General features: G+C 72.3%; 48 protein-coding genes (2 of these 48 cut by a window edge). 22 read left to right on the top strand and 26 right to left on the bottom strand.

Going from position 1 to position 57553, the window contains the following annotated elements; translation table 11 throughout:
• Positions 1-94, top strand: partial view of a hypothetical protein gene (locus WBK31_RS06275; protein ID WP_378784333.1) — the 3' end only. It extends 134 nt beyond the left edge of the window; the window shows 94 of its 228 coding nt (coding positions 135-228); its start codon lies off the left edge, out of view; its stop codon occupies positions 92-94.
• Between the two features lie 3 nt (positions 95-97).
• Here the strand turns inward: WBK31_RS06275 and WBK31_RS06270 are convergent, their stop codons facing one another.
• The gene (locus WBK31_RS06270; RefSeq protein WP_406674461.1) at positions 98-1279 is read right to left on the bottom strand and encodes an AAA family ATPase; all 1182 of its coding nucleotides are present in this window, start codon (positions 1277-1279) and stop codon (positions 98-100) included.
• A 249-nt stretch (positions 1280-1528) separates the two neighbouring features.
• On the opposite strand from WBK31_RS06270, the gene WBK31_RS06265 reads away from it, so the two are divergent.
• From WBK31_RS06265 to WBK31_RS06255, 3 genes are all read left to right on the top strand, one after another.
• Positions 1529-2728 (top strand): hypothetical protein, encoded by a 1200-nt coding sequence (locus WBK31_RS06265; RefSeq protein WP_378784337.1) that lies wholly within the window; start codon positions 1529-1531, stop codon positions 2726-2728.
• Between the two features lie 305 nt (positions 2729-3033).
• Positions 3034-3954 carry a hypothetical protein gene (locus WBK31_RS06260; protein WP_406674460.1) on the top strand — a complete coding sequence of 307 codons (921 nt, stop codon included), beginning with the start codon at positions 3034-3036 and terminating at the stop codon, positions 3952-3954.
• Between the two features lie 56 nt (positions 3955-4010).
• A complete protein-coding gene (locus WBK31_RS06255; protein ID WP_364067624.1) occupies positions 4011-7130 on the top strand; it encodes a chromosome partitioning protein ParA in 3120 nt (1039 codons plus the stop codon).
• A 140-nt stretch (positions 7131-7270) separates the two neighbouring features.
• Here the strand turns inward: WBK31_RS06255 and WBK31_RS06250 are convergent, their stop codons facing one another.
• Both WBK31_RS06250 and WBK31_RS06245 read right to left on the bottom strand, forming a co-directional pair.
• A complete protein-coding gene (locus WBK31_RS06250; protein ID WP_406674459.1) occupies positions 7271-8710 on the bottom strand; it encodes a citrate synthase in 1440 nt (479 codons plus the stop codon).
• Between the two features lie 28 nt (positions 8711-8738).
• Positions 8739-10025 carry an MFS transporter gene (locus tag WBK31_RS06245; protein WP_364067620.1) on the bottom strand — a complete coding sequence of 429 codons (1287 nt, stop codon included), beginning with the start codon at positions 10023-10025 and terminating at the stop codon, positions 8739-8741.
• Positions 10026-10132: 107 nt separating this feature from the next.
• On the opposite strand from WBK31_RS06245, the gene WBK31_RS06240 reads away from it, so the two are divergent.
• The gene (locus WBK31_RS06240) at positions 10133-10765 is read left to right on the top strand and encodes an HAD family hydrolase (RefSeq protein ID WP_364067618.1); all 633 of its coding nucleotides are present in this window, start codon (positions 10133-10135) and stop codon (positions 10763-10765) included.
• Positions 10766-10828: 63 nt separating this feature from the next.
• On the opposite strand, the gene WBK31_RS06235 is transcribed toward WBK31_RS06240, so the two are convergent.
• The 3 genes from WBK31_RS06235 to WBK31_RS06225 all read right to left on the bottom strand — a co-directional run bounded on the left by WBK31_RS06235 (position 10829) and on the right by WBK31_RS06225 (position 16874).
• Positions 10829-11713 (bottom strand): NAD(P)-dependent oxidoreductase, encoded by an 885-nt coding sequence (locus WBK31_RS06235; RefSeq protein WP_364067616.1) that lies wholly within the window; start codon positions 11711-11713, stop codon positions 10829-10831.
• A gap of 76 nt (positions 11714-11789) precedes the next feature.
• The gene (locus tag WBK31_RS06230) at positions 11790-15755 is read right to left on the bottom strand and encodes an AAA family ATPase (RefSeq protein ID WP_406674458.1); all 3966 of its coding nucleotides are present in this window, start codon (positions 15753-15755) and stop codon (positions 11790-11792) included.
• The gene (locus tag WBK31_RS06225; RefSeq protein ID WP_364067612.1) at positions 15756-16874 is read right to left on the bottom strand and encodes an exonuclease SbcCD subunit D; all 1119 of its coding nucleotides are present in this window, start codon (positions 16872-16874) and stop codon (positions 15756-15758) included.
• A 107-nt stretch (positions 16875-16981) separates the two neighbouring features.
• Between WBK31_RS06225 and WBK31_RS06220 the strand changes: the two genes are divergently transcribed.
• Positions 16982-18475 carry a prolyl oligopeptidase family serine peptidase gene (locus WBK31_RS06220; protein WP_364067610.1) on the top strand — a complete coding sequence of 498 codons (1494 nt, stop codon included), beginning with the start codon at positions 16982-16984 and terminating at the stop codon, positions 18473-18475.
• Here the strand turns inward: WBK31_RS06220 and WBK31_RS06215 are convergent.
• Together WBK31_RS06215 and WBK31_RS06210 are read right to left on the bottom strand one after the other, a co-directional pair.
• Positions 18448-19413 (bottom strand): alpha/beta hydrolase, encoded by a 966-nt coding sequence (locus tag WBK31_RS06215; RefSeq protein WP_406674457.1) that lies wholly within the window; start codon positions 19411-19413, stop codon positions 18448-18450. The genes WBK31_RS06220 and WBK31_RS06215 overlap by 28 nt on opposite strands.
• A 1-nt stretch (position 19414) precedes the next feature.
• Positions 19415-20275 carry an enoyl-CoA hydratase-related protein gene (locus tag WBK31_RS06210; RefSeq protein WP_364067606.1) on the bottom strand — a complete coding sequence of 287 codons (861 nt, stop codon included), beginning with the start codon at positions 20273-20275 and terminating at the stop codon, positions 19415-19417.
• A 222-nt stretch (positions 20276-20497) separates the two neighbouring features.
• Here WBK31_RS06210 and WBK31_RS06205 point away from each other — a divergent pair, with 222 nt between their 5' ends.
• Together WBK31_RS06205 and WBK31_RS06200 are read left to right on the top strand one after the other, a co-directional pair.
• Entirely contained in the window at positions 20498-21955 is a 1458-nt protein-coding gene (locus WBK31_RS06205; protein ID WP_378784349.1) for an LCP family protein, read from the top strand.
• A gap of 68 nt (positions 21956-22023) precedes the next feature.
• A complete protein-coding gene (locus WBK31_RS06200) occupies positions 22024-22242 on the top strand; it encodes a hypothetical protein (RefSeq protein ID WP_406674456.1) in 219 nt (72 codons plus the stop codon).
• A 104-nt stretch (positions 22243-22346) separates the two neighbouring features.
• Here WBK31_RS06200 and WBK31_RS06195 read toward each other — a convergent pair whose 3' ends face one another.
• From WBK31_RS06195 to WBK31_RS06185, 3 genes are all read right to left on the bottom strand, one after another.
• Positions 22347-23351, bottom strand: a complete 1005-nt coding sequence (locus WBK31_RS06195) for an enolase C-terminal domain-like protein (RefSeq protein WP_364067600.1) — start codon at positions 23349-23351, stop codon at positions 22347-22349.
• Positions 23352-23362: 11 nt separating this feature from the next.
• Entirely contained in the window at positions 23363-24757 is a 1395-nt protein-coding gene (locus WBK31_RS06190) for an MFS transporter (RefSeq protein ID WP_364067598.1), read from the bottom strand.
• Positions 24758-24829: 72 nt separating this feature from the next.
• Positions 24830-25576, bottom strand: coding sequence for a TetR/AcrR family transcriptional regulator C-terminal domain-containing protein (locus tag WBK31_RS06185; RefSeq protein WP_364067596.1), 747 nt, complete (start codon positions 25574-25576; stop codon positions 24830-24832).
• Positions 25577-25678: 102 nt separating this feature from the next.
• On the opposite strand from WBK31_RS06185, the gene WBK31_RS06180 reads away from it, so the two are divergent.
• Positions 25679-27109, top strand: coding sequence for a DHA2 family efflux MFS transporter permease subunit (locus WBK31_RS06180; protein ID WP_406674455.1), 1431 nt, complete (start codon positions 25679-25681; stop codon positions 27107-27109).
• 25 nt (positions 27110-27134) lie between these two features.
• Here the strand turns inward: WBK31_RS06180 and WBK31_RS06175 are convergent, their stop codons facing one another.
• From WBK31_RS06175 to WBK31_RS06155, 5 genes are all read right to left on the bottom strand, one after another.
• Positions 27135-28295, bottom strand: a complete 1161-nt coding sequence (locus WBK31_RS06175; RefSeq protein ID WP_406675455.1) for a VWA domain-containing protein — start codon at positions 28293-28295, stop codon at positions 27135-27137.
• Positions 28296-28353: 58 nt separating this feature from the next.
• On the bottom strand, positions 28354-30915 hold the full coding sequence (locus WBK31_RS06170) for a DUF5682 family protein (protein WP_406674454.1): 2562 nt from the start codon (positions 30913-30915) through the stop codon (positions 28354-28356).
• A 485-nt stretch (positions 30916-31400) separates the two neighbouring features.
• Positions 31401-32465 (bottom strand): AAA family ATPase, encoded by a 1065-nt coding sequence (locus tag WBK31_RS06165; RefSeq protein ID WP_364067590.1) that lies wholly within the window; start codon positions 32463-32465, stop codon positions 31401-31403.
• On the bottom strand, positions 32462-33895 hold the full coding sequence (locus WBK31_RS06160) for a DUF5691 domain-containing protein (RefSeq protein WP_406674453.1): 1434 nt from the start codon (positions 33893-33895) through the stop codon (positions 32462-32464). Before WBK31_RS06160 ends, WBK31_RS06165 begins: the two co-directional genes overlap by 4 nt.
• 31 nt (positions 33896-33926) lie before the next feature.
• The gene (locus WBK31_RS06155) at positions 33927-35711 is read right to left on the bottom strand and encodes an SWIM zinc finger family protein (protein ID WP_406674452.1); all 1785 of its coding nucleotides are present in this window, start codon (positions 35709-35711) and stop codon (positions 33927-33929) included.
• 355 nt (positions 35712-36066) lie between these two features.
• Here WBK31_RS06155 and WBK31_RS06150 point away from each other — a divergent pair, with 355 nt between their 5' ends.
• From WBK31_RS06150 to WBK31_RS06135, 4 genes are all read left to right on the top strand, one after another.
• Positions 36067-36609, top strand: a complete 543-nt coding sequence (locus WBK31_RS06150; RefSeq protein ID WP_364067586.1) for a cupin domain-containing protein — start codon at positions 36067-36069, stop codon at positions 36607-36609.
• Between the two features lie 281 nt (positions 36610-36890).
• The gene (locus tag WBK31_RS06145; protein WP_364067584.1) at positions 36891-37160 is read left to right on the top strand and encodes a DUF1876 domain-containing protein; all 270 of its coding nucleotides are present in this window, start codon (positions 36891-36893) and stop codon (positions 37158-37160) included.
• Positions 37161-37234: 74 nt separating this feature from the next.
• The gene (locus tag WBK31_RS06140) at positions 37235-38137 is read left to right on the top strand and encodes an alpha/beta fold hydrolase (RefSeq protein WP_406674451.1); all 903 of its coding nucleotides are present in this window, start codon (positions 37235-37237) and stop codon (positions 38135-38137) included.
• Positions 38138-38342: 205 nt separating this feature from the next.
• The gene (locus tag WBK31_RS06135) at positions 38343-40055 is read left to right on the top strand and encodes an aldehyde dehydrogenase family protein (protein WP_406674450.1); all 1713 of its coding nucleotides are present in this window, start codon (positions 38343-38345) and stop codon (positions 40053-40055) included.
• Here WBK31_RS06135 and glnII read toward each other — a convergent pair.
• Positions 39950-40969, bottom strand: coding sequence for a glutamine synthetase (glnII, locus tag WBK31_RS06130; RefSeq protein ID WP_364067578.1), 1020 nt, complete (start codon positions 40967-40969; stop codon positions 39950-39952). The two genes, WBK31_RS06135 and glnII, sit on opposite strands and share 106 nt — an antisense overlap.
• Before the next feature lie 89 nt (positions 40970-41058).
• Positions 41059-41550, bottom strand: coding sequence for a hypothetical protein (locus WBK31_RS06125; protein WP_406674449.1), 492 nt, complete (start codon positions 41548-41550; stop codon positions 41059-41061).
• 71 nt (positions 41551-41621) lie between these two features.
• Between WBK31_RS06125 and WBK31_RS06120 the strand changes: the two genes are divergently transcribed.
• On the top strand, positions 41622-42773 hold the full coding sequence (locus tag WBK31_RS06120; protein WP_406674448.1) for an LLM class flavin-dependent oxidoreductase: 1152 nt from the start codon (positions 41622-41624) through the stop codon (positions 42771-42773).
• On the top strand, positions 42659-43114 hold the full coding sequence (locus tag WBK31_RS06115; RefSeq protein WP_406675454.1) for a hemerythrin domain-containing protein: 456 nt from the start codon (positions 42659-42661) through the stop codon (positions 43112-43114). Before WBK31_RS06120 ends, WBK31_RS06115 begins: the two co-directional genes overlap by 115 nt.
• A gap of 18 nt (positions 43115-43132) precedes the next feature.
• Here WBK31_RS06115 and WBK31_RS06110 read toward each other — a convergent pair whose 3' ends face one another.
• Positions 43133-44299 carry a TerC family protein gene (locus WBK31_RS06110; protein WP_364067572.1) on the bottom strand — a complete coding sequence of 389 codons (1167 nt, stop codon included), beginning with the start codon at positions 44297-44299 and terminating at the stop codon, positions 43133-43135.
• On the opposite strand from WBK31_RS06110, the gene WBK31_RS06105 reads away from it, so the two are divergent.
• On the top strand, positions 44181-45179 hold the full coding sequence (locus tag WBK31_RS06105; protein ID WP_406674447.1) for a methyltransferase domain-containing protein: 999 nt from the start codon (positions 44181-44183) through the stop codon (positions 45177-45179). The genes WBK31_RS06110 and WBK31_RS06105 overlap by 119 nt on opposite strands.
• Before the next feature lie 22 nt (positions 45180-45201).
• Here the strand turns inward: WBK31_RS06105 and WBK31_RS06100 are convergent, their stop codons facing one another.
• The gene (locus WBK31_RS06100; RefSeq protein WP_364067567.1) at positions 45202-47397 is read right to left on the bottom strand and encodes an AAA family ATPase; all 2196 of its coding nucleotides are present in this window, start codon (positions 47395-47397) and stop codon (positions 45202-45204) included.
• 248 nt (positions 47398-47645) lie between these two features.
• Here WBK31_RS06100 and WBK31_RS06095 point away from each other — a divergent pair, with 248 nt between their 5' ends.
• Both WBK31_RS06095 and WBK31_RS06090 read left to right on the top strand, forming a co-directional pair.
• A complete protein-coding gene (locus WBK31_RS06095; protein WP_364067565.1) occupies positions 47646-47981 on the top strand; it encodes a carboxymuconolactone decarboxylase family protein in 336 nt (111 codons plus the stop codon).
• Positions 47982-48235: 254 nt separating this feature from the next.
• On the top strand, positions 48236-48985 hold the full coding sequence (locus WBK31_RS06090) for an SDR family oxidoreductase (RefSeq protein WP_364067563.1): 750 nt from the start codon (positions 48236-48238) through the stop codon (positions 48983-48985).
• A gap of 128 nt (positions 48986-49113) precedes the next feature.
• On the opposite strand, the gene WBK31_RS06085 is transcribed toward WBK31_RS06090, so the two are convergent.
• Positions 49114-50328 (bottom strand): sn-glycerol-3-phosphate ABC transporter ATP-binding protein UgpC, encoded by a 1215-nt coding sequence (locus WBK31_RS06085; RefSeq protein WP_364067561.1) that lies wholly within the window; start codon positions 50326-50328, stop codon positions 49114-49116.
• A gap of 177 nt (positions 50329-50505) precedes the next feature.
• Here WBK31_RS06085 and WBK31_RS06080 point away from each other — a divergent pair, with 177 nt between their 5' ends.
• Positions 50506-51570 (top strand): LacI family DNA-binding transcriptional regulator, encoded by a 1065-nt coding sequence (locus WBK31_RS06080; RefSeq protein ID WP_364067559.1) that lies wholly within the window; start codon positions 50506-50508, stop codon positions 51568-51570.
• Between the two features lie 74 nt (positions 51571-51644).
• Here WBK31_RS06080 and WBK31_RS06075 read toward each other — a convergent pair whose 3' ends face one another.
• A complete protein-coding gene (locus WBK31_RS06075) occupies positions 51645-52793 on the bottom strand; it encodes a hypothetical protein (RefSeq protein ID WP_406674446.1) in 1149 nt (382 codons plus the stop codon).
• 96 nt (positions 52794-52889) lie between these two features.
• Positions 52890-53375: a glutathione peroxidase gene (locus tag WBK31_RS06070; RefSeq protein ID WP_364067555.1), complete on the bottom strand. Its 486-nt coding sequence runs from the start codon at positions 53373-53375 to the stop codon at positions 52890-52892.
• 189 nt (positions 53376-53564) lie between these two features.
• Between WBK31_RS06070 and WBK31_RS06065 the strand changes: the two genes are divergently transcribed.
• A complete protein-coding gene (locus WBK31_RS06065) occupies positions 53565-53966 on the top strand; it encodes a transglycosylase SLT domain-containing protein (RefSeq protein ID WP_364067553.1) in 402 nt (133 codons plus the stop codon).
• A gap of 334 nt (positions 53967-54300) precedes the next feature.
• A complete protein-coding gene (locus tag WBK31_RS06060) occupies positions 54301-54753 on the top strand; it encodes a transglycosylase SLT domain-containing protein (RefSeq protein ID WP_406674445.1) in 453 nt (150 codons plus the stop codon).
• 28 nt (positions 54754-54781) lie between these two features.
• Here WBK31_RS06060 and WBK31_RS06055 read toward each other — a convergent pair whose 3' ends face one another.
• Complete coding sequence (locus WBK31_RS06055) at positions 54782-55153, bottom strand: TetR/AcrR family transcriptional regulator C-terminal domain-containing protein (RefSeq protein ID WP_364067550.1); 372 nt, start codon at positions 55151-55153, stop codon at positions 54782-54784.
• A 148-nt stretch (positions 55154-55301) separates the two neighbouring features.
• On the opposite strand from WBK31_RS06055, the gene WBK31_RS06050 reads away from it, so the two are divergent.
• On the top strand, positions 55302-56126 hold the full coding sequence (locus WBK31_RS06050; protein WP_406674444.1) for a hypothetical protein: 825 nt from the start codon (positions 55302-55304) through the stop codon (positions 56124-56126).
• A 45-nt stretch (positions 56127-56171) separates the two neighbouring features.
• On the opposite strand, the gene WBK31_RS06045 is transcribed toward WBK31_RS06050, so the two are convergent.
• Complete coding sequence (locus WBK31_RS06045; RefSeq protein WP_406674443.1) at positions 56172-57383, bottom strand: sensor histidine kinase; 1212 nt, start codon at positions 57381-57383, stop codon at positions 56172-56174.
• Positions 57384-57419: 36 nt separating this feature from the next.
• Positions 57420-57553, bottom strand: the final stretch of a protein-coding gene (locus tag WBK31_RS06040) for a nucleoside deaminase (RefSeq protein ID WP_364067544.1). 358 nt of this gene lie beyond the right edge of the window; 134 of the gene's 492 nt are visible here — the last part of the coding sequence; its start codon lies off the right edge, out of view — the gene reads right to left on this strand; the stop codon is at positions 57420-57422.

The following is a 57553-nucleotide window of genomic DNA, read 5'->3' as shown; positions in this document are numbered from 1 at the left end:
GCCGGGGCGGGATTCGGTGGCGGATGCGGTCGAATTCTTCCGGCAGTTGAAGCCGTTGCTGCTGGACTCCCCCTCGCCCGATGGCCCGGGGTAGCGGTCAGGCCGCCTGGGGGACCGGCATGGTGGTCAGGAGTTCGGTGAGTGCGGCGGCGGCGGTGATGTCGCGGAGCTCGGCCTCGGGGGTGAGGATGAGGCGGTGTGCCAGCACGGGCACGGCGAGCGCCTTGACGTCCTCGGGCACCACATAGTGCCGTCCCGCGGCGGCGGCCTTGACGCGGGCGGCGCGCAGCAGGGCGAGGCTGCCGCGCGGGCTCGCGCCCAGGCGCAGGTGCGGGCTGGTACGGGTGGCCGCGCACAGCGAGACGATGTAGTCGTAGACGGGGTCGGCCACGTGGATGCGGGAGGCGAAGTCGATCATTCCGGCGACGTCCGACGAGCGCGCCACCACGGGCAGCCGGTCCACCTGCGGCCCGGTGGGCATGCCCTTGAGCACCTCGACCTCCGAGGCGTGGTCGGGGTAGCCGACGGAGATCTTCATCAGGAACCGGTCGAGCTGGGCCTCGGGCAGCGGGTACGTGCCGTCCATGTCGACGGGGTTCTGCGTGGCGACGACGAGGAACGGCCTGGGCACCGGGTGGGGTTCGGCGTCGACGGTGACCCGGCGTTCCTCCATGACCTCCAGGAGCGCGGCCTGCGTCTTCGGCGAGGCGCGGTTGATCTCGTCGGCGAGCACGATGTTGGCGAAGACCGGCCCGTGGTGGAACTCGAACGTCTGCTGCGCCTGGTTGAAGATGGACACGCCGGTGATGTCGCTGGGCAGCAGGTCGGGCGTGAACTGGATGCGCCGCCATTCGGCGTCCACGCTGGCGGCGAGCGAGCGGGCGAGCGTCGTCTTGCCGGTGCCGGGGACGTCCTCGACGAGCAGGTGACCCTCGGCGAACAGGCAGATCAGGGCCAGCTCGATGGCTTCGTGCTTGCCCCTGATGACGCGTTCGATGTTGCTGGCGAGCAGGCGGAAGCGCTGCGCGAACTGGCCGGCGAGCTGGGCGTTCTGCTGCTGGACCTGCGCGCTCTGCTGGGCCTGCGCGTTCTGCGGAAGCTGGGGGCTCTGCTGGAGCTGGGCGTTCTGCTGGAGCTGGGCGGAGGCGTCGTACGGCCCGGTGTGCTGAGGGTGGACGGCCTGCTGCTGGTGCTGGTACGGCGGCACAGCCTGCTCGGCAGCGTCCGGGTAGCGGTAGGCGGCCTGCTCGGCGTGGTCCTGGTAGTGGTACTGGGTCAACTGAGTCCCCTTCTCAGCCGGCGTACTCGGAGAGCGGCCCTCCGGTGGAGGCCACGGCGGTCCTGCCATGCTGCGAGTGGCACAAAGTCCCGCACCCCCGACATGTACGACTGCGCACCGTTGCCCCCGTATTACCGTGCATCACCCTAGCGCCCGCAGATCACTCGCGTGGACGTACCGGCTGGTAGCGATGGGATCGGCGGTGCGGGCGTGCATGGAGTGTCGGTCCGAAGCCGTACCTTAGTGCCCGTGTCCGAACAGCCCCTGACCCTCGACTCCGTGCTGACCGACGAGGCGGTCCTGTCGACCTACCGCCGCATGTTCGCCGCGCTGGCCCGCGACAGCGGGGCGGTGGTCGACGATCCGGCCATGGTCGACATCGCCGAGACGTTGTTCGCGGCGTTCGCCGAGGCGGGCGAGGAGTGGCTGACGCACGAGCAGATGCGCTTCGCCTGCCGGGCCTACCCCACCGACCAGTTCGACAACCGGCTGCGGGTGCTCAAGGGGCTGGGCGCGATCCGCGAGGTGTTCCCCAAGCCCAACCAGCTCCGCTACCGCGCGTCGTTCACGAGCGTGGTGGGGCTGATGTTCATCAGGCGGATGATGGACGACGGCGGCCAGTCGGAGATGCACCGGCTGCTCGCGCTCGAGGACCTCAATGTCGCCGATCCGCGCACCACGATGGAGGAGGCCAGGCAGAGTGCGCTCAACCTGGCGCGGGCGTTCCGGCTGTGGGCGCTGGAGCTGATCACGCTCACCCACGGCACCATCGAGGAGCTGCGCGAGCAGGCGCCCAAGCTGTGGGGCACCGAGGAGATCGCCCAGCGGGCGCAGGGCCTGCACGCCACGATCCTGACCCGCTGGCCGGAGCTCGACCGGGTCTGCACCGACCTGCGCGCGGCCATCTACGCCTACAGCGACGCCTCACGGCGGGCGGCCTGGCTGGCCGACTCGGCGGGCACCACCCGTAATCTCACGCTGCTGCCGACCGAGACGTGGCGCACGTTCGCGCAGACCGCGTCGAAGGAGCGGCTGGCGGCGGTGCTCGACGGGTTCGTGTTCGACGCGCCCGCGCCTTGGCACGATCCCGCGGCGATCGCCCGCGCGGTCGACGAGGCGCCGCGTCCCGCGCCCGCGCAGCCCACTCCCCCGCGTTCCAACCTGCCCGATCCGGGTCCCGAGTCCGAGCTGGACACCTCGCAGGACGCCGCGCTCGAGCGGCTGCGGCAGACGGCGGAGTCGCTGCTCGGCGATGCCGACCGGGTGGCGCTGCGCGACGCGCTGGGCTCCGACTGGGCGGCGGCGCGGCGTGTGCTGGCCGACCTGACCACCGTCGATCTGCGGCCCGAGCTTCCCTACCGCCTGGTCTGGTCCGACGGGCTCGCCATCGATCCCGACCGCGAGCCCACCTGGCTGTCCGAGGGTTACCTGGAGCGCGTCCATGGCTGAACGTCCCGTGCCGGAGCCCGCGGCTCTCGCCCACGCCCGCGCCCGCTCGGGCGGTCCCGTCAAGCTCGGCGCCGCGGAGCCCGCGCCGCCCGGCATGATGCGCCTGACCAGGGCCGACTCCACCGGCGAAGCGCTGCCGGTGTGGCCTGACGGTGTGACGCCGTCGCTGCTCGACGAGCATCAGGTGGCGCCGGTGCCGGTGGAGCGCTCCGGCGAGACGCGGCGGGTGCTGGCGGCGGTGCTCAAGTGCTGCTGGCAGGACCTGTCGGCCGGCCCGTGGCCGGGCCGGCCCGCCCGTCGACGTGGTGCTCGACACCTATCGCGAGCTGATCGGCCGTACCGACGACCTGATGCGCAACTGGGCGGTGGGCGCGCTGCGGCGGCTGCACGACTCCGCGTGGGTGGTGCTGGACGACGGCGTGGTGACGCTGGGCCCGCGCTGCGCCCTGTGGCCGCCCGAGTCGCACGCGCAGCTTCAAGAGCTCGTACGCCGGCTGCCCGAGCCCGCGCGTCCCGAGCTGACCGTGGTGCCCGACGACGACCTGGTGGCCGCCGGGCAGAGCGCCGTCGGCGGCGAGGCGGGCGGCAGGGCGGAGCCGGCCATGGCCGAGTTCGACGACCTGCTGAGCGGCTACGACGAGCGGCGCAGGGCCGAGCTGGTGGCGGCGTTCATGGTGGTCGAGCACGCGGCCGAGCCGGTGCAGGAGGTGCGCTTCGCCGCCCTGCGCGACCCGGCGCTGCGCCACACGCTGGCCGAGATGCTGGCCAGGCGCGGCCGTACGCTGATCCAGCACCGCGACCGCTGGATCTCCGGCTACGACGACGCCGTCGCCGCCCGCGTCGCCGCCGATGGCCCGGCCCGGCTGGGGGTGAGCGAGCGCGCGGTGCTGACGCTCATCCTCGTGCACTCGGTCGCCATCCCGCGCGCCGAGGGCCTGCTGCCCGAGGACTCCTGGCTGTCGCCGCACCCCACACCGGCCGACGAGCTGCGCCGCCACACCCAGCTGCCGATCGGCGAGCTGGAGTCGGCGCTGCGCGTGCTGCGGCACGCGGGGCTGATCAGCCAGGTGAAGGCGGGCGAGGAGGCGGGCGGCTACGTGCCGGGGCCGCAGTTCCACCGGCTCACCCCCGCGGCGCGGCGGCGGTTGCAGGAGGAGCTGATCCTGGCAGCCGGGCCCAACACGCCGCTCGCGGCGGCGGTGCTCGCCCGAAGGTCGGCCAAATGAGTCACATGTCAGCGTTGATGAGGGATGGAAGGGTTACGGGGGTTTAGGTGTCGCAGGTGGAGAACGTCGTCGGGGACCGCGTGCTGATCGCCGTGCAGGCGGTCAACATCTCGCGGTTGTCGACCCATCCGGTGCCCACCGTTCCCGGCACGCTGATCGTGGTGGCCGGCGCGGGGCCGAAGGACTCCAACGGCGCGGGCAAGTCGTCGTTCATCGCCTCGATCACGGCGCTGCTTGGCGACGAGCAGTGGCGGTTCGCCTCGGGTGCGAAGGCGGTGTCGGAGCTGCTGTTCAACGCGGAGCTGGCCAGCGGCGCCGGGTCGCGGCAGTGGGCGAGCGCCGACCACGGCTACATCGTGGGGGTCTTCGCGCCGCCCGGGATGAACGGGTTCGCCCCGCCGGCCTCCGGCTCTCGGGAGGCGGCGGCAGGCGTTGCCCCGTCCGATGGCGAGCCGTCCGGCGGTGGCTTGTCCGACGACGGGCCGTCCAAGGGGAGGCCCTCCGATCGCGGGTCGTCCGGCGGGGAGCCGTCCGGCGGCGACCTGTTCGGCGCGGAGCCTTCCGACGGCGAGCTGTTCGACGTGCCCGACACCTCAGGCGGGGCGCTGACCGTGTGGCTGCGGGTCAACCAGGAGGCGCCCCACCTGGAGATCCGCTGGCGGGAGGGGATTCACCTCGCGGCGTCGCCGTCGGAGGCCGAGCGGGTGGCGCGGGCCGACGAGATCTGGGCGTCGCTGCCGCGCTCTGCGGGGCGGCGCGACGTCGTGGCCCGCGACCTCACCAAGGTCCTCTACGGCGACAAGGTCAGGTGTGTGTCGTTCCTGTCCACGTCCGTGCGCAGCAAGGTCGCCACCAACCTGCTCTCCCAGCCGCTCAACGAGATCTCGCCCGAGCGGGTCTTCGAGGCCATCGCCGCGCTGACCGGCCTGGACGCCGAGCTGGAGCAGGAGCGCGAGGCCCGCCGCGACGAACACGCCAAGCGGGTGCGGGCGGCGCAGGCGGCCGACCGGCTGGCCGAGTTCGAGTCGGAGTCGAAGGCGCTGCTGAGCACGTTCGACCGGCGCGACCAGGCGCGCATCCGGCTGGCCGACGCGCAGCGGTGCTGGCGCGGGCGGCAGGCCCGCAGGCTGGCCGACGCCGCCGCCAAGGACGAGGCGCTGGCCGCCGACCTTGAGCGCCACCGCGCGGCCGGCGAGGCGGCGGCCGAGGCCGTCGCCCTGGTCAAGGCGGAGATCGCCACGCTGCGCGAGGACACCCTCGACCGGCAGGTGTCGCAGGCGCGCAAGGAGCTGGCGGCGCTGCAGGCGCGGGCGAGCAAGCTCGACGCCGACCGCGCCGTGACGGAGAACTCCGCCGACGAGCTGCGCGGGCTCATCCCCGCCCTGGAGGAGACCCGCCGCTTCGCCGACGGGCGCGACGTGCCGGCGGCCGAACGCGAGCTCGGCGAGGCGCGGCTGCGGCTCAACGAGGCGCTGAAGGCCCTCGGCGTGGCCGACCAGGAGGTGGCCTCGGCGCAGGCGGCCCTCGATGACGCTGAGGGCGGTCCGGCGGCGGCCCAGCTCAACGCGCTGGCGGCGGCGGGGATCGGCGCGACCGGGCTGCTCGACGCGCTCGACGTGGCCGAGCAGGCGCGCGACGCGGGCGCGTCCGGTGGCCTGCGCGGCTGGCCGCACGAGCACGCCGTGATCGTGGACGCCACTCAGCTCGGCGCGGCCGCCGAAGCCCTGGCCGACCTGCCGGGGTCGGTGCTGGTGAGCGCGGCCGGGGTGAGCGTCGTCGGGGCGTTCGAGGGGGTGGCGACCGGGCGCGAGGCCCGCATCAAGGCCGCCGAGCAGCGGCTCAACCGGGCCAAGGACGTCCAGGAGAGCGCGGCCCAGGCCGTACGCGACGCGGAGGAGACGGTCGCCGAGGCGCAGCGGCGGCTCGAAGGCGCCAGGGCCGGGGTGCGGCTGGCCGAGCTCGAGGTCAAGCTGGGCGAGCGGCGGGCCAAGCTGGCCGAGCTGAACGCCGCCATCGAGGAGCTCGCGCCCAAGGTCGCCGAGGCCGAGCGCCAGGCCGCCGCGCTCGACTTCCGGGCACGTACCCGCGACATGGAGATCGAGCGGCTGGAAGGGCGCAGGCACCGGCACGAGAGCGAGCGCGCGCAGGCCCGCGAGCAGGAGGCCAAGGTCACCGCCGAACGCGAGGCGCTCAAGCTCGACGCGCTCGCCGAAGACTGGGGCGGCACCATCGACAGCGCCCGCGAGTGGCTGGAGGCGCTGCCCGACGAGGAGCGCACGCGCACCGCCGACGAGTGGTGGCGGATCGCCGAACGCCACCTCGACCAGGCGCTGCGCGACACGTTCCCCGACGAGGACGCGGAGCTGCCCGAGGAGCTGCGCTTCCTGCTGAGCGAGCGGGAGGGCAGCACGGCGCGGGAGCAGGCGACGTTCTCGGCGGTCTGCGGGTCGCTGTCGTCCTATCTGCGCGGCCAGGAGGAGTACGAACGCCACCAGCGGCGGCAGATCGAGGCCCAGCTCGTCTCCCGGCAGCGCGACCTGGCGGCGGCGGCCAGGGGCGCGGAGGAGGCCGCCCAGTCCACGGCCGTGCACCGCGCCGCGCTGACCGCCGCGATCAAGGCGCGGCTGGCGCGGGTGGCCGAGGAGTTCGACAAGCTCGACACCTCGTACGGCGGTTACGGCGCCACGCTGGAGTTCCCCGTCCCGCCCGCGCCCGCCGACCCCGAGCAGCGCTGGCAGTGGCGGGTCACGCCCAAGTGGCGGCGGGGCGAGGGGCAGGCGTTCGTGCCGTACAACCGGCGGGCCAACACCGCGCTCATGGACGAGAAGGCCGTCAAGCTGGTGTGCGCGGCGGCCATCGCCTCATCCGGCGGCGGCCACCTGTGCCTGGTGCTCGACGAGCTCGGGCGCAACCTGGGCAAGGAGCACCGGCGGGAGGCGGTGGCGCTGTTCCGGCGGATCGGCGAGACGTACGGGATCACGGTGATCGGGGCGCTGCAGGACGACATGGAGCCGTACGCGATCGACGCGTGCGGGCAGTACATCAAGCTGCGTCGGTCGTCGGACGCCATGCCGTACAACGAGCCGCCGGTCATCGTGGGGCACGACCAGCACGCGGAGCGGGTCCGGGCGCTGGCGGCGTACGTGGAGCGCGGCGCGCCCGCGCTCACGGCGTGAGCCCGCCCGCGAACGGCGGGGCAGGCGCCCGCGGTCACGGCGTGAGCCCGCCCGCGAACGGTGAGGCGCCGGGCGCGGCCGGCTGAGCCCAGCGCGGGCTGCGCGCGGGCGGCGGTGGTGGACGTCCGGGGGCTTCGTGGTCACTTCGGTGGCGGGCCGGTGTAGGAGGCGCGGAGGCGGAGGAGAGAGCCGCGGCGATATTCCTCCATCGCGTGCGCCAGCCAGCCCGCCGCCCTGGCCACCGCGAAGATGGCCTCGCCCGCGCCGCGCGTCATGCCGCTGACGGTGACGAGGGTGGCGAGGGCGAGGTCCACGTTGGGGTGGGGCAGGCGGCGCCGGCGCATCTCCGCCAGCACGGCATCCACCACGTCGATCCGATCCGGCCGGAGAACGGTCTCGCCCGGATCCCCAAGGCGCGCGGGCTCGCCCGGTCCGCCCCGATGCGCGCGCTTGGCCGGTGGGCAGGGTGCGGTGCGGGCGCCGGTTTCCGTGACGGCCTTCCTGATCAGGTCGAGGAGGAGGGTGCCGCGGGCGTCACCGTTCTTGTAGACGCTGTGGCGGAAGCCGGGGATGCGCTCGCCGCGCCGTACGCGCTCGCCGATGACGCGGGGCGCCTCGCCGGGGTGGGTGATCTCGTCGAGGAGGCGTTCTGCGGCGTACGAGGCCCCGCCGTGCAGCGGTCCGCCCAGCACGCCGAGCCCGGTGAGGACGACGGCGTACGGGTCGGCCTTGGCGGAGGCGGCCACCCGGGCGGCGAGCGTGGAGGCGGCGAGTTCGTGGTCGGCGAGCAGCACCAGCGCGGCCCTGAGCGCGTCGAGCAGGCCGGGCGTGGCGGGGTGCGGGCACAGGCGGGACCAGAGACGTTCGGCGATCGTGTCGCCCTGGGGCTCGCCGAGCGGCGGCAGCGCGTCCACCAGCCCCGCGATGAGGCGGCGGGCGGTGGCGGTGACGGAGTCGGGGTCGAGCTGGTAGCGCAGGGAGTCGGACGCGCCGAGCACCGTGACGATGACCTGGAGGCGGTCGAGCGGCATGAGGTCGCCGGGCAGGCCGCGCTGAGCGGCGACGGCGGCCCGCAACCCGTCCCCGGGCTCGAAGCGCCACGTGCCCGGCGCGCCCCGCAGCCCCGCGTCAGGCTCGAGCCACCTCCCGCCCGGCGCGCCCCGCAGCCTCGCGTCAGGCTCGAGCCGTCGCTCGCCCGGCGCGGCCCGTAGCCCTCCGTCGGGCTGGAGCCGCCGCCCGCCCGGCGCGGCCCGTAGCCATACGCCGGGGTCGCCGGTCCACAGCCACTCGGCGACGGTCTCGAACGCCGCCGTACGCGCGAGCGCGAGCGCGTCCGCGCCCCGGTAGTAGGGCCGGTCCACGCCGAGCGACGTGACGGCGGACTCGATGACGAGCTCCGGCGGCTGGGCGCGCGGCCGGCCGCGGCGGGCGAGGCGTTCGATCTCCTCGGCGGAGAAGAGGCTGCGCCGGCCGTCCTCGCTGTGCCGGCGCTGCACGACGCCGCGGCTCACGTACGCGTACAGCGTGGCGGGCTTGATCCCGAGCCGCTCGGCCGCCGTGGCCGCGTCGATCCACTCCACCCCGGCAGAACCCTCCGTTGACGACACCTCACAGGGTACGGTCGCCGGTCTCCGGCAGGGCGAGCAGGCAGAGCAGGCTCAGGATCGCCATCGCGGAGACGTAACCGCCGACCGCCATGACGCCCAGCCCGCTCGCCTGCATGCTGGTGGCGACCAGCGGCGGCACCGCGCCGCCGAGCACGCCGCCGAGGCTGTAGGCGACGGACGAGCCGCTGTAGCGGTACTCGGTCTTGAACAGCTCGGGCAGGAACGCCCCCATCGGCCCGAAGACCAGCCCCATGAGCGCGAGCGCGCCCGCGAGGGCCAGCCCGACGAGGAACGTGGAGCGGGTCTCCATCAGCGGGAACATCACCAGCCCCCACACGACGGCGCCGATCGTGCCGGTGATGAGCGTGCGGCGGCGGCCCAGCCGGTCGGACACCATGGCCGAGGCCACCGTGCCGGCCGCCATGAACACCACGCCGACCATCGACAGCGCGAGCATCGTGGTCTTGGAGATCTTGAGGGTGTCGGTGCCGTACGCCAGGCAGTAGGTGGTGGCGGTGTAGAAGAGCGTGTACGCGATGGTCATGGCGCCGGCGCCGAGCAGGACACGCTTCCACTGGTGCTTCATCAGGCCGACGAACGGCACCCTGGCGATGCGGTGCTGGTCCATGGCGGCCTGGAAGACGGGCGTCTCGGAGATCTTGAGCCGGACGTACAGGCCGACGATCACCAGCAGCAGGCTCGCCACGAACGGCAGCCGCCATCCCCAGCTGTCGAACTGCCCGTCGCTCAGCACCTCGCCGAGGATCAGGAACAGCCCGTTGGCGACGATGAACCCGGCCGACGGGCCGAGCTGCGGGAACATCGCGTACAGGCCGCGCTTGCCGGGCGGGGCGTGCTCGGTGGCCAGCAGCGCCGCGCCACCCCACTCGCCGCCGAGCCCGATGCCCTGGGTGAAGCGCAGCAGCACGAGCAGGACGGGCGCGATCACGCCGATGGCGGCGTAACCGGGCAGCAGGCCGATCAGGACCGTGGACAACCCCATCACCAGCAGCGAGACGACCAGCATGGACTTGCGGCCGATGCGGTCGCCCCAGTGCCCGAACAGGGCGGAGCCGAGCGGGCGGGAGATGAACGCCACGGCGAACGTCGAGAACGAGGCGAGGCTGCCCGCCACCGGGTCCATGTCGGGGAAGAACGCGGTGTTGAGCACCAGGGCGGCGGCGGTGCCGTAGATGTAGAAGTCGTAGAACTCGATGGCGGTGCCGATGAGGCTGGCCGCAGCGATCCTGGACCGGCTGGGGGCGCCGGTCTGAGGGGAAACCTTCATGGGTGTCTCACTATGTGGACGTGCGTCTTGTGAAGCGATACGAGGACGCTATCACCTGCGCAATGTTAGGTTTCACATACGGAACATCCATGTAGAAAGGGGGGCATTTGCCCGTCGAGCTGGTGATCTTCGACTGTGACGGCGTCCTGGTGGACAGCGAGTCCATCTCCGTACGCGTCGGGCTGGCGGCCCTGCGCCGCCTGGGCCGGACGATGACCGAGGCCGAATACATCGAGAAGTTCGTCGGCGCCACCGGCGACTACTGGGAGCAGCAGATCGGGCCCACCCCGCCCGGCTGGCGCGACCGGTTCAGAGCGGAGTACCGCGCGGCGATCCAGAGAGAGCTGCGCGCCGTCGAAGGCATCACCGACGTGCTCGAACGGCTCACCATCCCGTTCTGCGTGGCCTCCAACGCCCGCCATGCCACCATCCGCCGCAACCTGCGGCTGGCCGGGCTGTCCCACCACTTCGACGGGCGCGTCTTCAGCGTCGAGGACGTCGCCGCGGGCAAGCCCGCGCCCGACCTGTTCCTGCACGCCGCCGCCACCATGGGGGCCGAGCCGGACAAGTGCGTGGTGGTGGAGGACAGTCCCATCGGGGTGACGGCGGCGATCAGCGCGGGCATGCGGTGCTTCGCGTACGCCGGCGGCCTCACGCCGATCGCACGCCTGAAGGGGCTGGGCGCGACGCTCTTCCGCCACCCCGCCGAGCTCCCCGGCCTGATCGCGGCCCTCACCTGACAGGCCCCGCCTGACGACAGGCCCCGCCCGCAGACGGGGCCCGGCTCAACCGCGGGCCGGCCGTCACTTCTGGCGGGCGCGGCCGTTGTCGTCCAGGTAGTCGCGCCACGTCCGCTTGGGCGTCCAGCCGAGCATCCGGTACGCCTTCTCGCACGAGATGCCCGACGAGTCGGCCCTGGACAGCGGCCGCAGCTCGATCTTGTCGCCGAAGCTCCGCCGCAGCATGGCCGCGAAGTCGTGCCCGCCCGCGTTGTCAGGCGCGGCGATGTAGAACACCTCGTGCCCCGGCAGGTCGGACTCGACGGCCAGCACGATCGCATCGGCGAGGTCGTACACGTCGGTGTAGCTGCACAGCCCGGCCCCGACCTCGACCTCGCCGCGCACCTCCGGCCCGAGGTTGCGCTCGTAGTTGCCCTCGTGCTGCACCCAGCTCGGCCGCAGCGAGATGCACCTGATGTCCGACCGGCGCACCGCCGCGTCCATGAGCTGCTCGCCGAAGTATTTCGACAGCGCGTACGGGTCCTGCGGCCGGATCGGGTGCTCCTCGTCCACCGGCGCGTAGTCCGGCAGGAACGGCCGCTCGGCGAAGAAGAACCCGGGCACGGTCTCGCTGGAGATGTTCACGAACCGCCGCACGCCCAGCCGTACCGCCGCCTCGATCATGTTGAACGTGGCCATCAGGTTGTTCTGGAACACCACGTGCGGCGCGTTCATGGTGGGGTCGGGGATGGCCGCCGCGTGCACCACGGCGTCGGCCCCGTGCGTCACGGCGAACGCCTGCCCGGCGTCGGTCAGGTCGGCCTGCTTGTAGCGGGGCTCGCCGGGATCGTGGCGTTCCCAGACCGGGCGGGTGAGATCGGTGGCGGTGACCTCGTGCCCCGCCTCCTGCAGGGCCTTGACGGCGGCCCTGCCGACCTTGCCGTGTGCTCCGGTGACGACGACGCGCATGAGCCGCTCCTCGCAAGCTGGACCCCTCGATCTCGCCCACAACCTATACCCGCCCCTGCGGCCGGCCCTGCGGGGGTCAGCCGGTGCCGGCGGCGCGCAGCGTGGAGCCCGTACGGGTCTTGATGACCTTGAGCTGAGCCGTGATCCGGGAACGCAGCTCCGACACGTGGCTGACGATGCCCACGGCGCGGCCGCCGTCGCGCAGCCCGTCGAGGATGTCGAGAACGCCGTCGAGCGTGTCCTCGTCGAGCGTGCCGAACCCCTCGTCCACGAAGAGCGTGCCCAGCTCCGCGCCGCCCGCCTCGGCGGTGACGACGTCGGCCAGCCCGAGCGCCAGGGCCAGCGAGGTGATGAAGCTCTCGCCGCCGGACAGCGTGGCCGGGTCGCGGTCGACGCCGGTCCAGCCGTCCACCACGCGCAGGCCGAGCCCGCCGCCCGCGCGCGTCCGGGAGCCGGCCGTCTTGCCCAGGTCGTGCCTGAGCAGGTAGCGGCCGCCGGACATGTGGTCGAGCCGCTCGTTGGCGGCGGCCACCACCTGCCGCAGCCGCTCGCCGAGCACGAACGACGACAGGCTCATGCTCCACTGGTTGTCGCTGGAGGTGCCGCTGGCCAGCGAGGCCATGCGTTCGGCCAGGCGGTGCCGGTCGGCGGCGGGACGCCAGCGTTCGAGGTGGCCGGCCAGCTCGTCGTGCAGCTCGGCCAGCCGCCGCGCCCTGGCCGCCGCCCTGTCGCGTACGCTCGCCAGCCGCGTGTACGTCTCCTCCAGCGCGTCGCGCTCGGCCTGAACCGCCGCCAGGTCGGGCGCGGGCTCGGCCGCCGCGGCCACCAGCTCGGGGTCTGCCAGCACGCCGCTGACGGCCGCGTGCTGATCGTCGAGTCGCCGCAGCAGCTCGGCCTTGCGCTCGCGCTCCGCCTGGCTCCGGTAGGCGGCCTCCGCGTCGCGCACGTCGCCGAACCCGGCCTCGGCCGCCGCCTCCTCGGCCGCCTGCTTCGCCCTGGCCAGCTCGTCGCGCGCGGACACCGCCGCCTGCGTGGCCTCCAGCGCCTCGCGCAGCAGCTCGGCCTCGTCGCTCAGCCGGGACAGGCGGGCGGTCAGCGTGGCGTCGCCGCCGCGGGCCGCGTCGAGCCGCGCGGTGAGCCGTCCGGCGTCGCCGCTCAGCTCCTCCTGCCTGGTGCGGGCGGCCGCGAGGCGCGCCGCCACCTGGCGGCTCTGCTCCTCCAGCTCATTGCGTTCCTGTCCGAGCCTGGCCACCTCCTGCGCCAGCCGGGGCTCGGCGGCCGCCGACTCCTGCAGCCTGCGCAGCTCTCGCTCGGCCTCCGCCAGCACGGACTCGGCCACCGCGTCGGGGTCGAGGTCGAGCTGGGCGCGCACGCGGGCCCGCTCGGCCTCCCGCTGCGCCCGGTGCGCCCGGTGGGCGGCCAGGGCTTCGGCGATCTCGCGGGCCTGGTCGCGGACGCGTTCGCGGTCGGCCTCGACCCGTTCGAGGGCCTGCGCCAGCGCGGGCTCGCGGTCGGCGATCGCCTGGAGGCGGGCCAGCTCCTGCTCGGCCTGCTGCACCTGCTCCTCGGCGGCGGCCACGTCGAGATCGCCGGTGGCCGCGGCCGCGTCGGCGTGGCGGGACTCCAGCGAGGCCAGGGCCCGCTCGGCGGCCTCGCGTTCGCTCAGCGCGGCGTCGTGGGCGGCCTCGGCCTCGCGCTCGTCATCGGCCGACGGGGCGCTCGGCGCGGGCTTGGCGGGCTGGGGGTGGTGCTCGGAGCCGCAGACCGCGCACGGCTGCCCGTCGGCGAGATCGCGCGCCAGCTCGGCGGCCATGCCGTCGATGCGGGCCTGCCGCAGGTCTAGCCAGCGCTCGCGGGCGGCCTGCGCCTGGTCCACGAGCACCTGGTGCGCGGCCCTCGCCTCCTCCAGCTCGGCGGCGAGCGCCTCCCTGCGGTGCGTCGCCTCCAGCGCCGCCCTGGCCGCCTCCAGCGCCGCCGTCTGCGCGGGGATCGCGGCGGCCTGCGCGCGTACGTCGTCCAGCGCGGCCTCCGCCTCGGCGAGCCTGGCCGGCAGCTCGGCCTCCGCCGCCGCCACCTCGGCCTCCCGCTGCGCCAGGACGTCCAGCTCTTCCGCCAGGGCGGCCAGCTCGCGGTCGATCTCGATGAGGTGCGCGGCCGCGTCGCGCGCGGCCTTCGCCGCGGGGATCCGCGCGGCGTCCGTACGCGCGGCCGCCAGCCCCGCCTCGGCCCGCTCGATCAACGCCGGCAGCTCGGCCAGCCGGGCGCTCACCCGCTCGTCGGCGCGGAGCAGCTCGGCCAGCTCGTCTTCGACGCGCAGCAGGTCGCGCCGCACCACCGAGAGCCTGGCCTCCTCGGTCAGCAGCTCCTGCAGCCGCGCGATCTCGTCCTGCCGCGCCCGCTCCAACGCCGCCAGCTCCCCGGCACTCGGCGCACCCGCATCGATCCGCCCCTGGTCCGACGGGCTCTCCGTGGCAGGAGCCTTCCCGGCGGGCCACTGCGCGGCGGCGCCGGGAGCGGCGGGCCGCTGCGCGGTGGGCGCATCCGCACCGGGTGCGGTGGGCCGCTGCGCGGTGGGGCCGGGAGCGGGGGCGCCCTGCCTGGGCGCGCCGGATGGGTGGCCGGAGCCCGCGGGCGGGGCTGAGGTCAGGAGGGGGCGGGCGCGGGCGATGGCGTCGGCGGCCAGGGCGCGGGCCTTGGCGGCGGCCTCGGCGCGCTGCCGGGCGGCCGTGACGAGCGGGACGACGCGGTCGGCCCTGGCGGCGTCGTCGAGGATCGCTTGCAGGTCGGCGCGCTCGTCGGCCCGCTCGTCGAGGATGCGGCGCAGGGTGAGCGCCTCGGCGTACCGGCGCTGGCGCTCGGCCAGGGCGGCGGCCTGCTCGAAGCGCGTCCGCGCGGCCCGCAAGGCGGCACCCGCCGCGGCGTGCTCCTCCTCCGCCCGCGTCACGACGGCCCGCGCGGCGTCGAGCAGCGCGCCCGCCCACCGCAACGGCTCCTCCTCAGGCGACGGCGCCTCTCCGCCGGCGTCCACTTGTCCCTGCTCGTCGGAGGCGGCCCGCCCCTGCCGGTCGGAGACTGCTTGCCCCTGCCCGTCAGCGGCAGCCCGCACCTGTCCGTCGGCCGAACCCGCCGTACGGTCGTCCCCCGCCACGACGCCGGCCGCTCCGGCGCGCCCGTCCCGTAGGGCGGCCTCACGGTCCCGGCCCGCCGCCGCAACGGCCTCGCCCTCGCGATCCGACGCCGGAGCGGTGCCGGCCGAGGCGTCCTCGCCGCGCGCCGCCGGAGCGGGATCGTCGTCGAAGGCCAGGGTGGCGTGGACGCCGCCCCCGGCAGCCGCGCTCCCCAGCGCGGCCGAGGTGAGCCGGCCGAGGAGGTCGGGACCGGCGGCCTCCTCGACGCGTTTGACGGCGAAATCGACCTCCTGCCGCAGCTCCTGCGCCTCGCGCCAGGCCTGCTTGCGGTGCTCGGCGAGCCAGGACTCGGCCGCGGTGAACACCTTGACGCTGAAGAGGCGTTCGAGCAGCTTGGCGCGCTCGTCGCCGCCGGCGCGCAGGAAGCGGGCGAAGTCGCCCTGCGGCAGCATGGCGACCTGGCAGAACTGGTCGGCGTTCATGCCGAGCAGGCCGCCGATGAGGTCGCCGGCCTCGTCGAGGCGGGTGGTGAGGCCGTGCCAGTCGGAGCCCTGCCACTCCGAGACGACCACCTTGGCCTTCTCCTCGGTGAAGCCCGTGCCGCGCAGCTTGGGCCGCTGCCAGGCCGGGGAGCGCTGGATGCGCAGTAAACGCCCTCTGATGGACACCTCGAGGGTGACCGACGGCCCGGTGCCGGGCGGGGCGTGGTCGCAGCGCAGGCTGCGGGCGCTGTTGCGCTGTCCGGGCACCTGGCCGTAGAGGGCGAAGCAGAGCGCGTCGAGGATGGTGGTCTTGCCCGCCCCTGTGGGGCCGTGGACGAGGAAGAGCCCGGCTTCGGCCAGCGCGTCGAAGTCGACGGTCTCGGTGCCGGGGAAGGACCCGAACGCCGTCAGCGTGAGCCTGTGGGGGCGCATCTACGCCATCGTCTCCTTCACCCTGGACGCCTCGATGGCCTGTCTTAGCAGCTCCTCCTCTTCGGGTGCGGCAGGCTCGCCGCGTACTTCCTTGACGAAGTCGAGCGCGACCTCCGCCTCGGGCCGCCCGGTGACGCGTACGGGCTCGGCGGCGGCGACGGCGCCGACCGGCTCGAACGAGAGGGCGAGAGTGTGGGGGAAGCGGGCGCGCAGGCGGTCCATCGCGGACTTGGGCCGCACGGGGTCGGTGAGGACGATCTGCAGCCAGTGGTCCTCGTAGGCGGCGTAGCGGGGGTCGGTGAGCAGGTCGTCGATGTCGCCGCGCAGCCGGCCGACGGGGCGGGGCACGGGCGCGGGCACGAAGTCGACGTCCTCCACCTTCTCCCCCATCGTGACCAGCCAGGAGCCCTTGACGTGGCCGGCCTCGGAGAAGGAGTAGGCCAGCGGCGAGCCGGAGTAGCGCACGGTCTCGGACATGCGCTGGCGGCCGTGCAGATGGCCGAGTGCGACGTAGCCGACCCCGTCGAACGCGCTCAGCGGCACGTGGGCGACCCCGCCGACGCTGATGTCGCGCTCGCTGTCGCTGGCCTGCCCGCCGGTGACGAAGCAATGGGAGAGCACCACGGAGGCGCGGTGGCGGGCGGCGTCGGCCCTGATGCGGTCCATGGCGTAGGTGATGGCGGCGGTGTGGCTGCGGTCGGGCAGCTCCCACTGGGCGCGTACGAGCTCCGGCTCCAGGTAGGGAATGCCGTAGAAGGCGACGTCGTCCACCACGACGGGCTCCCACGACCTGTCGGGCGCGGTGCGGACGTGGACGCCCGCCGACTCGAACAGCGCCGAGCCGAACCGCAGCCGCAGCGCCGAGTCGTGGTTGCCGCTGATCAGCACCACGCGCGCGCCGGCGCCGCGCAGCCTGGCGAGCGCGTCGTCGAGCAGGGCGACGGCGTCGACGGGCGGCAGCGCCCTGTCGTAGACGTCGCCGGCCACCGCCACCACGTCGACCCGCTCGGAGCGCACGGTCTCGACCAGGTGATCGATGAACGCGGCCTGCCCGGCGAGCAGGCTCTCGCGGTGGAAGGAGCGCCCGAGATGCCAGTCGGAGGTGTGCAGGATCCGCATGTCGCAGGAAGCTAACAGGTCTCACTGACATATGGGGTCTCTCCAGCCCCACGCGCCGGGAGTACTCTGGAAGATCGGCGGGCAAACCAACGCACATGGGGAGGCCGATGCGCACTGGCCGTGGCACCTTGAGCGTCGCCGCCGGCCTGGTGCTGGTGGCTCTCGCGGCGGTCGGTTACGTCCTTCCGCCCGCGTTCGATCCGCCGCCGCTCAAGGTCGATCCCGCGTTCCAGGCCATCCCGCCGCAGCCCGCCGCCGAGCTGAAGCCCGTCGCGACCGTCCACGAGTTCCGCGAGGAGGAGATCTCGGTCCCCGCGGAGGGCCAGCGCCTGGAGGGCACGCTGCGGGTGCCGATCGCTCCCGGGCGGCATCCGGCGATGGTGTTCGTGTCGGGGTCGGGCAACGGCTCGCGTACGGAGTTCACGCCGCAGGCGGAGTTCCTGTCCAGGGCGGGCGTGGTGACGATCGCGTTCGACAAGCGCACGGTCGGCTACGACTTCCGTCACCGCGACTTCGGGCTGCTGGCGGACGACGCGCTGCGCATGGTCGAGTACCTGCGCACGCGGCCCGAGGTGAACCCGGATCTGGTGGGCGTGTGGGGCGTGTCCGAGGGCGGCTGGGTGGTGCCGATCGCGGCGGCCAAGAGCACGTCGGTGGGCTTCATCGTGCTGGTGTCGTCGCCCAACGTCTCCCCGCTGCGCCAGGTCGCCTGGGCGCTGAACGAGCAGCTGCTGCGGCTGCGCGCCCCCGTCGGCGTACGCGACCTGCTGACCAGGGCGATGGGCGGGGTCGGCTTCGACTTCCTGCGCTACGACGCGATGCCCGCGTTAAGCCAGGTCAAGCAGCCGGTCCTGGCGTTCTACGGCACCACCGACCCCTCGATCCCCTTCGTCGAGTCCACCAAGGCGCTCATCACGGCCCTGGAGAAGGCGGGCAACGACAAGTACACGATCCGCTTCATGGCCAAGGGCGACCATGCCATGCGGGTCAACGGCGGCGACTTCACCGCGGGCTACCTGGAGACCCTGGCCAACTGGATCAAGGGCCTGCCGGGCACGGCCAAGCCGGCGGTCCACATGGCGGGCGCGACCCCGGTGCAGCGGTTCGAGGCGAGCGACGTGCCCGCCGCCCCCTGGTACGCGGGCGGCACGATGCTCGGCCTGACGATCTGCCTGGCCGCCGTCGGCTACGTGGCGGGCCCGGTGGCGGCCATGGTCGTACGGCTGCGCCACCGCGACCAGACCCCCGTCGAGACCAACGCCCGCCTGTGGGCGCCGATCAGGCGCCGGCTGACCAGGATGGCGTGGACCGGGCTCGCCCTGCTGGCCTCGGTGGCGGCGTTCATCACGCTGCTGGTGCTGTTCTCGGTCAACCAGGCGGGCGCCTGGCCGGCCGTGCTGGCCGGCTGGCTCGTGGTGCGGCTGCTCGCCGTGCTCATGCTGATCCAGGAGGTCACGGCGGTGGCGGCGTACGTGTCGGCGCTGCGCGAGGGCCTGCAGCCCACCCGCTGGCAGTACGTGTCGGTCGGGGGCGTGCTGGGCGGGACCGGGCTGCTGCTGGTGGCGGCGGCTTACTACGGCCTTTTCTCGTTCCCCTGGTGAACGCCCTGGTGAACGTCCTGGTGAGCGTCCTGGTGAACGAAGGCCTCCATCCAGCGGTCCATCTCGGCGAAGACCTGCTTGCGCACGGGCTCGGCGGACAGCACGAGGTCGTGCACGCCGTCCTGGATGCGCACGCACGTCACGTGCGGCCCGACCGAGGTGGACCAGCGGGCGATGTGGCGGGGGTCGAGCACGATGTCGGCCGAGCGGGCCTCGGGGACGAAGTCGCGGACGCGCAGGCCGTTGGCCGAGGCGAGCACCAGCACCGGCACGTCCACCGACAGCCCGGCGTGCAGCCGCCGCTGGGCGCGCCGGATGGCGGCCAGCCACATGGCGTGCACGGAGAACCCGCCGAGCGGCTTCAGCTCCAGGTCGTAGTCCCATTCGCCGCCGTGGCTGCGGTGCAGCGTGCGCCCGTAGACGTCGCTGGACGGCAGCGGCAGCACCCATTTCGTGTACGACAGCGGCGTCTTGAGCAGGTCGGCGGCCAGCCTTAACGGCGTGGGCACGTTGAGGTCGAAGAACGGGCTGTTGAGCACGAGCCCCTGCACCAGGCCGCGGCCGCGCACCCGGTCGGCCCACAGGGCGGCGACCAGCCCGCCGGTGGAGTGGGCGTTGACGGTCAGCTCGTCGTGGTCGCGCCTGATGATGCGCACGGCCTCGTCGATCTCGGTGAAGTACTCGGTGACGCTCCTGATCAGGCCCCTGGTCTGGTGCGGCAGCAGGGAACGGCCGTACTTGCGCAGGTCGAGCGCGTAGAAGTCGATGCCGCGCTGCACGTAGTGTTCGGCGAGGTGGTCCTGGAAGAAGTAGTCGGTGAAGCCGTGGAGGTAGAGCACCGCCCTGCGGGAGGCGGTCTCTGCCCTCCTGGACACCAGCGTCGCCACGACCTCGCCCTCGAAGTCGTCGGGCATGGGCAGCACGGTGATCTCGTACATGCTAGACACCATAGGGATCATCCGGCCATGAGGGCACCCCGGGCGGCAGGTCGCTGCTGACCCGCATGGGGAAGTCGGGCCGCCGCTTCTCCAGGAACGCGGTGACGCCCTCGACCGTGTCGGGCGCGCCACCGAGCTCGGCCATCAGGCGGGAGTCCGCGGCGTGCGCCTCCCAGGGCGAGGACGCCGACAGGCCCGACCACATGAGGCGGCGGATGGCCGCGACGGAGACGGCGGAGGTGTTGTCGGCGATCTCCCTGGCCAGCTCGTACGCGGCGGGCAGCAGCTCGTCGGCCGGGCAGACGCGCGAGACCAGCCGCCCTTCGAGCGCCTCGGCCGCGGAGAAGACGCGGCCGGTGACGGCCCACTCCATGGCCTTGGAGATGCCGACGATCCTGGGCAGGAACCAGCTCGACGCCGCCTCGGTGACGATGCCGCGCCGCGCGAAGACGAACCCGAACCTGGCCGTCTCCGAGGCGAGCCTGACGTCCATCGGCAGCGTCATCGTGACGCCGACGCCGACGGCGGGGCCGTTGATCGCGGCGATGACGGGCTTGAGCGAGCGGGCGATGCGCAGCGCGACCGTGCCGCCGCCGTCGCGCGGCACGCCGTCGACGGTCTCGCCCCATGCGCGGCCCTTGAACGTGCCTCCGCCGCCGCCCAGGTCGGCCCCGGCGCAGAAGGCGCGGCCCGCGCCCGTGACCACCACCGCGCGGACGTCGTCGTCGGCGTCGGCCAGGTCGAAAGCCTCGATCAACTCTCCGCGCATCGTAAAGGTGAAGGCGTTCAGCCGGTCGGGGCGTTTCAATGTCACGGTGGCGATGCGATCGGTCACCCCGTACTCGATCTCAGAGAAGCCCATGCACAGAATGTTATTCGGTTGCTGAAGTTCACCCCCTGATAACGACATTTTTCGTATTAAGTGCATAGGCTGCCGCCTCAATGGAGCCTGGGGCGACCGCGCCACGCGGTTCACCGCGGGTGGAGGTCTCAGCACCTATGGTGGTACGCGGGGAAACGGGGAAGGCGTGGAGCAGGCGAAGAAACCAGTGAGCGCCCCAGTGAGCGCCGCGGGGGTCCTCGGGTGGCTCGTGCTGGCGGCACTGGCACCCGGGGCCGCTCATCTGCGTGCCGCCGGCGCAAGACCGGCCTCGTCCTGATCTCCCTGTACGCCGTCGCGCTGCTCGGCCTGCTGGCGTTCGTGCTCTCCAACGACCTCGGCACGCTGCTCGGCTCGGCCACCCAGGACTCGTGGATCACCGCCGTCATGATCGGCTCGGGCGTGCTGGGCGCGGCCTGGTTCGCGCTGATCGTGCACTCGTTCGTGGTGCTGCGGCCCCACCGGCTCGGTCAGGCGGGGCAAGTGCTCACCGGCACGCTGGCCGGGCTGCTCGCCGTCGTGGTGGTGCTGCCGTTCGCGTACGCCGCGCACTCGGCGAGCACCTACCGGCAGGCGCTCGACGACATCTTCCAGGCCCCGGTCGAGGCCGTCGATGAGCCGACGCCCCCCGCGCCCAAGCCCGAGGACCCGTGGGCGGGGCGCGAGCGGATCAACATCCTGCTGCTGGGCGGGGACGCCGACGACCACCGGGTGGGCGTGCGCACCGACAGCATGCACCTGGCCAGCGTCAACGTGCGGACTGGCAACACCGTGCTGTTCAGCCTGCCGCGCAACCTCGAGGACGTGCGCTTCCGTCCGGGCACGCCGATGGCCCGCCGCTTCCCCCACGGCTTCGACCTGCCGAAGGACCCCAACGGCGGCAGCAGCGACCTGCTCAACAGCGTGTGGGAGTACGCCGACGCCCACCCCGAGCTGTTCGGCGGCAAGCAGCACCAGGGCGCCAAGGTCCTGATGGACACCATCGGCTACACGCTCGGCCTCCGCGTCGACTGGTACGCCCTGGTCAACATGTGGGGCTTCGCCCGGCTCATCGACGCCATCGGCGGCATCACGATCACCGTCGAGCAGGACGTCGTGTTCGGCAAGTACAACGAGGGCCTGGTCAAGGCGGGCACGCGCCGGCTGAAGGGCGCCGACGCCATGTGGTACGCCCGATCCCGTACGTTCAGCGACGACTACACGCGCATGCGCCGCCAGCGCTGCGTGCTCGGCGCACTGCTCGACCAGGCCGACCCGGCGACGCTGCTGACCAGGTTCAACCAGGTCGCGCGGGCCACGAAGGGCCTGATCAGGACCGACATCCCGCGGCCGATGCTGGAGCACCTGGTGCCGCTGGCGCTCAAGGTGAAGAACGCCAAGGTGACGAGCCTGCAGTTCGTCCCGCCGCTGATCAACACCGGCTACCCCGACTGGGAGCTGATCCGGTCGCTGGCCGCGAAGGCGATCCGCGAGTCCGAGCGCGCCGAGCGGCCGGTCGCCGCCACCGCCTCGCCGTCGCCGTCTCCGACCGGCTCCGGGACGGCCGCGCCGGCGAAGACGCCCAACCCGAAGAAGACCGCGAACAAGCGGCCCAAGCAGGACGACGACAACCCGGTGCAGGGCCTCACCCAGGGCTGCGGCGCCCCCTCGAACAAGGGGTAAAGAACGCGCCTGGCCGCTGTGGCGTACCCGCGATGAGGCGGGCCGGTCGTGATCTCCTGGGCGGTGTCGTGATCACACACCGCCTCGGGAGGTTCATCGTGCACCGCCGCAGCCACCTGCTCGCCCTCGCGGCGCTCGCGTTCGCCATCGTCGCCGGCACGCCCACGGGCGCGATCATGGACAGGACGGCCGGCATCCGGGACGCGCTCATCGCGGCCGGCGCCCACTTCTCCGGCATCTCCGAGTACATCACGCGCGTGAACCTGGCCCGCTCGCTGCATTCATGACCCCGCCTGAACGAGGGGCGCGGCGGGACGCGTACGGCCCGCCGGAAGGGGTGGCGTCGTGGTGGGACGAGGACGGCGACCCGATCCCCGCCCCCTGACACGCCCTACGCGTGGAACGACTCCTTGGTCATCCGCCGCAGGCGCTGCTCGTCGACGTCGTGGCCGAGCCCCGACCGGGTCAGCGGCACCGCGATGACCCCGGCGTTCGCGCCGACGACGGGCGTGACGATCTGGTTCTGGCGGGGCGGCTGCGTCACGTCGCACGGCAGCGTGCACCCCGGCAGGCTGGCCACCGCGACCGTGGCCGCCCTGGCCAGGCCCGCGCCCTGGCCGCCGGTGCACTGGATGTCCCACCCCGCGGCGGCGGCGCGGTCGTGGGCGCGCCTGGCCTCCGACAGCGACGGGAACGCCGACGGGCGCAGCAGCAGCACGCGGGCCGCGCGCAGGGTGAGGAAGTCGTCGAGCTCGGCGGATGAGGAGACCTCGACCGCGACGGAGGCGGCCACCTGGTCCTGGAGCGCGGCGTGGGAGTAGACGTCGGTGACGGCGAAGGGGCGTTCGATGACCTCGAGGCCGTAGGAGTCGAGCGCGACGAGCTGGCCGAGGTCGCTGTAGGCGTTGCCGCAGTCGACGGCCAGGGTCAGCGCCGGGTACGCCTGCCGCACCGCGCGTACGGGCTCGACGTCCCAGCCCGGCCTGACGTCGAGCGTGACGTGCCCGTATCCGGCGCAGATCTGCTGGTTGACCCGGGACACCAGGCTCTCGACCGACGTGTCGGGGCCGAGCCGCACGGTCGCCACGAGGGAGGTGCGGGTGCCGCCGATCGCCTCGGCGAGCGGCACGCCGCGCATCTTGGTCCACAGGTCCCAGCAGGCCATGTCGACGGCGCTGTCGCCGCTCGGCACGGTGTCGGGATGCTCCCAGTCGACGCCGATGAGCAGCGCGGCCAGCGTCTCTTCCAGCCTCGACCAGGCCTTGGCCGGAGGAGCGGTCGCCTCACCCCAGCCGACCATGCCTCCATGGTCGGTGAGCTTGACGAGCAGGGTCTCCGTCTTCCTGCCGAAGGGCAGGACAAGCCGGAAGACCTCAAGCTCCCGCACTCGCGGCATGCATCCCCCTTTTATGACGCGGCTCCCTCCATAGTGCCCGGTGCCGCGGCGTGCACGAAACGCGGGGCGAGCAGAAAGGCCCCGGCGGCGAGGAGGGCGGTGAAGGCGAGGCCGATCAGGTAGCTGCCGCCGGCGGCGGTGAACAGGGCGCCGCTGAGCGCGACGGCCATCACGGTGAACACCGACTCGCCGACGCCCACGGCCGCGCTGTTCGCGCCTTCCTCGCCTTCCTTGGACATCTCCAGCACCAGGACGGACACCGTGGGGTGCAGCACGCCGATACCGAGCCCGGCGATGGCCATGGCGACGTAGGCGACCGCGATCGGCACGGCGTCGATCAGCACGAGCGTGACCATCGCGATGCCGATGGCGATCATGGCGGCGCCGCCCCTGATGGCGACCAGGTTGCCGATCACGCCGCGGCCCTTGATCCAGGAGCCGGTTGACCAGCCGAGCGCACCGATGGTGAGCACGACGCCGGCGCCGGTGGCGCTCATCCCGCGCTCGTTCATGAGCATGAGCGGGATGAACACTTCGGTGGCCGTCAGCGCGCCGAAGGCCAGGCCGCGCAGGACGGGCGCGGTGGGCAGGCCGCGGGCGGCCCGCAGCGAGCCGGGCAGCAGCAGCTTGGGCAGGGCCACGGCCAGCAGCACGAGGCCCGCCGCGAGCAGGGGCAGGCCGGCCGTCTTGAGCGCGCCGCCGTACTGCAGCAGCGCGGCGGCGACGGCGGTCAGCGTGGCCCAGACGAGCTTGCGGCCGAGCGCGGGTGCGGGCTCGGCGTCGTCCTGGGTCTGGCCGTCGCCGTCCGTACGCCCGGCGGAGCCCCGCCACAGCAGCAGCGCCGACGGGATCACGATGAGCGTCACGCCGAGGAAGATCCACCGCCAGTTCGCGTTCTCCACGACGAACCCGGCGATGGCCGGGCCCACCATGGACGGCACGACCCAGGCGGCCGAGAACACGGCGAACACGCGGGGATGCATCTCGGGCGGATAGGCGCGGGCGACCAGCACGTACATCGACACCTGGATGAGCCCGGCGCCGAGGCCCTGCACGAACCGGCCGACCACGAACACCTCCATCGTGGGCGCCAGCCCGGCCAGCAGCAGGCCCGCCACGAAAGCGGCGACCCCGGCCGCGATGGGCTGCATGGGCCCGCGCAGGTCCGCCCACCGCCCGCCCAGCACGGTCGCGATCACACTGGCCGCCAGGGTGGCGCTGAAGGCGAGGTTGTACAGCGGCAGGCCGTCGAGGTCGCGCGCCACCACCGGCATCGCGGTGTTGACCGCCATGGCCTCGAACGCCGTCAGCGTCACCAGCGCCACAAGGCCGATGCTCAATGCCCGGTAAGCGGCGGACAGCACCCTGGCAGGGGCCGCCGCGTTCTTCTCCACAGTCGTTGTCATGCGGGCAAACTACGGGCCGGCCCCGTCCGGCACATCGGGCATCGGGCCTAGGCAATTGGGCCTAAGGCATGCCTACGCCCGCTTGCCCGGCATGCGCGCCTCGATGCCGTCGAGTATGAGGTCGAGCCCGTAGCGGAAGCGTTCCTCGCCGCCGGCGTCCACCAGGTCGTCGACGTGCTTGGTGACGTGGGGGAACTGCTCGGGCGGCAGCGCCCGGTAGTAGGTCATGATCTGGCCGACCCACGACTCGAAGTACTCCCGCTTGTCGGTGAAGCCGGCCGCGCGCATGCGGGTGTAGTGCAGCGACGCCTCGTAGGCGTCGCCGACGATGTAGAGGGAGAGCCGGTCAAGCGCGATGGCCGCCTCCCTGGGCGGCATGCCCGCCTCCACGAGCAGGCCGAAGATGAACTCGCCCGCGCGCACGGAGTTCTCGCCCGTGGGGATCGTGGCCAGCGCCGCCCTGGCGACGTCGCCGTGCGCCATGAGCACGCGGTGCACCTCCAGCGCGTACGCCCGCAGCTGCTCCTTCCAGCGGGCCGGATCGCGCTCCGGGAGCCGGATCTCGCCGAGCACCCGGTCGTAGAGCAGCTCCAGCAGCTCCTCCTTGTTGGCGACGTGGGCGTAGAGCGAGGCCGGGCCGGTGTCGAGCTCCTGGGCCACGCGTCTCATGCTGAGCGCGTCGAGCCCCTCGGTGTCGAGGATCCGCAGGCCGGTCTCGATGATCAGATCCTGGCTGAGCTGCCGCTTGGGCTGTGCCGGCTTGCGCGTCTTGCGCCACGGCGGCGCCGGGACGCCCTCCGCTCCTTTGCGATCCACCATGACGAACAGCGTACTTGACACGAACGGCGTTCGCCACTAAAACGATGTTCGTTTACGAACGCTGTTCGTTCGCTGGAACACCGTTATCGAAGGAGACCGCTCATGACCGTGACCGCCGCCTCGGCGCAGGCCGGGGTCCATCCGTACCGATGGCGGTGGATCGCCCTGTTCGTGATCCTCGCCGCCGAGGTCATGGACCTCCTGGACGCGCTCGTCACCACGATCGCCGCACCCACCATCCGGCGGGACCTGGGCGGCTCGGAGAGCCTCGTGCAGTGGCTCGGCGCCGGCTACACCCTCGCCATGGCCGTCGGCCTGATCACCGGCGGGCGCCTCGGCGACCTGTACGGCAAGAAGCGCATGTTCGTGATCGGCGCCTCCGGCTTCACCCTTGCCTCACTGCTGTGCGGGATCGCGGTCAGCCCCGAGATGCTGATCGCCAGCCGCGTGCTGCAGGGCCTGTTCGGCTCGGTGATGATCCCCCAGGGCCTGGGGCTGATCAAGGAGATGTTCCCGCCCCATGAGGTGGGCAAGGCGTTCGCCATGTTCGGGCCCGTCATGACGATCTCGTCCGTGGGCGGTCCCGTGCTGGCCGGCTGGCTGGTGGACGCCGACTTCTTCGGCACCGGCTGGCGCATGATCTTCCTGATCAACCTGCCGCTCGGCCTCACCGCCGTGCTCGCCGCGCTGCGCTACCTGCCGGAATACCGCTCCCCCGCCGCCACCCGCCTCGATCTGCCCGGTGTCGGGCTCGTCTCGCTCGCCGCGTTCCTGCTCGTCTTCCCGCTCATCCAGGGCCGCGAGCTGGGCTGGCCCGCCTGGACGTTCGTGTCGATGGCCGCCTCGATCGCGGTGTTCGCCCTCTTCGGCCGGTACGAGGCCCGCCGCACCGCCTCAGGCCGCGACCCGCTCGTCACGCCCAGCCTGTTCCGCAAGCGCGCCTTCACCGGCGGCCTGGTCGCCGGGCTCGCGTTCTTCTCCGGCATGATCGGCTTCAGCCTCGTCTTCACCCTCTACACGCAGCTCGGGCTCGGCTTCAGCCCGCTCGAGGCCGGTCTCGCCGCGCTGCCGCAGGCGCTCGGCGGCGTCGTCGGCTTCGGCCTGGCCATGTCGGGGCTACAGGAGAAGCTCGGCCGCGGCCTGCTGCAGATCGGCACGCTCGTCATGGCGGCCGGCGCGGCCGTCCTGGCCCTCACCATTCACCTGGCCGGCACGGACGTCTCCACCCTGCAGCTCGCCCCCGGCCTCGCGCTCGCCGGCATCGGCATGGGGCTCGTCATGGCGCCGTTCTTCGACATCGTGCTCGCCGGCGTCGAGCCGCACGAGTCCGGCTCCGCCTCCGGCACGCTGACCGGCATCCAGCAGCTCGGCGGCGCGTTCGGCACCGCGGTGCTCGGCACGCTCTTCTTCCACCTGCTCGCCGACCGGTGGAGCTTCGGCTCGGCCATGCAGCTCACGGTATGGGTCGAGGTGGGGCTGCTGGCGCTCACGTTCGGACTGTCGTACCTGCTGCCCCGCCACGCCCGGCCCTAAGAGCCGGGCGCGTGAGACGGGACGCTCAAGGGGCAGGGGTGTGCTGCTCGGCCCAGCGGGCGATGTCGCGCCGCTCGATCGCCGCCGCCATGAGGCCGGGGAAGGCGTCAGGGGTGCAGGCGAACGCGGGCACCCCCATCGCGGCGAGCGCGGCCGCGTTCTCGTGGTCGTAGAACGGCGCGCCCTCGTCGGACAGCGCGAGCAGCACGATCACCTGGACGCCGGCCCGCGTCATCGCCGCCACCCGGCGCAGCATCTCCTCCCGGACCCCGCCCTCGTACAGGTCGCTGATCAGCACGAAGATCGAGTCTGTGGGGCGGGTGATGAGGCCCTGGCTGTAGGCGACGGCCCGGTTGATGTCGGTGCCGCCGCCGAGCTGCGTACCGAACAGCAGCTCCACCGGATCGTGCAGCCGGTCGGTGAGATCGACCACCGCCGTGTCGAACACCACCAGCGACGTCTTCAGCGCCCGCATCGACGCCAGCGCCGCGCCGAACACGCTCGCGTACACCACCGAGGACGCCATCGACCCGCTCTGGTCGATGCACAGCACCACCTCCCGCTGCACGGACCGCCGGCGGCGGGCGTACCCCACCAGCCGGGAGGGGACGACCGTGTTCTTCTCGGGCAGGTAGTTCTTCAGGTTCGCCCGGATCGTCCGGTCCCAGTCGATGTCGGCCACCCGTTTCGGCCGGTGCGTCCTCGCCGACCTGTCCAGCGCCCCCGACACCGCCGCCCGCGTCTTCTGCGTCAGCCTGCGCTCCAGCTCCGCCACCACTGTGCGCACCACCGCCCTGGCCGACTCCCTGGCCTGGTCGGGCATCACCTTGTTGAGCGCCAGCAGCGTGCCCACCAGGTGCACGTCGGGCTCGACGGCCTCCAGCATCTCGGGCTCCAGCAGCAGCCTGGTGAGGTCGAGCCGCTCGATGGCGTCCTTCTGCATGACCTGGACGACCGTGGACGGGAAGTACGTCCGGATGTCGCCCAGCCACCTCGCCACCCGAGGCGCCGACGCGCTCAGGCCGCCCTCCCGCCGGGCCGCCCGCCCGCCGTCGCCGTCCCTGGACGCGCCGCCTTGGTCGTAGAGGGCCGCCAGCGCCGCGTCCATCTGCGCGTCGGCGCCGTCCAGCGCGCACCCGGTGCCGTCGGCCGGGCCCCCGCCCAGCACCAGCCGCCACCGCCGCATCCGCTCATCCCGCTCACCGCTCACTGACGCCCCCCGACTCGGCCGTTGCTGCTGACGATCATCCGCGTGACCTCGCTGCGGGTGCCGTCCCGCCGAGGATCGACAGGACGGTGGCGACGGCGGGGGCGGCGCGGCGCTCGTCCACGTCGTCCCGGCCCGCACCCTCGTCGCGACCCGCCGCACGCAGGCGCTCGCCGACGGCCCTGCGTTCGGGTGCCGCGAACGCGCCGAACGTGCGGCGCAGCAGCGGCAGCACGTCGGTGAACTGCTCGCGGGACAACCCCGTCAGCCACTCGTCGACCAGCCCCAGCAGGCGCGGATCGTGCACCAGCAACAACCCGCCGCCCGCCAGGAACCCCTCCACCCAGGCTGCCGCCCGCGCCGGGGCCTGCCCCCGGGACATCGCCCTGGCCATCCGGTCACCGGCGTCGTGCAGCTCACCGGCGTCCAGCAGGATTCGCGCGAGCCGGCCCTCGATCAGCCCGTGCAGGTCCTGGCGATCGCTGATACCGCGCAGCGTCGCCATCCACCGTCCCCGAGCCGTCCCGCTCCCGCGAGCCTCGTCCCGTGCGGCACCGCCCGCCGGAGGAGCCCCGGCGGCACTGACGGCCCGCCCTGCGGGGGTGCCCGCGTCGGGGGCGTAGAGGAGGGCGACCGCCGAATGCACCGCGTCCACATGTTTGAGCAGGTCGGCGGCCGCGTCGTCGTCCAGGCCGGTCACCGCGACCGGCAGGCCGACGCAGATGCGTTCCAGCATCGACCGGACGATCGCCTCCAGCCCCTCCGCCGACGTGCCGCGCACATCGCCGTAACGGTGGGCACGCACCATCGCGGGCAGCGCCGCCATCAGCTTGGTGACGTCGGTGTCGAGTGCCGCCTTGGCCGACAGAGCGCCCAGAACGTCCGGCAGCGCCTCCGGCAGGTCGGCCAGCAGGCACTGCTCCACCAGCCCCGTCAGGTCCGCCAGCGTCGCCGTCCCGGTCGCCGCCAGGTCGCGGGCGCGCTGCGCGGCGACGGCGACCACGGTGGTGCCCAGGGCGGCGTGTTCGATGAGCGCGAGGTCGTGTTCCGGCCGCCACCGCAGCGTCCACGTCTCCCTGAACGTGCCCTTCCCGCGCGCCTGCCCCGGCGTGCCCCAGCCGACCCCCAGCAGCCGCAGCCGGTGCAGCAGGTGGCTGCGGCCGAGGTCGAGCGGTTTGCGCAGGTCGAGGTCGATCTCCCGGTCGAGCGCCTCGGGCTTGAGCTTCAATTTCCGCTGCCGGTCGCGCAGGTCACGCTGGAGCGGCACCATCGGTACGCCGTCGCAGACGTGCCCGAGCCGGTCGCCGACCACCATGCGCCGCTGAATCAGCTCCACCGCCAGGTCGTCGCCCTCGCATAGCACCGCCCTGGCCGCCTCGGTGACCTCCCCGAGCCCCGCCAGCGGTCGGCCGCGCAGCGTGGCGAGGGCCTCGGCGAGCCGTACCGACTCGATGACGTGCGCCGACGACACCGCCAGCCCCTCGTCGCGCAGCACCTCCGCCGCCCGTGCCAGCCACCGCTCGATCGGGCGGTCCCGGATCTCGAACAGGTGGTGGTACCAGCCGGGCGAGGTGATCCCCGCGCCGTAGCCGCTCCAGGACGCCAGCCTCCCGTACGTCCACGGCACCCACGTCAGCTCCGCCTTCACCTTCGGCAGGCCGCGCAGGAGCGCGTTGTCGGCGGCGGCGGGCGGGAACGGGGCGGTGAGCGCGGGCACGTGCCAGGCGCCGCAGATCACCGCGATCCGGGTGAAACCCTGCTTGAGCGCCGTACGGATGGTCTTGCGCATGTACGCCTCGCGCCTGGCCTCCCGCTCGTCCGGCCGGTACCCCTCGCGTACGGCGGCCATGGCCTCGGCGATCACCGCGAACGGCGTATCACCGCCCCGGTGCTCGACCACGCCCCGGTGCTCGACAACGTCCTCCCACCAGCGCTCGGGATCGTCGTACCCGGCCGCCGCGGCCAGCGCCCCGATGGGGTCGATACGCGCTTTGCCGGGGCCTGCTTGGGCCGCTTGCTGCTCGCGAGGGTCCTGCGTGGCCCCGCCGCCCGTATCCCCGGCCTCGCCGCCCGGCCTCCCGGCCACGCCGTCACCCGGCCTCCCGACGTCGCCGTTGCCCGGCTTTCCGGCTAGCTCGCCAGGCGAGGGGCCGGTTATTCCACCGGCCGCTCCCCCGGCCCGCCCGCCGACCACCCCCTCGGCTCGTCCACTTGCCGGAGCCTCGGCTGAGCCGCCTGCTTGCCCCTCGGCGGGACCGCTCGCCAGGGCTTCGGCGGGCTCTTCACCGGGGTCTTCGGCGAGGGAGTGGGCGGCGGGCAGGTCGCAGAAGCGGACCGGGATGCCGGCGGACGTGCCGTACAGGATCGCCTGCCACTCCGGCGAGAACGCGGCGAACGGCCAGAACGCCGCGCGCGACGGCGCCCCTGGCACGTGGGCGAGCAGCGCGACCGGCGGCTCGAGGCCGGGCGCGTGCGCGATCAGCGCGTCGGCTTCGGGCGGGCCTTCGATGAGGATGATGTCGGGACGCAGCCGCTCCAGCTCCCGCCGCACGGCCCGCGCCGACCCGGGGCCGTGATGCCGCACGCCAAGGACGGACACCCGCGGGTCCCCGCCTCCGGATTCCGCGCCACCAAACCCGGTGCCAGGCAGCACCCTGCCATCGGTCGTCACCCTGCCGTCGTCCGCCGATCCCGGTATCACCCCATCGCCATCCGACTCTCCGTCAAGGGCCGTCACACCCTGCGTCGCGCCACCCAGTGCCTCCGCTCCCGGACCTAAGGCACCCGGCGTCCCGCCACCCGCTGCACTCCGGGCATCGCCGTCGAAAGCGCCGCACCCCAAGCCGGAACCGTCGAACACGGCACCACCGTCGAAAACGCCGCGCCCCGAGCCGGGACTGTCGGACTCGGCACCGCACGAAGTCGAAGCGCCACTGGCCGCAGCGACACCTTCCGCAGTGACACCGAGCGGAGGCGGACCGGCCGGTGAAGCGGCGGGCGACGCACAACCTGCCGGGGCGTCGCCGGGCCCAGGGACGCCGGACCCGGTGCCGGGAGCCGAAGACGAGGGCAGAGGTGAGATGGTCATGACACCTCGCGGCAGGCGCGGTAGAAGTCATGCCAGTCCGTACGCTCGCGTATCACCGTCTCCAGGTACTCCCGCCACACCACCCGATCCGACACCGGCTCCTGCACCACCGCGCCGACGATCCCGGCGGCCACGTCGGACGGGCGCAGCACCCCGTCGCCGAAGTGGGCGGCCAGGGCGATGCCGTTGGTCAGCACGGAGATGGCCTCGGCGGTGGAGAGGGTGCCGCTGGGCGACTTGATCTTGGTGCGGCCGTCCTCGGTCACCCCGTTGCGCAGCTCCCTGAACACGGTCACGACCCGCCGGATCTCCGCCAGCCCTGTGGTCGTCTCGGGCAGCTCGAGCGAGCGGCCGAGCTGGGCGACGCGGCGGGCGACGATGTCGACCTCTTCCTCTGCGGTGGCGGGCACGGGCAGCACGACGGTGTTGAAGCGGCGGCGCAGCGCGCTGGACAGCTCGTTGACGCCCCGGTCGCGGTCGTTGGCGGTGGCGATGACGTTGAAGCCGCGCTGGGCCTGGACCTCGCGGTTGAGCTCCGGGATGGGCAGCGTCTTCTCGGACAGTACGGTGATCAGCGCGTCCTGGACATCGGACGGCATGCGGGTGAGCTCCTCGATCCTGGCCACCCGGCCCTCGGCCATGGCGCGCATCACCGGCGACGGGGTGAGCGCGTCGAGCGACGGGCCTTCGGCCAGCAGCCGCGCGTAGTTCCAGCCGTACCGGATGGCCTCTTCCGCGGTGCCGGCCGTGCCCTGCACGAGCAGCGTCGAGTCGCCGCTGATGGCGGCGGCGAGGTGTTCGGACAGCCAGGTCTTCGCGGTGCCGGGCACGCCGAGCAGCAGCAGCGCGCGGTCGGTCGCGAGGGTGGCGACGGCGACCTCGACGATGCGGCGCGCACCCACGTATTTAGGGGTGATGTGGTCACCGTCGCCCATGATGTACGTGGTCACCGCCCACGGCGACAGCTTCCAGCCCGGTGGCCTTGGACGGTCGTCGTCCTTGGCGAGGAGGGCCAGCTCCTCGGCGTACTGGTCTTCCGCGTGCGGGCGCAGAACGGTCATCGGGTGAGCTCCTTGTACATGTCGGCGCGGAACCGCAGCAGGGAGGCGACCTTCTGGACGGGTTCGGCCGGTGAGAAGTCTTCGGCCAGCTCGTGCAGGGCCGGGTCGATGTGCTCGCCGGCCAGCTTGACGAGCTCGGCGAGGTTCCACGGCTGCGTGGTGTTCACTTTCACGATCTTGCGGAGGACGGCCGTGGCCAGGCCCTCGCCCCAATGGGACGACACCCCGCCGAGCACCATGATGAGCTGGCTGTCGAGGTCGTGCTCTGCGACGAACCTGGCCGCCAGCTCCTGCTGCTCCTCCGGCGACAGGGCGACCAGCAGGTCGGCGATCGGGTCCCAGCCGAACATCGCCCGCGCCCACTCCGGATCGCGCTGCAAGACCGCCGCGCGCACCCAGGCGCTCTTCACGTCGGCGTCCCAGTCGGGGATCTTCATGGCGAGCAGCCGGGCGGGCCGGTGGCCCCATGCGCTGAGCGGGGCGCGCGCGATGATCTGCTGCAGCCACCAGGCGCGCTCGCCGATGCCGCGGGGCGGCTTCTGGCGGATGCCGTCGCGTTCCATCTCCTTATCGCAGTACGCAGGCGCCTCGACGGCGATGACGTCACCGTCGATCGTGACGCAGGCGCGCAGCCGTTCGGCCATGCGCCGGGACATGCGGGAGGACGGCAGACGGGTCAGCAGGTTGGCGGCGGCCTGGCGCACCTCCCTGCGGCGGTCGTCCAGCGCCTGCTCGAGGAACGGCTCGTCGGCCATGCTCAGCCCCTCGGCCAGCACCTCCACGAACCCGGCCCGGTCGTCGGGCGCCTCCTGCTCCCACGTGCTCTCCAGCAGCGCCCTCGCCTGGCCGGGGTCGGCCGCCCTGAGCGCGCTCAGGTGGGCGCGCCGGTCGGCGGCGCCGCCCAGCTCCCACGTTTCGCCGGTGGGCTCGTCCAGCAGGTAGTCCCACGCCGGGTTGAGCCCGGCCAGCCAGCGGCCCCGCTGCCCGGCCAGCACGCCGAGGTGCACCCGTATCGAACGGTCCCTCCGGCCGCGATCGAGCAGCTCGGGCAGCACGTACGGCGGCACCCTGCGGCCGGTCGCCGCCGCGGCGGCCAGCCACTCGGGCAGCAGGCGCTCGTGCTCGCCGTCGAGGATCCGCCGCAGCCGCTCCGCCGCCCGCCGCCCGATGGCCGCCCGCTCCTCCTCCGGCGCCCGGCCACCGCCCGGCTCCCGCCCTTCGCCGGCTCCGCGTTCTTCGGCGGCTTTCCGTTCTTCGCCGGACGCGCCATCGCTCGGCTTTCCGCCGTCGGGCGTGTGCTCGCCGGGGGTGCTAGCGCCGGCTCGCCGCCGTACGGTCTCCACGGCCGCTGCCTCCAGCAGGTCACCGGTGTACGGGCGGCGGTCGGTGCCCACGAGCGCGGTCGAGGTCAGGTCGTCCCATCCGGTCATGGCGCCCCCGTTCGTTCGTCGTCTCGGCCGGTCACAAGATCACCGTCGTTCCCTCTTCGTCCCAGGTGGTCAGGGGACGCAGCCCGACCGGGGTCCATTCGACGGCCACGGTCAGCGGGTGCCCGCCGGAGACGGCGATGAGCCGCCACGGGTCGATGGAGCGCGGGTGCAGCGGGAGGCCGCCGAGGGTGCGCCGGTCGGGGATCACGTCCTTGAGTACGAGCGGCCAGGACTCGGTCCACGGATCCTCGGCCAGCACTCCGGCGATCTCGTCGAGCGCCTCGGCGACCGTCATCCCCGGCGGCACGGAACCGGCCTCCGCCACCGCCGATCCAGGCGATACCGAATCAGTCCCCGCCACCGCCGATCCGAACGGCACCGAACCAGTCCCCGCCGCCGTGGATGCGGGCGGCACCGAACCGGGCCCCGCGAGTCCTTGCGCCATCGCACGGGCCGCCGTGGCCGGGCGAGGCGCTGCCACGGCGTAACGGGTCGCCACCAGGGCTCGAAGTGGGGCGGCGCCCGGGTAGTACGCCAGGTCGGCGTCGATCGCGGTGCCCGTCACCAGGGACGCGTCCAGCGGCCGGCCCTGGGGAGCGAAGGACAGGATCAGAGCGGCCCGCCCCGTGTGACGGCCGCGCAACCACACCCGGCGGGCCGTCAGCCGGTCCTGCGTCTCGTCACGCCGGCCCAGGACGTGCCACACATCGCGGACCACCGGCCCGGCCAGCACCTCCTCCTTCGTCACCGGGAACCCCACGCGGATGAGCACCGTACGCGCGAGGTCCGGCGGCAGCTCGGCCCTCCGGCGGTAGGCGACGGCGAGCAGGTTGAGCAGGGCGTATTCCTCCAGCAACCGCCCCGGCCAGCCTTCTTCGGCCCGTACGCGGGCCAGCCGCGACACCATGCCGGCCACTCCGGGCGCCTGAGCGTCGATCAGCCGCTTGGCCAGACCCTCCCAGTCGTGCTCGGCCGCCACCGCCAGACCTTGGCGTACCTGGTCGGCCAGCCACCGCTCCAGCTCGGCCAGCCCGGCGGCGACCCGCCCATGACGTACGGACTCCGCCCCCGAGCCACGCGAACCACCTCGCCCGCCTGAGCCCGCCTCACCCCTGCCGCCACCCGGCCCACCGCCGGGGGTCACGCTCGCGGTCTCGCCATCCCCGGCCGACACGGCACTCGTGGAATCAGCGGCGGTGTTCGTCTCGGCGACCTCCCGGGCGGAGGTGCTCACCGCGGATTCTTCCGGCACGGCGGTCCTAAGCGCGGCGACCTCCGGGATCGCGGTCCCCGACCCGCCGGCCTCCGAGACAGCGGTCCGCCCCTCGGCGGCCTCTGAGACAGCGGTCCCAGGCTCGGCGGTATCCGAGACTGCGGTCTGCCCATCAGCGGCCTCTGAGACAGCGGTCTGTCCATCAGCGGCCTCTGAGACAGCGGTCTGCCCATCGGTGGCCTTCGAGGCGGCGGTCTTGCGGCGGGCGGCGCGTTCGGCGCGTGCGTCGAGCCACTCCGTCACCCACTGCGGCGCCGCCTCCTGACCCGGCACCGCCTCCTCCGACCACAGAAGCAGCAGCCCCAGAGCGTGCTTGCACGGGAACTTCCGGCTCGGGCAGCTGCAGCGGTAGGCGGGCTCGCTCAGGTCGACGCACGCCAGGTAGGGCTTGGCGCCGCTGCCCTTGCACTCGCCGTAAACGACCATGCCCGTACGGCCGCGCACCGGCCATTTCCCGGGCGCGGCCACGCCCTGCGCCGCCTTGCGAGACGAGGCATCGGGGGCGAGTGCGAGGACCTGATCACGGCTCCACCGTTCGATCACCTGCCGCAGACTAGCCAGCCGCACCGACAATTCCCGGCCCTGTTTTCCAGCCGTGACCAGCCTCCTCACCACCTCACGAACCCGCCCATATCTCTCCGGTTCGACCACCCCTGCCGGCGCCCCTACAGCCGTGGTCGGCCGACCCAGTCAAGTCGCCGGCTCGATTCGTGGCGCTTGTCGGGGAGGTGACCGACCCACCCTCGGACCCGAGTCCCGGCGCCAGCGGTGGACCGGGCCTCAGAGAAGCCGTCGTGGCCGGCTCCGCCCTGGTGCACCCGGCCGTGATCCGTCGCTTGTACGGGCAGATAGGTCAGGTCTCGTCCTTGATCGAGGTGGTACGTCCTAAACTCGGCGTGTGGAGTTGCGGATCTACCCCGACGGCCCGTCCATCGAGGTGGCGGACGAGGCGGAGGCACTGGCCGGCGATCTGGAAGGCCAGCTCGTCCTCGACGGTCGCTTTCTGCGCAGAGACGTGACCGGCGCCCCCGTCGCCTTCGTCGAGCGGCCGCCCATCGCCGCTGCCCTCGATCTTCTGCCCCACCCCGAGGGCGGCTGGTTCAGGGAGACGTGGCGGTCGCCGGTGACGTTCACGCCGGACGGCTATCCGGGCGAGCGGGCCAGCGCCACCGCCATCTACTTCCTGCTCCACCCGGGCGAGGAGTCCGTGCCGCACGTGGTGCGCTCGACGGAGCTGTGGCTGTGGCATCGGGGTGGGCCGCTGGCGCTGACCATCGGCGACTCCGTGGTCACCTTGGGCCCCGATGTCGAGAACGGCCAGGTGCCGCAGGCGATCGTGCCGGGCGGGGTCTGGCAGTCGGCGCGCCCGGCCGGGGACGAGGCGGTGCTGGTGAGCTGCATCGTCTCCCCAGGCTTCGACTTCGCCGATTTCTCCGCCTGACGCGCCCAGGCGTCTCCACCTGACGCGCACCCAGCGCCTCCACCTGACCGCACCCCAACCGTGTCTCCGCCTGACACGCCCCAAGCGCCTCCGCCTGACGCGCCCAGGCGTCTCCACCTGACGGCAGGCGTTACGGCAGCCCGTCTTCCGCCGGGTTCGGCTCATCCGCTCCGATCAGTACGCCCGTGTCCGCGCCGCCCCGCACAAGCACCTGGCGCCGATCTTCGCGGACAGGTTTAAGGGGATCCGCATGGGAAGGCGGCTGGGTGGAGGTGTTGGTCATGGAGACGAAGGAATGGATTGTACGGATCGCGCTCGACGAGGTCGGCGATGACACCTCGGCACGGGCGACGCTGACCACCACCGGCGGCCAGCGGGTGGAAGGAAGGGGCCACGCACGGAGAAACCCGTCGGACCCGGCCGTGCCGCGGATCGGGGACGAGCTGGCGGTCTCCCGCGCGCTGTCCGACCTGGCCGGACAGCTGGCGGCGATGACGAACCGCGACATCTCCGAGTCGATGGCGGCGGTCCCGACCTCCCGTTCTTGGTAAATCTATTATATCACGAATTCCGCTAATTCTGCATTTATTCGATAAATGCAGAATTAGCGGTTATATTCGCGGCCATGGCAGCCGACGAAGCACGATTCATCAATTCCGGGAACCTGCGTTTGTGGACCGAGCGCTCCGGCGATCCGGCCGATCCGGCGGTGCTGCTCGTCATGGGCACCTCGACCCCGGGCCCCGGCTGGCCGGACGAGCTGGTGGAGGTTCTGGTGTCCGGCGGGCGGCGGGTGATCCGGTTCGACCACCGCGACACGGGCCGCTCCGACTGGGTCGATTTCTCCGTCCACCCGTACGCGCTCGCCGACCTCGCCGGTGACGCCGTGGCCGTGCTCGACGCGTACGGCATCGGCGCCGCCCACATCGCCGGGGCCTCGCTCGGCGGCGCGGTCGCGCAGTGGCTGGGCGTGCACCGGCCGGAACGCGTCACGGCGCTGACCCTCGTCATGAGCACGCCCATGAACGTCGACCAAGGCCCCATCTGGGCACGCGCGCTGGCCGGCCAGGACCCCGACCCCGGCACGCTGCCGCCACCCCACCCGCGCTTCCTCGACCACCTCAAGACGGCGGCGACGACCCCGCGCACCACCCGCGAGGAGAGCATCGCGGCGGGCGTCGAGACGTGGCGGGTGCTGAGCGGCGACGCGCTGCCGTTCGACGAGGACGCGGCGCGGCGCCTGGCCGAGTACGCCCACGACGAGGCGGAGAACCCGGCCGCCGCGGCCAACCACGACCTGGCCGGGCGGGTGCTGAGCGACGACAGGCGCGCACCGCTCTCGCGGATCAAGGCGCCCACGCTGGTCGTGCACGGCACCGAGGATCCGCTGCTCCCGCTCCCCCACGGCGAGGCGCTGGCCGCCGCGATCCCGGGCGCGCGGCTGGAGACGGTCGAGGGGATGGGGCACTCGCTGCTGTCGGAGGGCGTGCCGCGCCGCGTCGCCAAGCTCATCCTGTCGAACGCATGATCGCGTCGCCGAACCGGCCCTCTCGAAGGTGCATCCCGCCGTCGCCTGCCATCCTCGGGGCGTGCGCGGCACCTGACCGCATCGCGGTCCTCGCCTCGGCCGGGAAGTCTCACGCCCACCCCGGCAAGGCGCGCCCGCCCGACCCACCTTGGGTTTTTTGCGGCGAGATGATTGTCTAGCCGAAGGAACTATGAGGAGGGCAGCGGTGAGCCGTCAGATCGTTTCCATCGTGGGTGGCAAGGACGCGGAGTCCGCGTCCACGTACGACTCCATCAACCCCGCCCGCACCGGCGAGATCGTGGCCCGGGTCGGGCTGGCGGACGCCGAGACGTTCGCCGCCGCCTGCCGTACGGCCAAGGAGGCGCAGCGCGAGTGGGCCAAGGTGCCCGCGCCGGTGCGCGGCCGGGTGATCGCCTCGATCGGGCGTCTGGTGGAGGCGAACGCCGAGCGCCTGGCGGCGCTGGTGACCGAGGAGATCGGCAAGCCGTACGGTGAGGCGCTCGGCGAGGTCAGGGAGATCGTCGACACCTGTGACTTCTTCCTCGGCGAGGGCCGCAGGCTGTACGGGCAGACGGTCCCGTCGGAGATGCCGGACAAGAACCTGTTCACCTTCCGCACGCCGGTCGGTGTGGCGGCGGTGGTGACGGCGGGCAACTTCCCCGTGGCGGTCCCGTCGTGGTACCTGGTGCCGGCGCTGCTGTGCGGCAACGCGGTGGTGTGGAAACCCGCCGAGTACGCAGCCGCCTCCGCCCACGCGATGTACCGGCTGTTCGTGGCGGCCGGGCTGCCCGACGGCGTGCTGAACATCGTGTTCGCCGACGGCGCGGAGACGTTCAGGGGCCTGGAGCTGGCCCTTGAGGCGGGCAGCGTGCAGAAGGTGGGCTTCACCGGTTCGAGCGCGGTCGGCAGGAAGATCGGCGAGCTGGCCGGTCGCCACCTGCAGTCGCCCTGCCTGGAGCTGGGCGGCAAGAACCCGATGGTGATCATGCCGGACGCGGATCTCGACCTGGCCGTGGAGGGCGCGCTGTTCTCGGGGTTCGGTACGGCGGGCCAGCGCTGCACGAGCCTCGGCACGGTGATCGTGCACGAGAGCGTCCACGACGCGTTCCTCGAGCGGTTCGTACGCGCGGTGGACGCCGCCCGCATCGGCGACCCGCGCGAGGACGTGCTGGCCGGGCCGCTGCTCGACCAGAAGTTCGCCGACCGCTACGAGGAGTACCTGACCTGGATCGAGCCGCATCACCGCGTGGCGACGGCCGCGAAGGGCCGCATCACGAAGGACAACCCGCGCGGCGACTTCGACGGCGCTGACGGGCTCTACTACCACCCGGTGGTGGTGGACGGCGTGCGGCCGGGTGACCGGCTGTTCATGGAGGAGACGTTCGGCCCGATCGTGGGCGTGACGTCGTTCTCGACGCTGGACGAGGCGATCGAGCTGGCCAACCTGCCCGGGTACGGCCTGTCCAGCTCGATCTACACGACCGACGCCAAGAACGCCTTCCGCTTCCGCGAGGGCATCTCGGCGGGCATGGTCAGCGTCAACAACTCGACCTCGGGCGCGGAGGCGCACCTGCCGTTCGGCGGCAACGGCAAGTCGGGCAACGGCAGCCGCCAGTCCGGCATGTGGGTGCTGGATCAGTTCACCCGCTGGCAGGCGATGAACTGGGACCACTCGGCAGGCTGCAGAAGGCGCAGATGGACGTCGCGGAGATCGTTCCCGACCTGGACTTCCGCCTGGCCTGAAAACGCGCTGACGGGCCCCCGCTCCCGCGAGGGGCCCGTCAAGCAGGGCAACGCGTCAGATCGCCGGGGTCAGACCTGGCCGGCCTTCTCCAGGGCGGCGCAGCAGGTGCTCACCAGCAGGCGGGTGACCACGTACGGGTCGACGTTGGCGTTGGGGCGGCGGTCCTCGATGTAGCCCTTCTTGTCCACCTCGACCTGCCACGGGATGCGCACCGAGGCGCCGCGGTCGGACACGCCGTAGGAGTACTTGTTCCACGGCGAGGTCTCGTGGTGGCCGGTCAGGCGCAGCTCGATGTCGGCGCCGTACTGGGAGACGTGCTCCATCGGCTTGTCGCCCTCACCGAGCGCCTCGCAGGCGGTGATGATGGCGTCGTAGCTCTCGCGCATGGCCTTGGTGGAGAAGTTGGTGTGCGCGCCGGCGCCGTTCCAGTCGCCGCGGGCGGGCTTGGGGTCGAGGGTGGCCTCGACGCCGAACTCCTCGGCGGTCCGGTAGAGCAGGTAGCGGGCGACCCAGAGGTGGTCGGCGACCTCGATCGGGCCGGCCGGGCCGACCTGGAACTCCCACTGGCCGGGCATGACCTCGGCGTTGATGCCGGAGATCTTCAGGCCGGCGGCGAGGCAGCGGTCGAGGTGCAGCTCGACGATCTCACGGCCGAACACGGCCTCGGCGCCGACACCGCAGTAGTAGTGGCCCTGCGGGGCGGGGAAGCCGCCCTCGGGGAAGCCGAGCGGGCGGCTGCCCTTGAAGAAGGTGTACTCCTGCTCGATGCCGAACCAGGACTCCTGGGCGGCGTACTGCTCGGCGACCGGGCGCAGCAGGGCGCGGGTGTTGCTGGCGTGGGGCGTGCCGTCGATCTCCTCGACCTCGCACAGCACGAGCTTGTTGTCGCCGCCGCGGATGGGGTCGGGGCAGACGAACACGGGCCGGAGCACGCGGTCGGAGGAGTGACCCTCGGCCTGGTTGGTGCTGGACCCGTCGAACCCCCAGACCGGCGGCTCGGCCCCGTCAGCCAGGATCTTCGTCTTCGAGCGCAGCAGAGCCGTCGGCTCGGTGCCGTCGATCCAGATGTACTCAGCCTTATAGCTCACGGCGGTCCTTTCGGGGTTCTTCTCAAGCCACGCCGAGTCTTACGGACAGCCGTTTCCCGGTTTTTGCTCTGATGTGAACGCCGTGTTAATCAGGATTCCGCCTGCATGTTCCCATCGGCCCCGACTGTAACAGTGGTGTTAGGGCCACCCGCGCCGCACCGGGGCCCGTTGGGATAGCGCCCCTTGGGGGTGGCCCGCACCGTGCCCTCGAGCAGCGGCCGCGATCCGGCGTCGAGCAGCGTGAGCCGTACCTCCACCGGTCGCGTGGGCAGCCCGGCGACGCCGGCGAAGCCGTGCGTGTCGCCGGTCGGCACGGCCGTCGCCGCGCACGTGTCGCCAGAGCACGTCTGCCCGCTCGCCCGCGTGCTGGGCAGCAGCTCGGTGCGGGTGCGCCGGCAGGAGCCGTCCCAGCAGACCTCCAGCTCGGCCGCCTGCGCGCGGGCGGCGAGCGGCGCGCGCACCGTGACGCCCACCCCCACCGGGGTGCCGATCGCCGTGCACTCCACCCCGCCGCCGCAGGCGACGGAGGCGACGCAGGTCAGGAGCAGGGCGGCGGTCAGCGGCGCGCGAGATCGAAGCACACCCTCAAGACGGAGGGCAGCGGGCGGCGGTTCACGGGGGCGTGCGAACATCGTCTCGGGGGGATTTCGACATGCACGATCTGTGGTTCGGCGCGTTCCTGTCGCCGGAGGCCGAGGGGCGCGAGCGGCTGCTACGCCACGTGACGCTGGCCGACCGGCTCGGCCTGGATCTGGTGGGGGTCCAGGACCATCCGTATCAGGAGGGGTTCCTGGACACGTGGACGCTGCTGTCGGTGGTGGCGGCGCGTACGGAGCGGATCCGGCTGGTGCCCGACGTGGTGAACGTGCCGCTGCGGCCGCCCGCCGTGCTGGCGCGCGCTGCCGCCTCGCTCGACCTGCTCAGCGGCGGCCGGGTGGAGCTGGGGCTGGGCGCGGGGGCGTTCTGGGACGCGATCGCCGCGATGGGCGGGCGGCGGCTGTCTCCGGGTGAGTCGATCGAGGCGCTGGCCGAGGCCGTCACCGTGCTGCGGGCGCTGTGGACGCCGGGCGCGCCGGTGACGTTCGAGGGCACGCATCATCGGCTGCGCGGGGCCAAGCCGGGGCCGTTGCCCGCGCACCCGATCGGCATCTGGATCGGTGCGATGAAGCGCAGGATGCTGGAGCTGACCGGGCGGATGGGCGACGGCTGGCTCACCTCGTCCTTCCACAGCCCGCCCGAGGCGGTGGCCAGGCAGGCGAAGGTGCTGGACGCGGCGGCCGAGGACGCGGGGCGCGACCCGGCCGGCATCCGCAAGGTCTACAACGTGGGCGGCGTGTTCTCGCCGCTGCCGGGCCGCGGGTTCCTGGAGGGGCCTGCGGCGTTGTGGGCGGAGCAGCTCACGGAGCTGGTGTTCGAGGTGGGGATGACCGGGTTCGTGCTGGCGCCGGGCGAGGACGCCGAGCGGGACCTGCGGGCGTTCGCCGAAGAGGTGGCGCCGGCCGTGCGCGAGGCCGTGTCCAAGGAAACGGCCAGGGAACGCGGCGCGCCGGGGAGCCGGCCGAGGCGCCCGTCACACTCTCTTCTCCCGCGCCCGCCTGGGCCGACCTCGACGAGGACGACCGTCCGCGCATGCCCAAGCGGGACCCGGCCGCGCTCACGCCCGAGCAGCTGCGCATGGGCAGGCATCTCGTGCAGGTGCACAACGGCTACCGGCAGGAGCTGCGGCAGGTCCAGGACGCGGTGGAGCAGGTGGCCGCGGGCCAGGGGGACGCGGGCGCGCTGCGCTCGGCGATCAACCGGCTGAGCGTGCGGCAGAACCACTGGACGCTGGGCACGTTCTGCGCCACCTTCAACCGGCTGCTGACCGTGCACCACACGATCGAGGACGAGTCGATGTTCCCGGCGATCCTGGAGCGCGACTCGACGCTGGCACCGGTGATCAAGAAGCTGGAGCAGGAGCACGAGGTGATCGCCGAGATGCTCGGCGAGCTCGACGCCGCGTGCGTGGCGCTGCTTGCTGATCCGGCCGCGATCGAGCAGGTGCGGGCCGGGGTGGACCGGCTGGTGCAGGTGCTGTCGTCGCACTTCGCGTACGAGGAGGAGGAGCTGGTCGAGCCGATCGCCCGGCTCGGCATCCGCATCTGAGCCCCGGTCAGGCGCCGGTCAGGCTCTGTCGTGCTCCTCGTGGGCGCGGCGCACCAGGGAGATCAGCCGGTCGTCCACGAGGTCGCGGTGCCTGGCCGGCAGCGCGCGCAACCGGGCCTCCTCGTCCAGCAGCCGCCGGTAGATCTCCTCGCGTACCTCCGGGTCGCGCTCGATGTCCAGGTACTGCTGGGCGTGGCGGCGGACCCTGGACACCGTGTTGCGGGAGCGCCCGCGCGGGCTGAGCAGCGAGGCGATCACGGTGATCGCCAGCACGCCGATGATCACGCAGAGGGACAGCCCGGTGCTGATCTCGACGACCTTCACCGGCTGGCCGTCGTTGATGAACGGCACGTTGTTCTCGTGCAGCGCGTGCAGGATCAGCTTGACGCCGATGAAGCCGAGGATGACGGCCAGGCCGTAGGTCAGGTAGATGAGGCGATCGAGCAGGCCGTCGATGAGGAAGTAGAGCTGGCGCAGGCCCAGCAGGGAGAACGCGGTCGCGGTGAAGACGATGTAGACGTTCTGGGTGAGGCCGAAGATCGCGGGGATGGAGTCGAGCGCGAAGAGGATGTCGGTGCCGCCGAGGGCGATCATGACGAGCAGCATCGGGGTCATCTCGCGCCGCCCGTTCCGGGTGGTGAACAGCCGGTCGCCGTCGTACTCCTGGCTGGTGCGCACGAGCCTGCGCGCCGTACGCACCATGAGGTTGTCCGGTGAGTGGCTCTCCTCCCCCTCCGGCTTGAGCAGGTTGCCCGCGGTGATCAGCAGCACGAGGCCGAACACGTAGAAAACCCAGGCGAACAGGTTGATCAGCGCGGCCCCCAGCACGATGAACGCGCTCCGCGCGAGCAGCGAGAAGACGATGCCGAACAGCAGCGCCTTCTGCTGGTCGGCGCGCGGCACCTTGAAACTGCTCATGATGACGAGGAAGACGAACAGGTTGTCCACCGACAGCGCCTTCTCCGTCACGTAACCGGCGAAGTACTCCGCGCCCGGTTCCGAGCCGCCGAACCACCACACGCCCACGCCGAACAGCAGCGCGATGCCGACGTACAGGGCGGACCAGATGGTCGCTTCGCGCAGGGTGGGCACGTGCGCCTTGCGGACGTGGAAGAAGAAGTCGAACGCCAGCAGCGCGACGATCCCCAGGATCGTCAGCCACCACACCGCCGCTGATACGTCCATCGGGCTCCCCCACGGCTGGCCGGGCCGTCGTGGGGGCTGCGACTGCTCGCGTGCGCGTACTCCTCGCAGGGTGGTACCCGATACGGCGGCCATCCCACCATGGGACCCGTACGGTTCAGCGGCAGGAGACAGAGGGGAGCGCCGTGACAGAGCCCGCGTTCGACGCCGAAGGTCTCTTCGGAGACGACTATCTCTACTTCTTCGCCGACCACCTCGACGCCCGCGGCGACGCCGAGACCGATCTGGTCTGGCGGCTGCTCGATCTGCGGCCCGGCATGGAGGTGCTGGACCTCGCCTGCGGCCACGGGCGGACGCCAACAGGCTCGCCGCGCGCGGCTGCCGCGTCACCGGCCTGGACTCCTCGCAGCCCTTCCTGGACCGCGCCCGCACAACGGCCGGCGAGCTCGGCGTCACCGTCGACTACGTCCACGGCGACATGCGGCGGCTGCCGTGGACGGGCCGCTTCGACCGCGTCGTCAGCTGGTTCACCGCGTTCGGCTACTTCGACGACGCCGATGACCGGCGCGTGCTCGCCCAGGCCGCCGCGGCGCTCAAACCAGGCGGCAGGCTCGCGCTCGACCTCAACAACTACGCCGCCGTCGTCCGCACCTACCAGGCGTCAACGGTGGTCGAGCGCGACGGCGACCTGCTCATCGACCGCTACCGGCTCGATCTGCTCACCAGCAGGAACGTGGTCAAGCGGACGGTCGTCCGGGACGGACGGGTGCGGCACGTGCCGTACTCCGTGCGCATGTTCACCTTCCCCGAGCTGCGCGACCGGCTGCTCGACGCCGGGTTCGCGGCCGTGCGGGGCTTCGGCGCGGACGGCGGGCCGCTCACGATGGACAGCCGCCGCATGATCGTGGTCGCCGAGCGCTGACCTCGCTTCGGTGCGGTTTCGTTCACGTACGTCCGGTGCCGTCGTAGCCGAGCAGGCGCATGGCCGTGGCCGGGTCCAGCGTGGCGGCCAGGAATTGGGCGCGTGCGTGCGCCTGGTCGCGTTCGCGTTCTGCGGCGAGCTGCGCCGTACGCATGCGTCTCACGGCCGCGTACGCCAGCCCCGCGCCGACGATCACCGCCACGATCACCACGAACAGCACGAACAGCAGCCCCGCTGACGGGACGCCGGGCTCGGCCACCGCATCACCGCCCGCCCCGACGATGGTGACGCCCGCCCTGCCGCCCGGCTCGGCGACACCGCCGGTGCGAGACAGCGTGCCCGTGACGGCCAGCGCGGTGAGCAGGGAGAGCAGGACGAGGACGAGGGCGCTCGCGACGACGGCCCAGACCCGCCCGGCGGTCCGCCGCCACACCGACGACCCGGCCCCCGCCGCCGCCGGAGCCGTCGCCGGAACCGCCGGCGGGGCCGACGGCTGCGCCGGCTGCCCGGGTGGCCGAGCGGACGGTCGTCCGGGCCGCTGGGCGAACGGCTGCCGGGGCGGCGCCGCGGCGGCCCAGGGCACGAACTGCGGCCGGTCCCCCGGCACGGCGGCCCCGGGCGGCACGGCGGCCTTGGGCGGCAGGGCGGCACCCGGTGGCAGGACGGCCCCGGGCGGCAGGGCGGTGCTGGGCGGCACCGGCGGATCCCTGTCGATCGGGCTGTGCGCCCAGTGCGCCTTGACGGCGTCCCGGTGGTAGTCCTCCAGCGCCTGGTAGAACGCGTCGGAGGCGTACACGGTGCCGTCGATCAGCGGCCCCCGCTCGGCGCGGATGACCGCGACGGCGTCGTCACCGTCGAGCGTCCCGTGCGTCTCCAGCGCGTGCGCCAGGCACAGCACCTCGCGGCGGTGTTCCCGCAGCAGCTCCCCGGTCCGTTCGAGCAGCCGGGCGAGGCCGGCCTCGACACGCTCGCCGACGGCGCCGGGCGCGGGCCTGATTTCCAGCTTCTGGAGCGCGGGCAGGGAGGCGAGGCCGGTGCCCATCCCCCAGCGCGACTCCATCGAAGCCATCAGGTACGTGGCGGCGTACAGGTCCTCGGAAACCCCGCAGGAGCTGTCGCCGCCGAAGAACATGCGCTCACCCGCCAGCGAGGCGAGGGCGACCATGATGTCGGCCTCGTGATCGGACTTCCACCGGGCCTCCTCTGTCCTGACCGGACCGAGGTGGCAGGTGCCCTTCTCGACGGTGGCGACGTCGAGATCACGGTGGGGGCGGGTGACGTACGCGATGACGGCGTGGCACGCCTCGTGCACGGCCAGGGCGTGCCGTTCGGCGCGCTCGACCTCCTCGGCCGCCCCGAACCGCTTGAGCCGTCTGGCCCGCAGCATGTCAGACCAGGTGATGACCTCCCGTCCGGCCCCGATGGCGGCGATGAGCGCCTCGTTGACGAGGTCCTTGATCTCGGCGCCGGTGGCGTACGGGGTGACGGCGGCGAGCCTGTCGATCTGCTCGGCGGTCAGCTGGTGCGCCACCTTGCCGAGGCATCCCTGGAAGATGCGCACGCGCCCGGCCTTGGACGGATGGCCGACCTGGTAGACGCGGTCGATACGGCCGGGCCGCAGCAGCGCCTCGTCGAGCGCGTCGGGCCGCCCGGCGGCCATGATCACGAAGATGCGGTACGCGGGCGGCGGCTCGGGCGGCATGCCGAGCAGCGGACGGACCAGCCGGTTGACGAACCCGCGCGGCCTGGTGAGCCCGGTCAGCTCGGCGGTGAGGGATCGCAGGACGCCGGAGCCGCCGAGCGCGTCCGCCTGGTCGAAGAAGACGACGACGCCGCCATGGCGCGCTGCGAGCCCGCGCAGCCTCCTGAACAGGAACCTGACCTTGAGGACGCCGAGTCCCATGAACGTGTTCGAGTCCACGTACACGTAGGGCTTGCCGGTCTCCCCTGCCACCGCCTCGGCCAAGAGCGACTTGCCGGTGCCGGGCGGCCCCCACAGCAGCAGGCCGCCGGGCACGTACCCGCCGCGCCGCTCGATCTCGTCGGGCCGTTCGAGGACGACGATGTCCTCGCGTACGCGCTCGACGACGTGGTCCTGCCCCCACACGTCCCGCAAACGGGTCGTGATGTCGCCGGGAAGATACGTCTCGACGCCGCCCCGAGCAGCGTGTACGAACCCGCGCCGGGCATGCGCGAGCGCGGCCCGTGCCGTCTTCACCAGGGCTTACCTCCGCTTAACGGATCACCGCAGAGGTTGTGCCCGTTTCTCGCGGATTGAGGCCCGATTGCGCGCAGAAATTCTTGACCAAATCTTGGCCGCGCGTTGGCTTTACTTGAGATACGGCATCCGAGGGCCGGGGGCGGGTTCGCAACGCGGAGTTCCAACGTTCATGCAACCTCCCATTGGTTCATCTCGGGAAGTAGCGAAAGATATGAGGATCCCTTCCGACACCCGCGGAGTGCGCAATGACAGAACCCGCCATGGAGACCGTCGACTCCTTCGGCATGACCGCCGAGCGGATCTTCGCCGAGGTCTGGTCACGTCCGGTGCTGTCGGTCAGGGAGCGCCGGCTGCTCCTGCTCGGATTGCTCGTCGGCCAGGGCCTGCATGACCTGCTCGACGTGCAGCTCGACGTCGCCCTGCGCGCCGGAGAGCTGAACGAGGCGGAGCTGCGCGAGGTGGTGATCTTCCTCACCCACTACGCCGGCTGGGCCCGCGGCGCGAAGCTGAACGACCAGGTCGAGTCGCTGATCGAACGCGTCAGGCAGGATCGACGCGATCGAGCGGACCCCGCAGGCTGAGCGCGTAAAGCTCGCCGCCCGCGTCCTCACCGCACAGAACCCGGCGCCGCCCTTCGCGCCGGCCGGCTGCCGGTCGGCCTCCTGCCAGGCGTTCTCGTGCCGAGGTCCTGGCCGTGGTGGGGCGGGCGGCGGCGTGCCGGGAGCCGGGGCGGCCGGCGTGCGTGCCGGCAGGGCACCGGGCAGGAGCGCTGAGGAGCTCACGGCCGCGACGAGGCGCACGGGCCTCATCCTGCCACGAACGTTAGGGTTCAGACATGCCTACCGCACTGATCACCGGCGCCACCTCTGGGATCGGCGCCGCTTTCGCCCGGCGCCTGGCCGCCGACGCGTTTTCGCTCGTCCTCGTGGCCCGGGACGAGCTCCGTCTTGCCCGCACCGCCGACCAGCTGAAGCTGAGATACGGCGTTCCCGTCGAGGTGCTGCCCGCCGACCTGGCCACCGAGGAGGGCCTGGCCAAGGTGGAGTCACGCGTGCGCGAGGGCGTCGATCTCCTGATCAACAACGCCGGTTTCGGCAACGCGGGCCACTTCCCCGACGTTCCCGCCGAGCGCGAGGTGCGCATGCTCAGGGTGCACTGCGAGGCGGTGCTGCGGCTGACGCTTGCGGCCCTGCCCGGCATGCGCGAGCGCGACCGCGGCGCGATCGTGAACGTGGCGTCGGTGGCGGCGTTCTTCACCCGGGGCACCTACAGCGCCTCGAAGGCGTGGGTGGTGAACTTCAGCCAGTCGGCCGCCGCCGAGGTGGGCAACCCGCGCATCAAGATCATGGCGCTGTGCCCCGGTTTCGTCAGGACCGAGTTCCACCAGCGTGCGTCGATGGACACGTCGTCGATCCCGGGTTTCCTGTGGCTCAAGGCGGACGACGTGGTGCGCGCCGCGATGCGGGACCTCGCGCTCGGCAAGCGGGTGTCGATCCCCGACCTGCGTTACAAGACGATCGTGGCGGTCGGGAGGCTCGTACCGCGCAGCGTGCAGGAGAAGGTGTCGCAGCGGATCGGCCGCTGAGGGCCGCCGCGCCGTACACGCGCCGGGGGCTCTGAAGAAGAATGGGCCCCCGCCGCGGGAGGGGGTCGCGGTGGGGGCCCGGACGGTCGCGGGCGTCTAGCCGCGACCGGGAATGGGAGGCCGGTGCCTCAGCGGTTGGCCTCGTGACCGATGGCCAGACCCGAGGACGCGTCGAAGAAGTGCATGTTGTGCGTGTCGACGACCAGGTCGATCTGCTGGCCGGGGCGCACGTGGCTGCGGGCGTTGACGCGGGCGGTCCACAGGGACTTGTCGCCCGACAGCGGCAGCGAGGCGTCGTCGTCGTCACCGGCGTCGGCGGCGGCCACGGTGTCCTTGTGCTCGACCGGCGGGGCGTCGATCAGGAACAGGACGTTGATCTCGGAGCCCAGCTCCTCGGTGACCTCCGCCTTGACGGGCAGCGTGGCCCAGCCGTTGGCGTGGTTGCCGGCGGAGGCGGCGTCCTCGAAGTCGGAGGGACGGATGCCCAGGATGATCTTCTTGCCGATGTACTGGTCGAGGCCCGGCTTGTCGGAGAAGGTCGACTCGGGGATCGGCAGCTTGACGTCGGCGAAGGCCACCGCGGGGCCGTCGTCGGTGCGGACCAGCTCGGCGGTGACGAAGTTCATCGCGGGCGAGCCCATGAAGCCGGCCACGAAGAGGTTGACGGGCTTGTCGAACAGGTTCTGCGGGGTGTCGACCTGCTGGAGGATGCCGTCGCGGAGCACGCAGACGCGGTCGCCGAGGGTCATGGCCTCGACCTGGTCGTGCGTGACGTAGACGGTGGTGACGCCGAGGCGCTCGTGCATCTGGTTGAGCGAGGCGCGCATGGAGACGCGGAGCTTGGCGTCCAGGTTGGACAGCGGCTCGTCCATGAGGAACGCCTGCGGCTCACGCACGATGGCGCGGCCCATGGCGACACGCTGACGCTGACCACCGGAGAGCGCGGCCGGCTTGCGCTTGAGGTAGGTCTCCAGGCCGAGCATCTTGGCGGCCTCGTTGACCCGCTTCTGGATCTCCGGCTTGGGCATCTTGCGGAGCTTGAGGCCGAAGGCGAGGTTCTCCTCGACCGTCATGTGCGGGTACAGCGCGTAGTTCTGGAAGACCATCGCGATGTCGCGGTCCTTCGGCGGGAGGTGGTTGACCACCTTGCCGCCGATGGCGATCTCACCGGCGCTGATGTCCTCCAGGCCGGCGATCATCCGGAGCGCGGTCGACTTACCGCAACCGGACGGGCCGACGAGCACCATGAACTCGCCGTCCTTGATTTCAAGGTTGAGTCCGTTCACGGCCTTGACGCCACCGGCGTAGACCTTGTCGACGTTCGTCAGAACGATGGATGCCATGACATTCCTTCGCGCTCCAGGGCTGCAGCCCGGATGTTGGTCCCGTTTCCCACTTGCGTGGATACGTTTTCAAGCATCTCACCCGAAACGGACATGAGTGTCAAGGGTTACGGCATGACCAGCCTTTGTCGTCTCTAAACCTTTTCCTTTACCGGAAACCATGATGGAATCGTTTCCATGGCGAAGCGGGCGACGATCAAAGATGTGGCGGAGGCGGCCGGCGTGGGCGTCGCCACCGTCTCCCGGGTGCTGTCGGGAGGCTCGGCCAGCCCGCAGACCCGCGAGCGCGTTCTGGCCGTCGCCGCGCAGCTCGACTACCGCCCCAGCGCGCTCGGCCGCAACCTGCGCCAGCGCCGCACCGGCGGCATGGGCCTGCTCGTTCCCGACCTGACCGACACCTTCCACGCGCAGCTCGCCGAGGGCGTGCTCGCCTGCGCCCGCTCGGCCGGTGAGCCGGTGGTGATCGGCTCCACGGGAGGCGACCCCGAGCAGGAGTCGGAGCTGATCGGCATGCTGCTGGAGCAGAGCGTCGACCGGCTCATCGCGGTGCCGTCCGGCGACGAGGAGAGCTGGGCGCCGGCGATCCGCGCCGGCATGACGGTGGTCTTCGCCGACCGGCTGCCCGCCGCACCGCCCGTGGAGGAGGATCCCGCGGTCAGCGCCCTCAACGACCTGCTGCTGCTCGACGGCGCCGCGCCTCCTCCGGCCCGCGCCAAGCCGCTGGACGTGCCGTCCGTGGTGGCCGACGACCGGGGCGGCATCCGTACGGCGGTGCGCTACCTGCGCGGGCTCGGCCACCGGCGCATCGCCTTCATCGGCGGCCCAGGCCACGACCGGCGGGCCGCGGCCTTCAGGGAGGCGGTGGGCGAGCCGCTGGACGAGGAGCTGATCGTGTTCGGCACCGGCAGCCGCGACTCCGCCTACGCCGCCGCCTCCGGGCTGTTCCAGAGCCGCCCCGACCTGACGGCGGTGGTCGCGGGCGGAAACGTGCTCGGCGAGGCGGCCGTGCTCGCGGCCAGGGAGCTGGACCTGCGGGTGCCGAGGGACGTCTCGCTCATCATGTACGACGACGTGCCCTGGGCCGAGCTGTGCTCACCGCCGCTGACCGTCGTCGCCCAGCCGGGACGCGACATGGGCTATCGGGCGGCCGAGCTGGTGCTGCGCTCGGGCGGGCGGCGGCAGCGCTCGGTGGTGCTGCCCACGGAGCTGATCGTCCGGGGTAGCTGCGGCCCCCGCCGCTGAGCCGTTTTCACGCGACGCTGGTACCCGTGCGCTGGGCCGGGCCCGACGCTCAGGAGCCGGGCGGGCGGCTCTCGTTACGCGGCGCCGCCCGTGTAGCGGCGGGGCAGGACCATCACCGGGTTGTCGTCGAGGATCACCTCGGGCGGGCCGAAGCGGGCGGCCACCTGCTTGATCTCCGGCTCGTCCAGCATCAGCAGCCGCCCGTCCTCGACGAACAGCTCGCCGTCCACCACCACGGTCGGCCGGTCCACCTGGCAGTCACAGTGGGCGAAGCCGGGCCCGGACGTCACCGGCACGCCGCCGGTCAGTCCGTCGAGCCCGCAGTAGAAGGCGCCGGCGTGCTTCTCCCGTTCGAACTGGGTGCCGCCGGCCAGCCGCACCTTCGGATTGAGCCCGAACAGCGCGTGCCGCATGTAGAAGCCCTCGGGCGCGTACCTGCGCAGCTGCGCGGCGGCCGCGCCGCCCTCGATCTTGCGGACGAGGTTGCCTTCGAGCGTGATGCGCAGCGGCTCCTCGGGGACGCCGGTGACCGTGGAGTCCTCGACGACGAGCACGCCTTCGGTCTCGGTCGGCCAGAAGTTGACACCCCCGTACGGGAACGGCCGCCAGTCGCCGGGCCGCAGCCCGCCGGGCCCGGGGTCCTCGAACGTGAAGCCGCCGAAGGTCAGGTCGGTGCCCCGCGCGGAGGTCACCCTGATCGACGAGGCCGTGGAGAGCTGCCGCAGCGCCCTGGCCACCAGCGCGTAGAAGACCTCGACGGGCAGCCGGGCGCCGGTCAGCAGCGCGCCGGCCGTCGCGGTCATGTGCAGCGACACGAACCGGGCCGAGCGCGCCCTGATCTGGTCGAAGAACAGCGGCGCCGTGTGGACCTCGCCCCACCAGGTGCCGCTGATCACCACGTCGGCCTCGCGGAAGGCGGCGGTCTCGATCTGCAGCGGCGCCTCGCGGTCCCAGCCGCCCGCGCTGAACGGCGGCACCGACAGGATGCGCACGTCCGCGTCGCGCAGCGCCGCCGCTGCGGCGATGGCCTGCACCACCACCGGGTCCACGGTGTGCTCCATCAGCAGCAGCACCCGGTCACCCGGAGCCACGCGGGCGTACTCGCACAGGTTGCGCACGCCGGGCATGAGCTCGACGATCGCGTACGGCGACACGGCGGGCTCGGCGGCGTAGGTGAAGGGCGATCCCGCGTACGGGTTGCCGGCATACGGATTGATCGTCATCACGCTCCCTGCGGGCCGACCAGCGACAACGGGGTTGATTACCCACCGGCCCGCACGCGTAGCGTCATGACTTCGTAACGCTTGGCGATCAGGCCTTCACAGGAGTTTCTCGATGGCGGCGATGACCGCCGGGTCGTCGGGCGTGGTGCGCGGGCGGAAGCGCGCCACGACCTTGCCCTCGCGGTCCACCAGGAACTTCTCGAAGTTCCACTGCACGTCGCCGGCCTCGCCCTGCTCGTCGGGCGCCTGGGTCAGCTCGGCGTACAGCGGGTGGCGGCCGGGGCCGTTGACGTCGGCCTTCTCCAGCAGCGGGAAGTCCACGCCGTACGTGGCGGCGCAGAACTCCTTGATCTCCTCGGCGGTGCCGGGCTCCTGGCCGGCGAACTGGTTGCAGGGCATGCCGACGACGGTGAAGCCGCGGGGGCCGTAGCGGCGCTGGAGCTCGACGAGGGCGGCGTACTGCGGGGTCAGGCCGCAGCGCGAGGCCACGTTCACGATCAGGGCGGGACCGCCGGAGGTGAGGGCGCCGAGCGTGGTGGGGGCGTCGTCGAGAGTGCGCAGCGGGATGTCACTGAGGCTCATGATCCGACCCTACAGAACGAGTCAGGGCCAGATTTGTGACACAGTCCTCATTTTCCGGACAAATCCCCAGAAGATGGTATATATCGTGATCTTTACTGACGATCTTCGTATACAAGGTCAATTCCCTGTCAAGGGAACCGCTCGGGCACTGTGGCGCGGTCCGTGAAACCCCCTCGAAAGGGAACCCGCATGCCCATGCTTCGCCGTACCGGCGTTCTGGTGCTGGCCGCCACGCTCGTGACGACCGGCGGCGCCTCGGCCGCACAGGCGCAGAGCTCCCAGGCCACCAGCAGCAAGAACAAGTCCATCGCCAAGGCCATGGTGGCCAAGCGCGGCTGGGACACGGCCCAGTTCAGGTGCCTGGTCAGGCTCTGGGCCCGAGAGAGCGGCTGGAACCACCGAGCGGGCAACCGCCACTCCGGCGCCTACGGCATCCCGCAGGCGCTCCCCGGCCACAAGATGGCCTCGTCAGGGCGCGACTGGCGTACCAATCCCCGCACGCAGATCCGCTGGGGACTCGGCTACATCAAGCAGCGTTACAAGACGCCGTGTCGGGCCTGGAGCCACTTCCAGTCCCACCATTGGTACTGAGCCAAACCCCAGGCTCGCTCGCTTTTTCCGTCAAGGCCCGCCCAGCCCGGGAGCGGAGCGTGCAATCCCGCTCCAGCGAGGGGGCCTTTTATCCGCAACGATCACACAAACACCCGCCCTTCGAGTGTCACTGTGAGTGACCGATGGTGACCGTGCGTAATAGGAATCGTGCTAAAGGACACGTCGCGGTGCCCTCCGGGCCGCCCAGCACGATCGGGCGGTAGCAGGATCCCGGAGGGCCGCGCGGACCCTCCGCGCCCGAGCCACGGGCGCGGACCGGCAAGGCGCGCCTCGAGCGCGCCCGTCCGCACGCGGCCCGGCAGCAAGGATCGATTTGGACAGCAAACGCGTGCTCACCGGCACACTCATCTCTGTCAGCGCATTCACCGCCATGGGCGTCACCGAGGCCACGGCCGAGACGCACCCGATCAAAGTGAGGACATGGACCACGTCGGCCCAGCCGAAGATCTCGGCCATCCGGCCGGCCAACAGGAACAAGAAGATCGCCCTGGGACACGTCGTCCAGCGCTCGTGGAACCTCCGCGAGTTCCGCTGCCTCGACAACCTGTGGACCAGGGAGAGCAACTGGAACCACCGGGCACGTAACCGGTCATCCGGCGCGTACGGCATCCCGCAGGCCCTCCCGGCCACGAAGATGCGCGTCTCCGGCCGCGACTGGAAGTCGAACCCGGAGACGCAGATCCGGTGGGGCCTTGCCTACATCAAGGGGAGGTACGGCAGGCCTTGCGGCGCCTGGGGACACTTCAGATCGCACAACTGGTACTAGCAGGCTCCGGAGGGCATCCGGCGCCGCTTCACCGGATGCCCTCCTCCGCTCCGCTCTCCCGCCTCCCGGCCCGCTCTTCGACCGCCCTGATCAGCAGGTCGAGCCCGAATCCGAACTCCGCCTCGTGATCGCACTCCCCCAACAGCCCCGCCAGCGACGTCACCTCGGGGAACAGCGCGGGATCCACACCGTCCGCACGGATCGTCCCGGTCTGCGCAGGCGCGAACGTCGGTGTCACCCCGACCTCCCGCAGCAGCGAGCCCACGATGTAGGCGATGAGCATGCGCAGCACGCGTACCGCGCCGGCCCCGTCGAACCCGGCCTCACGCAGCGTCGCGAGCGCCCGCTCCACCGGCAGCCGCCCGGCCGCCGACCGCGACTGCCTGCTGACCACGAGCATCGTGCAGCGCGGACGCCCAGCTCGGCCGCGATCCGCCGCATGGAGACCGCGTCCGCGCCCTCCCGCTCGATCAGCTCGACGGCCGCGGCGACGATCCGTTTCCGGGGCGTACCTGGTCGCCCGTCTGGTGGCCAGAGAGCTGGCGGACATGGCCGAGGAACTGGCGTTCGCCGAGTCGCGCCGCCGCCCGGCCACGCCGGACGACGGGTTCCTGCACGCGCTGCTGTCGTACGCGGCGCTCGCGGGCCGCGCCCCCACGGTGGACTTCCTCGCCCACCGCCTGGCCACCGACCTGCCGCCCGACCGGCGCACGCTGCTATGCCGGCATCTGTGTGAGCTGTTCTCGCGGGCGCTGATGACCAGACAGGGCTCGGCGTTCGACGCCTACCAGCCGGTCCGCGCGGAGGTCACCGCCCGCTGCGCCGCCTATGCCGCGAACCTCATGCTGCTCGCCGTCCTGACGGCCGGCGGGCCGCTGACCGGAGCCGAGCTGTTCCAGGAAGACCAGCAGGAGCACGCGAACGAGCGGTGGCGCAGGATGGCCCGCCTGTGGCAGTCCCAGCTCACCAGGGCCGAGTGGGACGCGCTGACCCGCACGGTCAAGGTCCGCCATCAGCTGCGCGACGGGATCAGGACGCTGGAGGTGTCATTCGAGCGGGACGCCGAGATCGATGTCGCGGACCTCGCCTTCTTCACCTGGCCGGGCAGTGGAGCGGTACCGTCTCGCCGCGTACTGTCACGCAACTCGCCCTGGATGCGGGAGATTGGCGGTGGACGCCCGCGTGCTGCCGGGACCAGACGTGCTTCGCCTCATGCGCATGGCCAACCGCCGCTATTCGAGGTACGCCCCGTTGCTGCGCATCCACGAGGTGCTGCGCGAACGCCCCGATGTGGACGAGCGGGTGAAGGTGCAGGCAGGTCTAGTCGCGGGGCAGGCGGAGGACGAGGCGGGTCTGCGGCCCTTCAATGGTGAGCTCCCCACCGTGTTCCCTGGCGATGTCCCTGGCGATCGGCAGCCCTAGCCCACTCCCCCGACATCCCGCGACCGCGTCTTGTCGAGGCGGGTGAACCGCTCGAACACCCGCTCCCTCATCTCCTCCGGGATACCAGGCCCATCGTCGACGACCTCGAGCACGGCCTGGTCCCCGCTGCTCCGCACGTGCACCTCCACCTTGGAGTCCCCGTAGCGGTCGGCGTTGGAGAGCAGGTTGATGAGGAGGCGGGCGAGGCGGAGCCGGTTGCCGCGGACGTACACGCCGGGTTCGGCGCGTACGGTGACGGGCAGCCGGGAGGGGCGGCGGGCCACCTCGTCCTCCACGAGGCGGCCGAGGTCGAGGCGTTTCTTCTTGACGGGCGCGCCGGCGTCGAGGCGGGCCATGAGCAGCAGGTCCTCGACGATGTCGGCGAGCCGCCGCGCGTCGTCGAGCGCGGCCCGCCAGTCGGCCTCGCTGCGGTCGTGCAGGCCCTCCTCCAGGCGGACCATGAGCCCGGTGATGGGGGTGCGCAGCTCGTGGGAGGCGTCGGAGACGAAGCGCCGGTGCCGGTCGACGGCGTCCTCCAGCCGGTCGAGCGTCTCGTTGACGGTGACGGCGAGCTCGGCCACCTCGTCCTGGGTGTCGGGCACGGCGACGCGGCGGCTGAGGTCCTCGGCGTTGATCCGCTGCAGCCCTCTCCTGATCACCTCGACAGGGGCGAGCACGCGGCCGACGCCGTACCAGGTGCCCCAGGCCATCAGCGCGAGCAGCAGCACGGCCGAGGCGAACAGCACCAGGCGCAGGTACGACGAGTTCAGCAGGAACGGCTCGCGGACGGCCGCGTACGCGACGACCGGACCGTAGACGGTGGCGCGGTTGCTGGTGCCGACCACGATGAGGCAGCCCTCGGGCAGGCATACGCGGGTGTCGACCTGGGAGTCGCCGCCGGTGGGCCGGGCGTTCGTGATCGGCGGCTGGCCGGCCAGCCCGGCGCTGGCGGCGACCACACGGCCGTCGTAGGTGACGACCTGCAGCAGACCGATGCCGTTCAGCGGCTGGATGGGGCCGTCGAAGCGCCGGTTGTCGATGATCGTGGTGACGTGCCGGCTGGCGGTGGCCACCTGCTCCGTCAGGTCGGCCCGCGCCCTGTTCGGCCACGTCACCGAGATCAGGGCCGCTCCGCCCAGCAGGACGACGCCGAACGACACCACGGTCGCCAGCGTCATCTTCGCCCTGATGGAGCGGCGGTTGACCATGTGACCGACTGTGCCACGTGGGCTGCAAACCCCAGGTCAAACGGATGTCGGACGTCCACCGTGGAAGCGGCGGTGCAGCTCGTGCACCTCTTCGGCCAGCTCGGGCACCGGGCCTTCGACGGTCACGCCGGGCGCGACCTCGTTGATCGGCAGCGTGCGTACGGGCGGTG

The organism is Nonomuraea sp. N2-4H, from assembly GCF_045291505.1.
GTDB classification, from domain to species: domain Bacteria; phylum Actinomycetota; class Actinomycetes; order Streptosporangiales; family Streptosporangiaceae; genus Nonomuraea; species Nonomuraea fastidiosa.
Note: the sequence above shows the minus strand (reverse complement) of the source record. Positions and strands in the feature narration are given on the sequence as shown.

Bases quoted from the DNA above. Each gene is read 5' to 3' on its own strand.
- WBK31_RS06080 (WP_364067559.1), top strand. From the start codon at position 50,506: ATGGCGAAGCGGGCGACGATCAAAGATGTGGCGGAGGCGGCCGGCGTG.
- WBK31_RS06140 (WP_406674451.1), top strand. From the start codon at position 37,235: ATGGCAGCCGACGAAGCACGATTCATCAATTCCGGGAACCTGCGTTTG.
- WBK31_RS06185 (WP_364067596.1), bottom strand. From the start codon at position 25,576: ATGGTGGATCGCAAAGGAGCGGAGGGCGTCCCGGCGCCGCCGTGGCGC.
- WBK31_RS06220 (WP_364067610.1), top strand. From the start codon at position 16,982: ATGCGCACTGGCCGTGGCACCTTGAGCGTCGCCGCCGGCCTGGTGCTG.
- WBK31_RS06090 (WP_364067563.1), top strand. From the start codon at position 48,236: ATGCCTACCGCACTGATCACCGGCGCCACCTCTGGGATCGGCGCCGCT.
- WBK31_RS06245 (WP_364067620.1), bottom strand. From the start codon at position 10,025: ATGAAGGTTTCCCCTCAGACCGGCGCCCCCAGCCGGTCCAGGATCGCT.
- WBK31_RS06095 (WP_364067565.1), top strand. From the start codon at position 47,646: ATGACAGAACCCGCCATGGAGACCGTCGACTCCTTCGGCATGACCGCC.
- WBK31_RS06175 (WP_406675455.1), bottom strand. From the start codon at position 28,295: ATGCGGCGGTGGCGGCTGGTGCTGGGCGGGGGCCCGGCCGACGGCACC.
- WBK31_RS06225 (WP_364067612.1), bottom strand. From the start codon at position 16,874: ATGCGGATCCTGCACACCTCCGACTGGCATCTCGGGCGCTCCTTCCAC.
- WBK31_RS06210 (WP_364067606.1), bottom strand. From the start codon at position 20,275: ATGGGCTTCTCTGAGATCGAGTACGGGGTGACCGATCGCATCGCCACC.
- WBK31_RS06195 (WP_364067600.1), bottom strand. From the start codon at position 23,351: ATGCCGCGAGTGCGGGAGCTTGAGGTCTTCCGGCTTGTCCTGCCCTTC.
- WBK31_RS06180 (WP_406674455.1), top strand. From the start codon at position 25,679: ATGACCGTGACCGCCGCCTCGGCGCAGGCCGGGGTCCATCCGTACCGA.
- WBK31_RS06230 (WP_406674458.1), bottom strand. From the start codon at position 15,755: ATGCGCCCCCACAGGCTCACGCTGACGGCGTTCGGGTCCTTCCCCGGC.
- WBK31_RS06085 (WP_364067561.1), bottom strand. From the start codon at position 50,328: ATGGCATCCATCGTTCTGACGAACGTCGACAAGGTCTACGCCGGTGGC.
- WBK31_RS06120 (WP_406674448.1), top strand. From the start codon at position 41,622: ATGCACGATCTGTGGTTCGGCGCGTTCCTGTCGCCGGAGGCCGAGGGG.
- WBK31_RS06145 (WP_364067584.1), top strand. From the start codon at position 36,891: ATGGAGACGAAGGAATGGATTGTACGGATCGCGCTCGACGAGGTCGGC.
- WBK31_RS06050 (WP_406674444.1), top strand. From the start codon at position 55,302: ATGGCCGAGGAACTGGCGTTCGCCGAGTCGCGCCGCCGCCCGGCCACG.
- WBK31_RS06235 (WP_364067616.1), bottom strand. From the start codon at position 11,713: ATGCGCGTCGTCGTCACCGGAGCACACGGCAAGGTCGGCAGGGCCGCC.
- WBK31_RS06065 (WP_364067553.1), top strand. From the start codon at position 53,565: ATGCCCATGCTTCGCCGTACCGGCGTTCTGGTGCTGGCCGCCACGCTC.
- WBK31_RS06045 (WP_406674443.1), bottom strand. From the start codon at position 57,383: ATGGTCAACCGCCGCTCCATCAGGGCGAAGATGACGCTGGCGACCGTG.
- WBK31_RS06215 (WP_406674457.1), bottom strand. From the start codon at position 19,413: ATGTACGAGATCACCGTGCTGCCCATGCCCGACGACTTCGAGGGCGAG.
- WBK31_RS06055 (WP_364067550.1), bottom strand. From the start codon at position 55,153: ATGCTCGTGGTCAGCAGGCAGTCGCGGTCGGCGGCCGGGCGGCTGCCG.
- WBK31_RS06110 (WP_364067572.1), bottom strand. From the start codon at position 44,299: ATGGACGTATCAGCGGCGGTGTGGTGGCTGACGATCCTGGGGATCGTC.
- WBK31_RS06070 (WP_364067555.1), bottom strand. From the start codon at position 53,375: ATGAGCCTCAGTGACATCCCGCTGCGCACTCTCGACGACGCCCCCACC.
- WBK31_RS06160 (WP_406674453.1), bottom strand. From the start codon at position 33,895: ATGACCGGATGGGACGACCTGACCTCGACCGCGCTCGTGGGCACCGAC.
- WBK31_RS06190 (WP_364067598.1), bottom strand. From the start codon at position 24,757: ATGACAACGACTGTGGAGAAGAACGCGGCGGCCCCTGCCAGGGTGCTG.
- WBK31_RS06105 (WP_406674447.1), top strand. From the start codon at position 44,181: ATGGTCGCTTCGCGCAGGGTGGGCACGTGCGCCTTGCGGACGTGGAAG.
- WBK31_RS06165 (WP_364067590.1), bottom strand. From the start codon at position 32,465: ATGACCGTTCTGCGCCCGCACGCGGAAGACCAGTACGCCGAGGAGCTG.
- WBK31_RS06075 (WP_406674446.1), bottom strand. From the start codon at position 52,793: ATGACGATCAATCCGTATGCCGGCAACCCGTACGCGGGATCGCCCTTC.